Below are 47,048 nucleotides of genomic sequence, written 5' to 3'. Positions count from 1 at the left end.
GCAATTTCTACCTTGGTTTTTAGCCTCATACAATGCGGTATCAGCGACTCTCATCGCCTCTGACAAGCTGGTATTTTGAAAATCTGCCAATCCTATACTCGTGGTAATTGTAAAAGGCTTATCACTAATTGAAAAATCGTAACTTGCCATCTTTTTTCTAAATGCTTCAAAGTACTCACGAGCTCGATCACGTTCTATCTCAGGTAAAATAATTGCAAATTCTTCACCTCCAACTCGTGCAACCGTAAAGTTTGAAAATGTAGAGCGCATTAATGATCCAACTTGTTTTAATGCCTGATCTCCACCTTCATGGCCTAGTGTATCGTTTATATTTTTAAAAAAGTCGATATCGAGTAATGCTAAAGTATTTTTTTGATTCTTATTTTTTAACAGTTTTTCTGCGTATTGATAAAAATAACGGCGATTATAAAGCCCCGTTAAATGATCTCTATATGCGCTTTCTTTAATATCTGCAATTAAAGACAGTTGCTCCATTGTTTGTAACACTCGACAATGGAATTCTTCATTCATAAATGGTTTAGTTAAAAAGTCATTCGCACCATATTTAATAAATCGAGCAGATAAACCATGCTTTGCAGCGCCTGATAAACCAATGATAGCTAAATCATCGCGACCTCTAAAATTTCTTACTGCTTTAACAAGTTCAAAGCCATCCATTGTTGGCATTGCATAATCCGTCATTAATAATTTAATATCTGGGTTAGCTTTTAATATATCAAGGGCTTGTTGGCCATCGTGGGCATCTGTCACATCGAATAATTGCTTTTGGAGCATTTGTTTCATCAACGTTCGGCTTAACATTGAATCATCAGCAATAAGAGCCTTACAACCTTGATTTCTTAATAACTGAGCAACTAATTTAACAGCATAATGGTAAGAATCACGATTATCTTTAATTACATAATCAACCACACCCAGTTCAAGCATCTGCTGGCGTTTGTATTCATCTATTTTGGACGTTAAAACAACCGTAGGTATTGTTTTTGATAAAGTATACTTAGCTACTTCACCGTGAGGAGCGTCTGGCAGAGTTAAATCAACTAATGCAAGCGTATAATCATGTTTATCTACGTATGTTTTGCATTCAGCTAAAGACCATGCAAAGTCAACGGCTACGTCTATGTATTGTGCGGTTAAATGGCGTAGCACCTGCTGCACTACCTTACTGTCTTCAACCACGAGTACTCTTTGCATAAAGCTTCTCTTACCTTTAATTAAATTTATAGTAAAACTACAAATACAACACTTATGTTATTCAGCGCACTGAAATAACATGAATCTATAAACATCCGGTGTGAGTACAATAAATGCTAAAAAGCATAATCCATTTACTTTTTTAGGTAGCGTGTATACAAAAAGAATACAAACGACGCACAATATAACTGATTTTTGCAATTAACTAAATATTGAAACCAGCTATAAAATTTACAAGCAGTATATTTACGCCCTTTTAACGTAGTTATATTTTACTTAACTAGTTTTATCGACTACTAATCTCAATACTTTTGTTATTTAGCTCATTAACGTTTTTAATGATGTATCAACAATAAAAAGGAAGCACCATGAGGCTTAATCGTATTATAAGTTTACCGATAATTGTTATTGCTATATTTATAACTACTGCATCATTTGCAGATAACCAACGCCGTATCGACGTGGACAGCAACATTGTTACTCAGCACAAAGCTAAAATTAATGGCCAACGTTTTAGTTATACCGTTGCCACAGGCACACAACCCGTATGGGATGATAAAGGCGATGCTGTTGCTACACTGCAATACACCTACTATACCCGCGATAAAGTAGACGACAGAGCTACTCGTCCATTACTTATCTCGTTTAATGGCGGACCTGGCTCTGCCTCTGTATGGATGCACCTTGCTTATACCGGTCCTCGCGTATTAAAAATTGATGATGAAGGCTATCCAATTCAACCTTATGGCGTAAAAGATAATCCTTACTCTGTGCTTGATGTTGCAGATATTGTTTACGTAAACCCAGTAAATACAGGCTATTCACGGGTTATTGAAAACGAAAAAGGCGAAATGCTCTCTAAAGCACAACAAAAAGAGATGTTTTTTGGCGTTAACGCCGATATTAAGTACCTTGGCGAATGGTTAAATACCTTTGTAAACAGAGCCCAGCGCTGGCGCTCTCCTAAGTTTTTAATTGGTGAAAGCTATGGCACAACACGTGTATCGGGCCTTGCTCATGAGCTTCAAAACAGTCAGTGGATGTACATAAACGGTGTTGTACTCGTATCACCTACTGACATTGGTATTAAGCGCGACGGCCCAATTAAAGCTGCTAACCGCCTCCCTTATTTTGCCGCGACTGCTTGGTATCACAAAGCACTTAAAGCCGATTTACAAGCAAAAGACTTAGACGAGTTACTACCGGAAGTTGAGGAATTTACTGTAAACCAGTTAATTCCAGCACTCGCTAAAGGCGGCTTTATTAATGCCGATGAAAAACGTCGTATAATTACAAAGATGGCGCACTATGCAGGTTTATCAGAAAAATTTGTTGGGCAAAATAACTTAGACATCCCAACACAATTTTTCTGGAAAGAATTACTACGAGAACGAGGTCAAACAGTGGGTCGCTTAGATTCTCGTTACCTAGGTATAGACAAACGCGATGCGGGTGAATCACCTGACTACTGGGCAGAGCTAACCTCATGGTTACACTCTTTTACACCGGCAATTAATTACTACCTTCGCGAAGAGTTAAACTATAAAACCGATATCAAGTATAACTTATTTGGTAACGTCCACCCTTGGGACAGAAGCGGCAATAACACCGGTGAAAACCTGCGTTTAGCAATGGCACAAAATCCTTACTTAAACGTAATGGTGCAAGCTGGTTACTACGATGGCGCAACCAATTACTTCGACGCTAAATACACGTTATGGCAGTTAGATCCAAGCGGTAAAATGAAAGATCGTTTGAGCTTTAAAGGCTACAGAAGTGGGCACATGATGTACCTTCGTCATGCTGATTTAGAAAGCTCTAATAACGATTTGCGCGACTTTATTCTAAACGCATTACCAAAAAACACCAAAGCTGCCAAATACTAAAAACTAAACAAACACATAAATGATCCTTTTGGAGCATTTATGTGTTTCCAATACATCCCCTGATTCTAAATTTATTTATCTATATTACTAAAACTAAGCAAATTACATTTACCCGCTTTAATAATTGGTGCTGTAGCCATGTAGTGTTTGCTCGTTAATATTTCACGTAAATTAATAAGAGTTTTGAAAGTACTTTTAAGCCCCACTTTATTGTAAAGCCATGTTGGAATGCTTCCTCCTGGTAAAGCATAAACTTGATACTCAATATTTAAACCATCGTCTTTTTGTGTAAGTAGCCAATGAGCGTTCAGTGTTTTTATTCTTACTACACGCGTTGTAAGTGGCATCTCATCAGGGCGAGACTCTATAGAAAGCTTTGTCTGCTGGGAAGATAACCTTGAATAACACGAATAGGTGACCGCATCTCTGTTTGCTAAAGGCCAAGGAGAGTCAATATAGCTGTAAACTAGGTTTTCAGATGGGCTTAACGTTTTAATTACTCGTACGTTTGACGTGTTCTCGAGCCAGCTTGGTGCAACAGCGGTATCGCTTAACAATTGTAAAAAGTCAGTAGCTGTTACAGCTTTAACCAGCAACTGGCCTTTAGTTACAAATGTATCATCATCAAATTGCTGATACTCAACACTCACCCCTTGCTCGTTTTTGTATAATAACCAATCTGGCTCAGAGTAAGCGTTAAAGCTTAAAAGAATAATTAATAAGCTGATGCACTTTTGCATGAGGGGTAAATTACAAAAGTGCTTTATCTTCATTTTTGCCAGTAAGGCTCTATGTCAAACGAAGCAAGTCTACTTTGCTCCATCGCACTCACTAAATATTCTGATTTTTGCTCAAGCCATGATTGAATTTTAGCTAACTGATCATCGTCTTGCCCTGCACATAGCTGCTTTAAGTACTCAAGCGTACTTAGCTCATAAATACCATGAGAAATATCAAGCCAAGGCAACCTAAATTCTAAACGCTCATCATTATCAAATAGCGCTCCTAAGCAGTTACCACTGAGTAAACTATTCTCAAGTTGAGCTCGAAGGTTTAAATACGAAGCTACGTTTAATGTGTGTTCTTTAGGGAGTAGCTCGTGTAAGTTTTTCCAGTCTTTATTGAAAAGCCTATTGGCAATAGACGACACATTTTTCTCAGCCGCTTGAAGCTCTGCTTGCCCCCAGTCTTTGCGCCATTGTTTATCAATTAACCAAGTAGTTAACGACAGCAACAAACGGTTATAACGAGCGCTATGAAATAGTGCCTTTATATCTTCAATACTTGGCTGTAATTCTTTTAAATCACCAATGACTTGAGCAAGTGCTGGAGCTGCATTAATTTTTTTATAAAAAGCATGACGTTTAGATGTGTATGTTTTTAATTGAATTGCGTTTTCTACCCATGCTAATTCACTCAATAGCCATTTAAGCTCTGTACGTAAATACTCAGTACTTTCTTTTGATACTATGTCGTCGTATAACCAAAAAGTATGACGAATTAAGCTAATGCCATCAGTTACGCGTTTGAGCGTTTTTAAACTTGGCTTATCGAAATAGCATTGTTCGTGTTTTTGTACAAAACGAATACCAAAGTTCATAGCTTCGACTAGAGCATGCTCTTGGGTCGTTGACTTTGGTAATTGAACAAAGCCAATAGATTTACTTGGCTTTAAAGGTTTATTATCGGCTAAGCGGTAACCACGAGCGGCCTTAGAGTATAATCCTAAACGAATACAGTTTTGACTAACGAGTACATCTGCAAATGCAAATAACTCATTGCGACTGCCTTCAACAAGCTCAATTTCTAGTTCACTGATAATTTCAACTTTGCCTGAAGCTGCAATTTCACCTTTATCGAGTACGACTTCAATTTTAGCGCCACTTTCAGTTTCAATTAACCAAGTGCGGCGAATGAAATTTGTACTGAATATTGGATACAAGCTTTTTGATATTGCACTTATTTGCATACCATGAGGCCAAATATCAGCATCAAACGCCATTAAATTAGGACGACTTGATTCTATTGGTAAATTATACTCTGGACGCTGATGCAATCCCCCTACAACTTCACCTGCAAGTTTTATAGTTTGCTCACATTCACTATCGGAACAACGAGTTCTAAACCCGATATCAAGTGCTCTAAGCTCTCGACTTGGGGTATCGTAGTATGCGTTTTGTAAACTGCGTGACGGTTTATTATTCACCGTTTTTGCAAATTGAGTAATTAACGAGGGGATCAGTGGAATAACGGCATCTGACACCAAAAATTTCAGTTCTATCTCAGTATCCATTCGGTTTGCGGATTACCTTTAAAATAAATAAGTGCCCAAAATAAACAAAGCACACTAACAATGCAAATTTTTTAGCCTTCTTTTAGGGTCTGCTAACCTTTCAGAATTAAATTTGTTCTATCTAGGGGTTACGTGTGCTTGGCGTTTATGCTGCGTTATCGCCTATTTAGGGAGAATAACCACATCATATCGGCTCTGCCTTGCCTAAAAACCAAATCTACTGCAGCAAATTCAACCTCTAAAGATAAACAAGCCCGAATATAAAAACCCCTACTGGATTACAATATCGACCTTGCTATTAAGCTACTTAATCCATACTATCTAACTACTTATGTGAAATAAAAAATCACGTTCATAACGGACACAGTTAGATCAACAAGGTAGATAAATGCTAAAACATTGTTTATTAGGGCTACTTTTAACAGCCACCACTTTTATGAGTTATGCAGAAGAAGCACAACAGTCTGCAAGCCCAACGAATGCTAACACCGCTTACATTATCGATAATCTATATACTTTTATGCGTTCTGGTGCGAGTAAAAATTATCGACTACTCGGCTCTGTAGATGCTGGAACAAAGTTAACCTTGTTATCAAACGAAGAAAACGGCTTTATAAAAATTAAAGATGATAAAGACCGCGAAGGTTGGATAGAAACTAAGTTTGTTACCAAAACGGCAGGCTTACACCAACAGTACAAAACACTTAGTAGCGAAATGAGTACTATTCAAGAAAACCTGCGCCAAGCTCAAATAGAACTTCCGCAGCTACAAGAGCAAAACCAAACGTTAACTGATCAAAACCTGCAGTTATCGGCTCAAATTACTAAGCTTAAAACGACGCTAGAACAAGAGCGCACTCAAAAAGAAGCTGCTAGCTCAAAAGAAAAGCGTCAGCTACTTACTTACGGTGGAGCTATTGCGTTTTTAGGCCTGTTTTTAGGTATTATATTAACGATAGTGTTGTCGCGTCGTAAGCGCTACGAAGGTTGGGCATAACCCTCCTTTTTTATAGAATACAAAAAAGCCGCTTTATAGCGGCTTTTTATTCTCTGTATTTTCATGCAGTTCGAGTTTTGGTGCACTCATACCTTTGAGTAACCGACCAAATATATCAGCACCGGTAATAATGCGCTTCACATCACTCCACACTAACACCACGTCGTGATCAATGGCCCCGTCAAACGATTTATCTAAAGAATGACTAGCCCGTATTTTTAAAATAACTTCACTCAGGCGCATCGCCTCATCAGCAACAATAATAGGCCTGTGACAATAATGATAAGGGTCGAACGTCTCTGGTTCAAACAAGGCTGAACGTAAAAAGCCGTCAGCATCTACCACTAATAAAGGCCAACCGTCTTCATTGGTAATGATCACCCAGTTATAACCTGACTTATGTAGTTTTCGTAAAAACTCATTATCAGTCGTTAATGTAAGGTCTGGGAAAATAGGCAAATCAAGCTTAGTAGGCAAAGCAATAATAGAGTCTGGATCAATTACTTCACCCTCTTTGGTTACGCTTATTTCATCTAAGCTAAAAAAGTTAAGCGCGCCTATTCCCTCAACGTGCTGAACATCAGCTTCTTCTGCCTCTATGTGTTTGCGAATAATACCTCTGAGCTCACTTTCAGCAAAGTACGTAATCCCCTCTTTACCTAACCATGCATCGAGAATTAAAGCCGTTGGCTTAGCAACTACATAAAACAGAATCTGATAAAACTTAATTAGCGGCGAAAGTAGGCTCGCCATTTTTAGCGCATTACGCGAAAAATAAGCCTGCGGTGTTATTTCACCAATAATAGTAATCGCGATAGTTGAGAATAAAAACGAACTTGCGCCCATTAACACCGAATCAGAGAGTAGCGTTAGTAGTACGTTAATACCTACGTTGCCCCACAAAATAGTCGACAATAAAAAGTTAGAGTCGTTTCGAAGGGCCATGACTTTTATGGCCGCCTCGTTCCCTTTTGCACTTTCCATTTCGAGCTGAAGCCTACTTAGTGAAAAAAACGCTAAGTTTAAGCCCGAAAATATTGCCGATTGTGAAATACACAAAGCAATTGCACACCAAATCATGACTTCAAAGGTCATTATATTTTCCTGTTAGTAATACCAATTCACTTAATTAAGCGAATTGGTATAAGGCTTATAAAAGCAATAAACTGCCTAAACCTAAAAAGGTAACAAACCCAACAATATCAGTAACGGTAGTTAAAATTACCGAACCAGATAACGCAGGATCAATTTTCATTTTGTCTAAAATAGACGGAATAACAACACCCGCAAGTGACGCGGCCACTAAATTCAATAATATGGCTACCGTAATCGTAATACTGAGCATTAAATCGTTAAACCATAAAAAGGTAAGCAGACCTATTACAAACGCCCATACCAAGCCATTTACAGCGCCAACACGTAGCTCTTTTTTAAGTAACGCATTGCGGTTTGAATCTGTAACCTGTCCAAGCGCTAAACCTCGCACAATAACGGTTAATGTTTGACTACCTGCGATCCCGCCCATAGAAGCAACCACTGGCATTAATACCGCTAGTGCTACAACCTGTTCTATCGTTGCGCCAAATAAACCGATAAACCACGACGCTAAAAAGGCAGTTGCTAAATTAATACCTAACCATATACCACGGTTTTTAGCACTTTTTCGCACACTTGCGAACAGGTCTTCGTCTTCACGTAAACCACCGGCTTTAGCGGCTGCTTCATCAGCAATTTCTTGGCGTAATTCATAGGCTGAGGCAATGGTTAATCGCCCAAGTAATTTGTTATCAGCATTAACCACTGGCAATGCCATTTTTTCACTATGGATCACTACTTCTGCCGCTTCATATAAATCATCATCTGCATGCAATGAGGAGAAATCATGATTCGCCAATGTCATTAAGTTATCGTTGTCACTGGCTTTTATTAAATCATTAACCGCCACCTCACCGATTAAGCTGCCTTTGCGGCTTACTAAATAAATAACCTCACTGAATTGTGGCAAACCTTTATGTAGCAATTTTTTAGCACCACCGGCTGTTAACTTCTCCGATACTTTTAAAAAATCAAAACCTAACCAGTGACCTAATTGTTCTGGCGGGTATTGCTGCGCTAAATCATATTGTTTGGTTTGCGCTTCATCGAGTTGCTTTTTTTGCATACTCAACAAATCGCTCTGGTATAACTTCTTCAAGCTCTAAAAGCTCTTCTACGTTAACTTCGTCAAGAAGCTTAAATGCATCAATGTCATCGAGTGTTTGAAGTAACCACAGACAACTATCTTCACTTAAATTAACAAAAATTTCGTGGTGCGTGTCTTCGTCAAGCAACTGCCAAATTTCAAGTCGTTGCTCTTTTGGTATCGCTTCAAAAAGTAATGACAGGTGTTCTGTAGAAAGCGTTAACTGCGCATCAGCTAATAACTTGTTTTTGCGCTCTGTTGTATCGCACTGCAACAAATCATTTATAAGTTGCGGAAGTTGATCAACTGGATACTCAATCATCTTAAAGCCTTAAAAAAATCATTATGTTATGTAATAGATTGTACCTTAGCTATAAATAAATACCGGTAATATTTTTAGTTATAAAACATTAACCACTTATTTTCGCGCATTGTATGTGTAAAAAATAAAGAGCACTAGGGCGTATTGATCCTTGTGGATTGATATTTGCTCAACCTAGAGACTATTTAATCTCGGTGCGAAGTGTGTAACCTAGTAGGCTAGGTAACGGATCCTGCGTTACCCGACTGGCTCACATCCGTGCAAGAATAAGTAAAGACCGAGCAAGGCTTCCGCGTGCTGCTCACGCCTATTACCTATATCCATTTAAGTAACAAAGGGGCAACCGTTCCTAAAAAAAACCTCTGGGCAGAGCATGTTTGGTATTTATGCTGCATTATCGACTATTTAAGGGAAACAACCACACAATATAGGCTCTGCCTTGCCAAAATACCAAACAGCCTGCTGCAAAATCAACAATCAAAGATCAACACTTTCTAATATTTATTTACAATAAATAAAAAGCAGAATAACGTCTTATATTTTATAGCATTTAAAAATACTATAAGTGGCCTACTTGAGAAGAAAATTTGAATAGTAGATACAAAAAAGCCCATGACATAATAGATTCATGGGCTTTAAAATGTAAGTTAACAATTATAAGCTGAACAAAAAGCCCACACCTAATAAGTAAGCTCTACACATTGATGGCCTTTAAGTATTTACGTTTGCGGACGTGATTAAAAATCGAGTAATAAAAGCTAAAGTATTTTAAATTTTAAACTGCCCAACTAAATTACCTAAACTTTCACCTCGTCCAGCCAAATGCTCACTAACTGTTGATGTTGTTTTACTTGATATAGTAAGCTCATTTACGATTTCTTGTATAGCAAATACATTACGGTTTATTTCTTCAGACACACTACTTTGTTCCATTGCTGCAGTTGCAATCTGCGTACTCATATCATTAATTGCAGTCACAGAACTTGTTACAGCACCTAAACTTTCTGAAATAGCACGTGATGATTCTACTGAGCGATTGCAACTATGCTGACTCGCCTGCATTGCATCAACAGCCGCTGTTACTAAATTATGTAATTCACTCAACATTTCGCTTATTTCTAATGTACTCACTTGCGTTCTACTTGCTAAACTTCTAACTTCGTCGGCAACCACAGCAAAACCACGCCCTTGCTCACCAGCGCGTGCAGCTTCAATCGCAGCGTTTAAAGCCAATAAGTTAGTTTGCTCAGCAATCCCACCAATTACACTCAATACACTATTAATTTTTTTAGATTGATCACTTAAAGAGTCAACTTGCTCAGCGGCAACATTTATTTCACCCATAAGCTTTGACACTTCGCTTAATGAAATATCAACACACTCTTGCGCTCTTGCAACATCTTGGGTTGCCGCTTGGGTTGATACCGCTACCTGGGTCGTATTTTGTGCAACTTCGTGTGATGTTGCCGACATTTCGGTGATTGCCGTGGCAACTAAGTCTGTTTCATGGTTATGACTAAGCAGCTTATCTTCAATTAACCGCGTTTGCGTATTAATATCGCTAGACGCTGTTTTAACATCGTGCGTTACATCAACTACATTTGCAATAATGCCATGTAGCTTACTCACAAATACATTAAAGGCTTGGCCTAATTGACCAATTTCATCATTGGTGTCTATTTCAAGACGCTTAGTTAAATCACCTTCGCCTTTTGCTATATCATCAAGACTTTGTACCATTCTATGAATTGGTCTAACCATAGTATTAGCTGCAACTAATGCACACACAATTGTTAACGCAACCCAAAATAAAGCAATTAATAATAAAGTAATTACTTTTTCGTTCATATGCGCTTGCATGGTTGTTCTGTATTTATTTAACTCAGCCTCTATGTCATCCATGTAGGCACCCGTACCAATCATCCAATCAGTACCTGGGATCATATCGGCGTAGCCCATTTTCTCGACTAAGCCAGTTGTATTAGGTTTTTGAAAGTGGTAGTTAAATGCGCCGCCCCCCTTTTGAGCTTGTTCGAGTAACCCTACGATAATTTTTTTACCATTTGGGTCGGTCATGCCAATTTTGTTTTGCCCTTCAATTTTATCACCGAGTAATGCATGAAATACGCTTACCCCGCTAGTATCATAGATGAAAAAGTAACCACCTTGCCCAAATGTTAAATCTCTTAATGCGTCTTTGGCATCTTGCTCTGTACCTTGAGCCAATTGATAACGAACAATTTTAGTGGCAATTTCAACTTCTGTACTCAGTAGTGTTTTTTTATCTGCTATTAGTTTGGTTTCAAATGTATCAAAGTTTTGCTGCTGACTTTTACTCTCTAAATAATAAGAGCTCAGCATTAGACTGATTAAAAGAAGCATTAGTGGCAAGATAGCTAATAACAAGAGTTTGTTTTTCAAGCTGAAATTACTCATTTTTTCTCCGGGTACGATAACGGCGTATGTACAGAAACAACTAAAATCTAACAACTAAAATAGTTTAAAGATTTACTTATTTACCAAAAATAACTTCTCTCATTCATATCGCTTTTAAATTATGTAAAGCAAACATATATAAAATTAAGTTAGACCAAGTTCATACAAGGTCTCGTTTTATTATAGTCGTAACAAAGTATTTTTAACACTAATAAAATAGAGACCTTAGTCTTAGTCGTAATATAATTTATCAAACATTTGTAGATTATTCTAAGCGTTATCCTCTGCGCGATTTTCCTGTGATAATACTCCATAAATGTAGACCTAATTAGCACTTAATAATGAGTTAGCGTATTCAGCATACCGAGTACTACTATTAGGTAAAAGGTTAAATTTACATCTGGATATTAATTTTCTATTAACATATAATTGCTCAATATTACTAGTACTAAACAACTAGATGAAAATCGGAACTTTTACTTTGAATCGCAGTTATAAATTAATTAAAATGAATTACTAATGAAGTATCTTTTATATCTTGCACTTTTAGTATCTGTTCACGTACTAGCAAAGCCTGTAAATAATAGTATTGCATTTTACTATTCATCCCCTATGCCTCTCGCCGAAATGACTTTTTATTCCCGCGTTGTAGTCCAGCCTGAACACGTCACTGAGCACGAACTTAATTGGTTTAAGCAGCGTAATATTGCGGTTTATGCTTATTTGAGCGTGGGTGAATCGTTTAATCAAAGTGAGTCATCACTTAGCATAAACCCCAACTGGAATAGCCACATTGCGGATTTAACATCAGACCATTGGCAACAATATATTAAAAGTAGCGCTGCGGCATTAAAAGCACGCGGCTTCAGTGGCTTGTTTTTAGATACCCTAGATAGCTATCAACTATTAGATGCTACACACAGCAAACCCGATCAACAAGCTGGGTTAGTCACCATAATAGGCTCACTATCTGAGACTTTTGATAAGCACCTTATCCTCAACCGGGGCTTTGAGTTATTGCCTAAACTCGCTAATTTAGCCAACGACTTAGTTGCTGAGGGTTTGTATAGTCACTTTAATCCAACCGACAATAGCTATAAACTGACCAATAAAAACGACCAAGATTGGCTAAGCGCACAATTAAAAACAGCACAAGACTTAGGCCTCAACGTCCAAGTTATTGATTATGCAAAACCCGATAATCGCCTCGCTATGGCACAAAATATTATAGAGGCAGGTTTTAATCCATGGGTAACCGATGGTCACTTGCAAACGTGGGGCACATCATCAATAACACCGGTGCCTAGGCGCATTTTGATCCCTTATAACAGTAACGTAAAGCCACTCATATACACTACCGTACATTTAAAGCTTGCGACCATAATTGAGTATTTGGGATATATACCTGACTACATAGACATTGCAAAACGCGACTTACCTTTGGTTGACCCTAGCTTACATGCCGGTATTATTTCATGGACCTCAAGCGATGCATTTTACACCCCAACACTTAACAATTGGCTTGAAGCTAATTTAGGTGTTGTACCAGAACTTATTTTAGGCGAATTACCGCAATCAACTAAATTATTATCAAGCTTAGGCATCGAGTCGTTAAACACACTGCCTAAAGGCCCATACAAATTAGATAACTTCACACCTTGGCTCAAAGGAGAGTCCACAACACCTCCTCCAATAGTTAAACCTTATATGATTAAATTAGCAACTAACGCAACACCTTTAATAACAATAAAGTCTGCTGATAACACTGAGATTGTACAAGCAGCTAAAACTAAATATGGTGCCGTTGTGGTTGCTCCTTGGCTAATTGATACATTTCCGATGGAAGGTAGCAAATGGGTTGTTGATCCACGTACATTGCTTACTCAGGCAATGGGCTTACGCCCTATACTTGTACCTGATGCGACTACAGTAAGTGGTAGACGAATGCTTACTTTGCATATTGACGGCGATGGATTTACAAGTATCGCTCACTTCGAAGGTAAACCTTATTCAGCAGAAGTTATTCGAGATGAAATAATTAAACGCTATAAACTACCTTTAACGTCATCAGTGATCCAAGCTGACATTGAAGAAGGCGGGATTCATTCAAAACAAAGTGCCAAACTCGAAGGCATTGCGCGTAGTATTTTTAACCTGCCTTATGTAGAAGTTGCTTCACATACATATAGCCACCCCTATTTTTGGACAGCCCTCTCTGGTCGAAAAAAAATAGACGTAAATAATACAGATTACGGCTTTCATTTGGATGTGCCTGGTTACAACACCATCAGCATTAAAAAAGAAATTACAGATTCGATAAAATATATTGATGAAAAGCTCACGCCCAAAAATAAAAAAACAGTGATGATGTTATGGTCAGGCGATGCAACACCAGGTCCTAAGGCACTTGAACTGGCTCGTGATGCAGGTGTACTAAACGTAAATGGTGGTAATACTGATGTAAATGCTGATAACCCAAGTCTTACACATATATCACCCATTGGCCGTCCTGAGCGAGATCTACTGTATCAAATTTACGCTCCCATATTAAATGAAAATGTCTACACTAACTTATGGCATGGCCCATATTATGGATTTAGACGTTTAACTGAGACATTTGAAATAACAGAAAGACCATACAGGCTAAAACCTTACACTATTTATTACCATTTTTACTCAGGAGAGAACCCTGCGGGACTCGACGCGCTAAAACATAATATAGAGTATGTTTTAGCAAGACCCAATACACCGGTGCATTTAAGCCATTACGCAAAAGTAGCAAAAGATTTTTATTTTTCAGCACTGGCAAAAAATAGTAATAATGAATGGTTATTTAGCTCAAAGTATATTCGTACTTTACGAATTCCTACCGATTTTGATGTACCAAATATTACCCAAAGTGAAGGTGTATCTGGGGTAACTCAAAAGGGCGACTACATTCATGTTGTTAATAATATAGCTCGGCTTAATTTTGATCATAGTAAAAGCAATAACAAACCTTACTTAGCTTCTGCGAATGTGGTTATTGATAACTGGCAAGTCAATGGGGCTGTAAGCTTTAAAGCGTGGATACCTGCTTCGCTTGATTTAATGAATGCACGCTCTTGTGAGTTTGTATCTGGCTTGGGTGAGCGCTTTAAAGGTATTAATCGAGGTAAATTAACTCATTTTGAAATACCTGCAGGCAACTTTTATGGTTACCTTAACTGCAATGGAGTCGCTCGATAATGAATACTGAAAAGCGCCCTCAGTTAGTTTCTATAAAAACAATATTAACAATACTAGCTGTAAGTTGTTTTGCACTTTATGCACTATTTCCCCATACCTTATTTTTTGAAGATGATGCACTTTCGCAAGATTATACTTTTGAAAAATCGTACCTTAATGCAGCGCTTAATACAGACCCTAACAATGAAAAGTTACGCGCAAAACTAGTTGAGCTCCACATAGGGCTGAGTGAGTATTCACAAGCCACTAACGAGCTTGAAAAACTACCTAGAGGTGAGCGCAAAGCGAAGCTTGAAATAAAGCTGCTTTACTCATTATGGCTAGCAAGTGGGGCCAATATTGACGATCGCTTTGAAGAGCTATCTTTAAAAATAGGTGTTCATAAAAATTGGAATGAACAAATACTAACTATTGCAAAAGCAGTTGGGTTAAACGCAAAAGTTGCTCAGTACTATCAAAAAAATAAACAGCCAATACTTGCCGCTGATTACTGGTTAAGCGCAGGCGAACCTAGCAAAGCACTCGCGATTTATAAAACAAATATAAATGCTGACATTGCAGCTAAGGCGATTGAAACTGCACTGGGCGCCAATAATCCGATTCAAGCTTATGCATGGTGGAAAACCTTCGGTGACAAAGCCGATAATAAACGCACCCTTTATTTAGCCAACTTGGCTGGCAACACAGAAGATGCAGCTCAAGCCATTGAAAGCTTATTAAAAGCTGAGCCAGATAATGCTGATTACTTAACACAAGCAATGCACCTGCGTTTAGCAAATGGAAATGCAAAAGGGGCAGAACGATTACTTGCCAAATTGTTACAACAAAACCCTAACGATAAAGAGCTTCATCTACTCAATTGGAAAATTAAACGCTGGCAAAATAAACCTAGAGAAGCACTTAAAGAGTTTAAATGGTTGATGTTAAACAGGGCTGTAACCCCGGCTATGCTTACCGACAGCATTAACGATGCCACCGCTTTGTACTTATACCAAGATGCTAATGATATATACGAATATAAAGCTCAAAATAGAAAGCTAAAAGGAAATGGCTTTGCTAATTGGATGCAAGCTAACGAATTTATTGGTAACACAAAGCAAGAGTTAAATAATATTGAACGCTTTGAGCAAATAAATGGTAAAAGTGCATTATCACAATATTGGAAAGCAAAAGTACTTCACGACACTGGTAATTTAGAAGCGCTTAGAGCCCTCTGGCCTACATATAAAGGACCTAAAAATGAAGAAGATTTACTTTGGATTGCCCGCGCATTTTGGCTAGAAGATGACTTTGCTAGTGCAATGCAAGTTCTTAAAAGCAAAAAACAAAGCACAAATGACGAGTTTTGGAGTGCCCATGTAGACATGGCAATGCGAGTCCAAGACAAAGCTCAAGAATTATATGCACTTGAACAGTTACAAAAAATAAGCCCTTTAAGTGTTGGCGATATGCTGCACTACCAACAATTAAAATTTGAAGGTAAGCCTAAAGAACTTCTTGATTACTTGTGGAAAAGAGAGTCGCAAACTGACCGTCAATTGATTCAAATTGCATTACTGAGCACTCAAGTAAATGATACAGAATCAGTTGCACTTATTCATGCAGAGCTTGATAAGCAGCGCTACAATAAAGCTCTCTACCCTGCTTGGGTTATCCTTTCTAATTGGTATCAAAACCAAAGTGATTTAAATTATGCTTACACAACGCTTAATCGCGCAGCCAAATTAAGTGAATACAACCCTGATGTTGTGCTTGCACAAGGCTGGTTAGCACTACAAATGCACGACACCGTGATGATTAGCCGTATTTTAGCTCGCTATTCTGAAAGTGATCCTTCCTATGCGTGGACCCAGCTATTAGCAAGCCTATCTATTCATGAAAAGTCATATAACAGTGCTTACTTTTATTTGCGTAAATTAGCCATTGCAGATCCAAGTGACTTAACAACACTGGTTAACTTAGCCGATGTAATGAAGCAGCTTGGTTATTATGCAAATGCTGCTGAACTTAATCACTATTTACTGCAACATTTACCTAAAGATAAATATGCATACAGAGGCTTAATGTTCCGCTGGGCGGGCGCGATGGCTGTTCCTCATTTAATGCAATTAAACACAATGGAAGAACTTGCCCCCGACACTATTGGTGAACCTCAAACAAATTGGTGGTTAGCGCGCAGGGCTGCACAAAAATTAGAGCCATGGCAAAAACTACAACTTTATATGACCAACGGCGAATTTAATAAAGCAAAACAACTTATAGCCGAAGGTTCACTAAGCAAATTAGATGAGCTAAACGCCCTACTCTATTTAAAACAACCCTATGCCACCATGCAGCGCTGGTACGAAGAACTCACTGGCGAACCAAGTGAATCGCAATTGAGTTTGCTCAGAAATGCACGCGCATCCTACTTTAGGGCGCTTGAAATAAACCTATCACCAGAGGCTGGCTTAAACAGTAGCCAGTACGATGTAAACGTTTATTTTCCTTATGCTAATGGGCAATGGAAATTAAGTTTAAGTAATCAGCAAAACCTTGATAACAAAGGATTGCTGTTTGCAATAGAAGATAAGATGACATTTGGTCGTTGGTATTTTGATGCAAAAATAGATTCTCACCAAGGCAGCGTAGTTAGCCGCCAAGGTTTTAGCTTGGACTCTCGTTATCAATGGGATTCGCGTACACAGGTAGGTTTAAAACTTGAATATAATGTTGAAAACCGCCAATCAGAAGCGCTACTTAGCTATGCTCAGCTAGATAAAGCAACGGCCTATGTTAACTACAATATTGATGGTAGACAAAACGTACAGCTATCAGCAGCAGCGATGTCTTTTTCTCGAAGAAGCGATGGCAGCTCACTAATAAATGGCCAAGAATATAATGCACGTTATCAATACAGCATTTTAAAAGACCGCCCAATTTGGAACGCTTATTTTAGTGCGCAATGGCAAGACTTTGAACGTGTAAATGCATTAATAAATACAGATACGAATAGAAGACCGCTAATAGTTGATCTTCAGCCATTTAGACGCTTTGCACTAGGGACCTCATTTGCTTCAACAGGCTCATTAGAACCTCCTTATTTAGGTGCAAGCCCTTCATGGCTATTTGATATAAGTACTGGCTATCAAACACTTAACGATACAGTAGATGTATCAGTTTCGAGTGGCGCAGGTTGGTCTGTACTGGGCGATGATTTATTTAAATTACAGCTGGGTTACCAAAGTAGTAATAAAGTGGGTAACTCAGATACACAATTACAATTAGGTTATTACGTACATTTTTAATGTTAGGAGAGAGTATGTTTCGTTTAATTATACCGTGTTTGGTATTACTATTATCAGCATGTACCACCAGCAGAGTTGCTGATGATATAGAGCTTAGCCCTTCAAAAATTGTGGCACTAATGCCACTTGTTAATCATGCTCAAACACCGCTTGCAGGTGAGCGTGCTGAAGATATTTTAGCCAGCATTTGGCAACAAAATAAATTACCAACGCTTATACGCGCACCTCGCGTAAACAACAAAGAGCTTCCAGCGCTGGACGATCAATACCGTTTAGACAATGCTATGCAGTGGTTAAGCACTCAACAAGCTGACTATGTACTAACAGGCAGCATTGAAGAGTGGCGTTATAAAGCAGGACTTGATGGCGAACCCGTTGTTGCACTTACATTATCGCTCACTGAAAATGGACAAACAACGCCAGTTTGGACGGGTACTATTGCTAAAAGTGGTTGGGGTCGCGATAGCATTGCAGCAACAGCACAAGATGTGATTGCCGATTTAATTTCTTATATAGAGGTTAGTGAGTGAAAACACATTTCCTTAGACCAAGAGACGTTCCTGAGCTACAAATATGGGCTGAGGTATTTATATTTACCGCGCTTGCTTTAGGGCTGCCTGTATTATTTAACGCAGAGGACCCATTTTGGACTGAGGGAGGGTTTTCGTGGCCTGTACTTGGCCCACTTTTAGTTTCTCTACGTTATGGCTTTTCAAAAGGCTTTATTAGTATTTTATGCTTGCTTGTTGGCCAGCTTTTTTTACTTCAAGCAAATATTTTATCACCACAAAGCGACTTTAATATTAACGCCATGATTGGCTACATTATTGTAATTATGATCACTGGCGAATTTAGGGATGTATGGGAGCGCACTAATCAACAACAAAGTATTCAGCTTGAGTACGTAACTGATCGCCTTGAAACATTTACTCGCCAATATCATTTAATTAGTTCATCTCACGATAGAATTGAGCAAATGTTGGCAGGTCATACATTAAGTTTACGTGAATCTCTACAAGCAGTAAGAACCTCTATTGGCCAACTAAAAGAAAGAAGACTTGATAGCGCAGCGCAAAAAATAATCGATCTATTCGTTGAATACGGTTTATTAGAGAGAGCGGGGTTATATAAAGTTGAAAACAACACTGTTTTAGAGCCACCACTTGCCTCTATTGGTAAAATGGGGCAAGTAGTCAATAAAGACTCACTTATATTGGCGGTGTTAGAAGAGAAAGAATTAGTATCAGTAAAAGACGTAAAAGCTAAGCTTGGTGCAAGTAAATATCATATTGCCATCCCACTTATAGACGTAAACAATACTATTTATGGTCTTATTTTGGTCGAAAAAATACAATTTTTTTGCACTTAAAAATACCACGCTTACGCTTTTGGCTGTAATGGCAGGACATATTGGCGATCTACTTCGTCATGAAATTACTAACCCAGTCATGACAAGTAAAGAGTCCCCTTATTTTATTCGCCAAGTAAAGCGCACGAATAAAGAAGCTAAACGTTACCGTATTCCATCGCAGCTACTAAAAATAAAAGCCAACAGTATCACAGATGAATCACGCGTACTCATGGGATATTTAAGCGATGCTAGGCGTGGATTAGATATTTATTTATATGACGACGATAAACAAACATTACTGTTATTAATGCCTTTAGCAGATGAGCTGGAAAAAAGTGGATTTATTGCACGCGTAAATAGCTGGAGTAAAGAGCGCACAGGTAAAAATTTAGCAGAGCTCGATATTGTTATTGAGCAACAACTCGCACTGCCTATTAGTTCAGATGATATAAAGAGATTGGTCACACTTTCATGATTATTGTTATCGTAGCGGCTATATTAGGGTGTATTTTTCAGTACTTTGCACTAATAGAAATACTCGAAACACCTAATTGGTTTTTCACCATATTACTGCATGCCTTAGCAAGTATATGTTTCTCCTTAACTTGTTATATCCTAATACCTAAAAAATATGTAACCACACATTATAGCGGTATATCACTTCTATTTTTATTACTATTTACCATTCCTGTGTTGGGGATTATTGGTGTTGTATTTGCGCTTACTTTTGCACTTTGTAAGCCTCTTAAAAATAACGATATAGAAATAGAAGAACATAAAATCCCTGCGCTTCCATTTGAAGCAAGAGCTATATCAGCAAACCCCACCTACTCTATTGGTGGGCTCAGAGCAATTTTAAAACACGCAAGTGAGCCAAATAAACGTTTAAGTGCTGTAATGGCTGCACGCCATATGAGCGACTCACAAGCTATTCCAATATTAAAGCTAGCACTTAAAGATTTAGAAGACGATATTCGACTACTCGCCTATTCAACCCTTGATAGTAAAGAAACAAAACTTAACGAAAAAATCAGCTTAGTCCAACAAGAAATAACCACGACAACCCAACAACCAAAGTTAAGCAATTTACAAAAAAAACTTGCCGAACTTTACTGGGAGCTAAGTTACCTAGGTTTGGCTCAAGGAGCGCTGCGAAAATACGTTTTAGAAAAAGCAGAAGCACTTGCGCAGCAAAGTATTGAACACGTAAAAACACCTGCAACATTTATATTTTTAGGACGTATATCTTTAGCCTTAGACAAATACGAAATAGCCCATGAGTACTTACTCAAAGCAACGGAGCTTGGCATAGCAAGGCGTCACGTTCTCCCTTATAAAGCCGAAGTTGCCTTTTGCATGAACAAGTTTGACGACTGTAAACGCTACTTAAAAGAACTCCCAGAACAACCTAAGGGAAGTGAGTTACGTCATTTACAGGAGTACTGGCATGAGTAATCAAAATGCTGACATTTTACTGCTTTTGGAAGGTACCTACCCCTATGTGCGTGGTGGTGTATCTAGTTGGGTTCATCAAATAATTGAAGGGTTACCGCATTATAACTTTGAGCTTATTTTTATAGGTGGTGCACCTGAGCATTATGGTGAAATTCAATATACTTTACCTAAAAACGTCACAAAACTGCATGTTCATTATTTAGTTGAAAATGACACTTCTGAAATAAAAGCCAGACATGGCGTTAAATATAAAAAAGAGCTCTTTGATTTTTGGCAGCAACTACAAAATTTTTTCAGAGATTGTGATAAACCTATACCTACTGAGACGCTAAAGTTTGCATTTGAAACTCTAGCAAAAAAAGATGGAATTAACGAAGCTGACTTTTTATATAGTGAATCATCGTGGCAAGTGCTCGCTAATTACTACCTAACGTACTGTGATGAGTCCTCTTTTATCGATTTTTTTTGGTCGTATCGCAATTTATATAAACCGCTATTTAAAATAGCCAAAATTGCACGTGGACTTCCAAAAGTTAAACTTATTCACTCAATATCTACCGGGTATGCTGGTATTTTAGGAGCTGGCGCCAGTGTGATAAGCGATACCCCCTTTTTATTAACCGAGCATGGTATTTACACCAAAGAGAGAAAAATAGATCTTATTCAAGCCAGTTGGATCAAAGAGTCAGAACAAAGCCTAGGTAAAAATTTAAATACAGAAATGGGCTTTATACGCCGTATGTGGATCAGCTTTTTTGAGCAAATTGGCCGAACAACATATCAAGAAGCCGATAAAATAATTTCGCTATACGACGGTAACAGGCAGCGCCAAATAAAAGATGGCGCAGTGCCTGAAAAAGCATTTGTTGTACCTAATGGCATTAAAACAGTACGCTTCATTGAAGCGCTGGAGCAGCGTCCAAAACGCATCCCACCTGTTGTTGGGTTAATTGGACGTGTCGTGCCAATAAAAGACATTAAAACCTTTATACGTGCGATTAAAGAAGCGCAATCGGTATTGCCAGAAGTCGAGGGCTGGATCATCGGCCCTTATGAAGAAGACCCACAATATTACAAAGAGTGTGAACTACTGGTAGGCAGCCTTGACTTACAAAACAGTGTTAAGTTTTTAGGTATGCAAGATATCACCAAAATTTTACCAAAACTCGGCATTGTAGCGTTAACCTCAATTTCCGAAGCACAGCCTTTAGTACTTTTAGAAGCAATGGCGGCCGGTGTGCCTGTACTTGCTAGTGATGTTGGCTCGTGCCGGGAAATAATCGAAGGCGGAAGCGATGAAGATAAAGCATTGGGCAAAGCCGGTGAAGTTGTCTCAATTGCTTCACCTAGTGAAACAGCACAACAAATATCAAACATGCTAAAAAATGAGCAAGCTTGGCTTGAGTATCAAAAAAGTGGCTTAGACCGCGTACAAAAATTTTATGACGAGAGCCACATGTTTGCCCGTTACGATAAACTTTATAAGGATACAATGGCATGGCCGGAATAGGTTTTGAGATACGAAAAATTCTCAAAAAAAATACCCTGCTCTCAGTTTTTGAAGCATACGGCTACGCGGGATTAATAGGCTCAGGCCCTTGGTTGCTCTCTATTGTAGCGTTAATGCTAATTGGTATTTTAAGTTTAGGCGTTGTATTACCTAAAGTACTTATTATTCAGTTTTTAACGCTTGTTACCTACATGATGGCCGCCTCACTTATTTTAACGGGTGGTTTGCAGTTATTGCTAACTCGATTTATTGCCGATTTGTTTTTTCAAAAAGAAGAGGCAAAAGTACTCCCTAATTTACTTGGTGCGCAACTTATAACAACAATAGCCGCGTTATTGGTGGGCTTGGCTGTATGGCCTATGCTCCCTATACCCGTTGTTACTAAGATTATAATTTTAGGTGCCTTTGTAAGCTTATGTAATCAGTGGCTTGGCGCTATTTTTCTATCGGGTATGAAAGAATACCGGTTAATTTTAATTACCATGCTAAGTGGTTACGCCTTTATGGTGTTGCTTGCATATTTATTAAGAGACTGGCAACTAGACGGCTTATTTTTTGCGTTTTTTGCTGGCGAAGCACTGCTCTTTTTTAGCTTTTTATTTATGATTATTCGCCGTTACCCAGGTGAAAAACTTATAAGCTTTGACTTTTTAAGTAATAAAAAAGTGTATTACAGTCTGTTCTTTTGTGGTCTGTTTTATAACATTGGTGTATGGGCTGATAAAATCATTTTTTGGTATTCACCAAGCACATCAATTCAAATTATTGGCACATTAAGAGCCAGCCCAATTTATGACTTACCTATATTTTTGGCTTATTTGTCTATTATTCCCGGTATGGCAGTATTTTTAGTAAAAATGGAAACTGACTTTGTAGAAGAGTACGACCGTTTTTACACCGCTATTCGTGGTGGCTCATCTCTTGAAGAGATCTACATCTTAAAAGACAGTATGATCCAAACTGCGCGTGCAGGTTTATACGATATATTTAAAATTCAGGGTATTACCGTTGCCTGCTTATTATTGTGGGGTGAGCAAATACTTACCTTTATTGGCATTGATCCAAACTATAAAACACTTCTGTTTGTTGATGTAGTCGGTGTAGGCGTACAAGTTATATTTTTATCTATTTTAAATATTTTATTTTATTTAGATAAACGCTCAACAGTGCTATTTTTAGCGGGGTTATTTTTGGTAATAAACGTTGTTTTAACTTTGTTATCAATCGCTTTTGGGCCACAGTTTTATGGCTATGGCTTTGCACTATCAACTATTATTACCTCAGTAGTAGGATTGTTCTGGCTTTCAAAACAATTTGAAGATTTAGAATACGAAACGTTTATGCTGCAATAGCAGGTTATAAAAAACTTAACATAAAGGCTGCAAGCTACAGCCTTTATGTTACGTTAAAAACTCAAATAAACCGCGCTCAAACCGACTAAGATACTTTGTTTTACGGGGTAATTTAAAATTGTCGCGCCAATGAGTTTGTTCTGATTAATTTTAGCCAAGGTAACGCTAGAGTGCTCATTCCCTTATGTATATTGAAATAAGTGTTGCCCGGGTAAGTCCTAAAGCCACTTAATAACAAGACTCAACGCTTTATCCGTTATATTTACTTCCCTTTCTTTGCCTAGCTTTGCACGGTATTTTAATCTAATATTTTTACCTGTTAATTTTACATACCTTGATCTTAGGATTGTCGCACCGAAACTTTTATTTTATTTTATTTTACGTTCATTCCCTGCGTGTAAAGCACCCAAATCCATTAATCTAACAATGGCTGCTAAAGTGCGTTCATAATCGAGCTCATCAGCGTGTAATGCTTCCTTTAATTGAGCTCTAAGTAACGGCAACTTATACTCAAACACACTACAAACTTGATATTTTTTAGCATCTTGTTGTTGTGTAAATAGTGGATGATACCGGTACTATTTTCGTCATTTACTGTCGTACCTGTTGCTAAAATATGCCTGTTTTCTTCAGAGCAAAACCATACACTTTTATAAGCGGGCGGGAAGGTGAGTGAATTTAAACGCTCAATAATTGCATTCTCTTCGATTATTTTCCCTATTGGATCAAAATACTGCCACTGTTTATTTTTTTGCTTTCGGGTAACTCCGAGCGAACTATCATCAACGTAAATCAATTCCATCATTCCTCCTCAAGCATTTAAAAGAGATATTGTTAACTCGCTTAAGCCTATATTTCAACGCATACAACGTACCACTTTAAAATAACCTTAAACTGATCGACTTTATTGATATATAATCAAAAATTGAGCAAAAACAAAAATACGATATACATAACGGTTATTATAACTACGCTTATATCCCCCCCCTTAATTGGGCATGCTGTATAAAAGGAGCATTCAATGGCTTTTGATTATGGATCGATTGATCTTGGACTAAAAAACCCCTTCAAACTAGAAGGTAAAGTAACAGCTGTAAGAGGGCTTATTGAGTCTATAGCGGGTATTAGTTTACTTGTTATTGCTGCGGGCTCAGTTAAAGAAGATACAACTGCTGGATGGATTTTAATGGTGTTTGGCATGCTTATTTTAGCATTCGGCATTCGCTCACTTTCAAGTGGTATTTATGCAACTCTTAAATATTTTGTAGGCAGAAACCACCCTACTTCACTTGCTTATAACTACAGTAAATCACAAGCATCAACCGCCCAAGAAGAACAAAAAGAAGTAGCCTACACCGCGCAATCACTCGAAGAAATGCTGGTTGGTCGTAAAAACAGTACGTTTAAAGAGCCTAATGGTTTTTTATCACGTTTACTTCACAGCTTAATCCCTAAGTTATTATTCCTACCTTATCCTATTCGTAATGTTGCTCAGCGCTTATTTGGCTCATGGGTAAGTACCCTTGTTGCACTTATTGCTTATGGCCTTGTGGCATTTGTATCTTTATCGGGTTTTACCGGTGAAGCAGGCGAATTAGCATTTCCTGTTTATAGTGCCATATTAATGTTCTACGTGCTTTTTTCGTGGCGCTCTACGGGTAAACCTATTTCTAGAAACGCTGAAAAAAATATTGAAGCACTTGGTACTGGTGCACTCGCTAAAATTATTTCTTTATCTTTTATTCTACCAATCGCGATTGGTCTTTCTATGTCATGGCTGATGAAAGAACAACACATTAGCAAACAAGAAATAGATAGCTGGATTGAGCAACTACCTAGTCTTCATGCTGGCATGTACTTAATTGCGATTATTATATTAGCTACTCTGAGCTGCGCGATTGCTTTTATTATGATTAAAGCGCGTTTAAATTCAGTTACACCTTCGGCTGAAGTATCAGAACTACGTGAAAACTGGCAAGAGTCTGTTCATCCAGACGAAATTTTTATAAACCTAGACAACCTAGTTATGGCTAACCGTCGTTATAAAGAAGTACCTAACAGAGTTTATCGCGAATTAGATCCTAAGCTTCAAGAACAAATTGAAGGTAAAGGCGGTTTCAAAGGTGAAATGATCCAAGAAATTCAGCCTAAACTGCACTCAATAGACTTAGGTAAAAACTTTACGCTAGCTAGATTACTTGCTTTAGTGAGTGGTAACTTACTTTATATTATAGCCTTGACGTTTACTGTGTTTTTGGCGTATTCGTTTATTAACATTTATCATTACGTTGACGCTGCAAATATTAGTAGCTTTAAACAAGCTTTTAATAACCAACATGTTATTCAATTTAGTGAACTGTTAATGACAAGCTTTCACTTATTGATAATAGGTATACTTATTAAAGCATTTGCGCAATTGCTTACAAATACAGCTCATCTATTTTTTGCTGAAATGCAGTTTGAATCACTACTAGTGTATTTTAAATGTGAAGGCACATTTACTGAGTCTAAAATATCAACAGGTACTGGTATTCACGATAGTACTCGCTCAGAAAATACTTTAGTGCGTAGTAGCATAACGCCTTGGATTATTGTTTCTCGTGTTATTTCTACTACGTTTGCAGCAACAGGTATGAAAAACCTTGAACATCCTCGCCATATTATGGAAATGCATAAAGACGAAGGACAATTACAAGCAATCAAAAAAGACGTTATCGCGTTCTTGAAAGACCGTGAATCTATCGCCTCAATCACCAGTGAGCGTGATTTAGGTAATGCGTCACAAATACATCAATTAAACCAGCAAACGCGTGCTATACCTACTCAGCAAGCGATAGCTAAAGATGACGAAGAAGCTGCAGGGTATTTAAGACAAGAAGAAGACTTATCTCCCGAGCCAAAGGGTTAATTAACCTAAACTCTGGATAATTAGTATTAATGCCACCTTATAAATTAGGTGGCATTTTTTTATCCTTTATTAACCTCTATTCAATACATTTTAACTTTACTACCTCTTTTATACTCAACAACATGATTAATATTGGATTAGTCCACAAAGCCCTTGCTTTATGTGCCAAAACACAAATAATGAAAGGATTAATTACAGGGTAAGAATGAGGACAATGAGCTATATACTAACCACCCAATGTGCCGACGACGTAGGCTTAATAGCTAAAATCACAGGGCTTTGTCATAAAAACAATTTAAATATTACGCGTAACAACGAGTTTGTAGATAAAGACGCACAGCGATTTTTTATGCGCACAGAGCTTACAGGCGAGCCACAAAGCGACTTTTTAGATCAACTACGCGCATTGTTGCCACAAGGCGCTAAACTTGCCCTACATTGCGGTGCAAAAACTAAAGTAGTTTTACTTGCAACTAAAGAAGCCCATTGTTTAGGTGGTATGTTACTAAAGCAATTTGAACAAACTCTTAATATTGAAGTATTAGCCGTTATTGCTAACTACGCTGATTTAGAGCCATTGGCCAAAGGGTTTGATGTGCCATTTCATGTTGTATCCCACGAAGGACTCACCCGTAGCGAGCACGATCAAAAAGTAGGTGATTTAATTGCCAGCTACAACCCTGATATTATTGGTCTTGCCAAATACATGCGTATTTTAAGCCCTGAATTTGTAGGTCGCTTTGAAGGTAAAATAATTAATATTCATCACTCATTTTTACCCGCATTTATTGGTGCTAAACCCTATCATCAAGCATTTGAGCGCGGCGTAAAAATCATTGGTGCTACCGCTCACTTTGTGAATAATGAGCTTGATGAAGGCCCTATTATTTTACAGGATGTAACAAGCGTTACACATGCTAATACCGCCGAAATGATGGCTAAAATGGGTAAAGACGTAGAGAAAACAGTGTTTTGTAAAGCACTCCAACTTGCATCAGAGCATAAGCTATTTATTAATGGTAATAAAACTGTAGTGTTTTCTTAGCATAATACCAACTGCTTAATTATTTTATGTATAAAAAATGCCAGCATTGTTGTTGGCATTTTTTTACTCATAAATAAGCTAATAACTTTTTAAATGTAAATCATGCTTGCTCTATAGGTTCTAGTTTTAATTTTGCGGCAATTAAAACGGCTTGAGTACGATTGTACACGCCAAGCTTTCTAAATATAGCGGTAATGTGTGCTTTTATGGTTGCTTCTGAAATGTGTAGTTCATATGCTATTTGTTTATTAAGTAAGCCTTCGTGTAAATATTGTAAAACACGATACTGCTGAGGTGTAAGTGAAGCAACTTGCGCTGCGATTTCTCTATCTTCACTTTCAATTTCGGCTACTTTGTTTTTTAATTCTACTGGCAACCAAGTATCGCCTTCAAGTATTTGATTTATAGCATTGGCTATATCATCAGACGATGACGATTTAGGAATAAAACCCATAGCTCCATAGCCCATCACTTTAGAGACAATATTAGCATCTTCACTTCCCGAAACAACGGCAATAGGTAAACTTGGATATTCTTCTCGGATACGAATAAGACCATACAAATCACCGTTTCCTGGCATATGGAGGTCTAGCAGTAATATATCAAGATCTTCTTGTTCGCTTAACACTTGCAATGTGCTGTCAAAGTCTGACGATTCAAAAACCTCTAAACCTTCAAATTTTGCGCCCAATGCGCCCTTTAGTGCTTCACGAAATAACGGATGGTCATCTGCTATTAAAAACTGGCTCATGGTTCACTCCTAAAAATTCGGCTGGTACTTATTACTAAGTAACAGCCGATATACTACGTTTAGAATTAACTTGTAATCAAGCTTTTAACGCATATTTAACGATTTAATCTATTCTCGATGAGTTCATCGACCACAGATGGATCAGCAAGTGTTGACGTATCACCAAGCTGTTGGTGTTCATTTGCTGCAATCTTACGTAAAATCCGGCGCATAATTTTACCTGAGCGTGTTTTTGGTAAACCGGGTGACCATTGGATCATATCTGGTGACGCTATTGGGCTAAGCTCTTTACGCACCCAATTGCGCACCTCTTTAGTTAACTCATCGCTTACTGTTACACCTTCGTTAGGCGTAATGTAAACATAAATACCTTGGCCTTTAATGTCGTGCGGATAACCGACTACAGCAGCTTCTGCTACTGCTTCGTGCGATACAAGGGCACTTTCAATTTCGGCAGTACCTAAACGATGGCCCGATACATTAAGAACATCATCAACACGCCCTGTGATCCAGTAATAACCGTCTTCATCACGACGACACCCATCACCAGTAAAGTACACTCCAGGATATGCGCTAAAATAAGTTTGCTCAAAGCGTTCGTGGTCGTTGTAAACCGTTCGAGCTTGCGATGGCCAACTATCTAAAATAACTAAGTTGCCGTCTATAGCACCTTCAAGTGTGTTTCCTTCAGCATCAAACAATGCAGGTGCAATCCCAAAAAATGGATGAGTCGCCGATCCAGGTTTTGTATCAGTAGCCCCGGGTAATGGCGTGATCATAATCCCGCCTGTTTCTGTTTGCCACCACGTGTCAACAATCGGACAATTAGATTTACCAATACGCTCGTAGTACCAGGTCCACGCTTCTGGGTTAATAGGCTCACCTACTGAACCTAAAATACGTAAACTATCGCGATTTGACGTTGCAATAGGTTCATCACCTTTTGCCATTAATGCTCGAATCGCAGTAGGCGCAGTATATAAAATAGTAACGCCATGCTTATCAACCACCTCCCCCATACGTCCTGCAGTCGGGTATGTAGGTACACCTTCAAATACAACTTGCGTGCAACCATTAACGAGTGGTCCGTATGCAATATAACTATGACCTGTGATCCAGCCTACATCAGCACTACACCAATACACATCATCATCTTTTAAATCAAATACGTATTCGTGAGTCATTGAAGCGTAAACTAAATAACCACCCGTAGTATGTACCACCCCTTTTGGCTGGCCAGTTGAGCCTGATGTATATAAAATAAAAAGTGGATCTTCTGCGTTCATTGGCTCTGGTTCGCATTGTGCTGGTAAGTCAGCAACTAGATCATGCCACCAAATATCATGATCATGCCAATCAACTTCGCCACCAGTTAATTTATGCACAATAACATGTTCAATTGACGTTACTGTGTCTTGCGCTACAGCTTCATCAACATTTGCTTTTAGTGGAACACAATTACCCGCTCTGCGCCCTTCATCCGAAGTAATAACAATTTTAGCACCCGAATCTCTAATACGATCAGCAATTGCTGAAGGCGAAAAACCGCCAAACACAACAGAGTGAATAGCACCAATACGTGCGCATGCTTGCATGGCATAAATGGCTTGTGGAGTCATTGGCATATAAATCGCTACGCGATCACCTTTTTGAACGCCTAATTTTTTTAAACCATTGGCAAATTTAGCAACTTCATCATGCAGTTGTTTATAAGTGATATTTTCGCTTTGAGAAGGGTCGTCACCTTCCCAAATAAGCGCTATTTTATCTGCTTTGGTTTTTAAATGACGGTCGATACAATTGTACGAAGCATTGAGGTAACCATCCTCGTACCATTTAATATTTATATGGCCTTTATCAAATGAAGTGTTTTTAACGATTGAATAGGGGGTAGACCAATCTAGACGTTTACCATGCTCACCCCAAAAACCTTCAGGGTCATTTATTGATTGTTGGTACATCGTATTATATTTATTTTTATCAACGAGTGTTGCATCTTTAATATGCGCAGGAACTGGATAAATACTTTTTGACATCTTCGTCTCCATTTAAATTACTTGCCTAAGCTCTTATCAAGGATTACCCAGCAGTGCTTTATTAAGTATTAGACCTTAGTTGTACACCTCTCCAAATCACTATTTTGTAGTTTATAATCCTTCTATGTTCAATTGTTTTACATAAATAATACAATGCGTTAAATGTAAGTAAATACAAACTAATCAGCTCTAAAACCTTAGTCTTATAGACCAATAGAGTATTGAGTAAATATCGTACATATTTAACAGTATTCATACAGCATAATTAAATTATTTGTATTAATGAAATTAAATGCTTTATTTAACTAATCAATAAAATGTGTATCAAATAACAGAGAATCAATAAGCTTTTATTTATTTGTAAATAATACTCGTAGCAAGTAATACAAATATTTGAAAAAAGTAATAAATAACAAGTAGCCTACAAAGGACACCAAAATGAAATTTACCCCATTAAAAACATTGGCAGCAAGCGCTGTTCTATGCGCACTATCAAGCACTGCTTATGCAGCAACTGCTGCAAAAATTGGCGATACAGAATTTACTTACGGTGGATACATTAAGCTCGACTCTATGTGGAGCGACTTTTCAGCGGGTGCACCTGCCGGCTCAAACGTAGGTCGTGATTTTTATGTGCCAAGCACACTAACTGTTGGCAGCGACGACAGCTCTGATGCTGTATTTGACATGCATGCACGTGAATCTCGCTTTAACTTTGGTACAGCCACGGTGATGGATAACGGCAAAACCGTTAACACTAAAATTGAAATTGATTTTTTAGCTTCTGCTGCAGGCGGTAACGAACGTGTTTCAAATTCATATGCACCGCGTATTCGCCATGCCTATGTAACATACGATGGCTGGTTATTTGGTCAAACATGGTCAAATTTTCAAAATGTAGGTGCCCTTGCTGAAACACTTGATTTTGTAGGTCCAGCTGAAGGCACTGTATTTATTCGCCAATCTCAAATTAAATATACTACAGGCGCATGGTCTTTTTCCCTAGAAAACCCAGAAAGCACAATAACGACTGCTGGCGGAACACGTGTTGCGACCGATGATGCATCACTACCTGATTTTACAGCACGTTACACACATAAAGCTGATTGGGGTAACATTGTTGTTGCAGCACTTGCTCGCCAACTAACCTACAAAGTAGGTGCAGTAGACGCAGATGAAACTTCTTTTGGTATTAGTGCATCAGGTATGGTGAAACTAGGCGAAGACAATGTTAAATTTATGCTCACTCAAGGTAAGGGCTTAGGTCGATATGTAGGCTTAAACGTTGCCCATGGTGCTGTTCTTAATGGTGATGAGCTCGATGCGATTGATTCGACATCTGGTTTTGTAGCATACCAACATAAGTGGAACAGCCAATGGCGCTCAACGTTCTTATACTCATTTTTCAGTGCTGATAACAACACCGATTTACTTTCTGTCTCTGGCGATCCAACAGAATCAAGCCAAAGTTACAGTGCCAACATTTTATACTCTCCGGTTAAACGTTTAACATTTGGCGCTGAGCTAAAGCATGCCGAACGTGAAACTGAAAGCGGTGTTGATGGCGATTTAGATCGTTTACAGTTCTCAGTTAAATACTCTTTTTAATTAGCTAAAAATATAATTACTTCCTTAAGCGACCTCGGTCGCTTTTTTTTATAGCTCTGTTTTAATTTGACTCTTCGTTAAATAACCTTCACTCAAAATAATACATCTATTTCAAGTAACTATTTTTAATACTAACCTCGTTTGATCTACTTCTAAGAGGCCAGCTATTTACGACCATAGTTGCCTTGTTGCCATTAATATTCCGGCTAAAGAAAATAGATCTAAATATAGTTTAATACGTTAGGCATATTTATTTAAATAAAACTCGTGGCTTTGAAATTACCCACTTTTTAGTTGATGACTTACGTATTGCAAAAAGCTCAACTTCAATTCAGACCCTAGAGACATAAATTTACACCTAATACAAACAGTTCGCGGTGCTAATAGTTTAATAACTGGTGCTGGAAGTCCTTCAGCAATTTTGACCATGGTTTAAATAACCAACTTATATTCTGCAGGCTTATGTACCTGACAATAAAACTGCATAACCGTTATGTACTTACATGTTAAATCTACCTAACAAAAAAGCGCTAACCATTACTGGTTAGCGCTTTTTAAAGCTCGGGTCAAATCAAGCTTAAAGATTTTTTTAATGCAACTTAAAGGTCTGGATCATCGCCTAACTTATCTTCACCATCTTCTGGCTCAATAGTTGCTTTAAGTAAAAGCATTTCGCGTAACTTACCTTCAATTTCATCAGCAATTTCTGGGTTTTCTTTCAAAAACTTAATTGAGTTAGATTTACCTTGGCCAACCTTGTTGCCACAGTAGCTATACCAAGCGCCTGCTTTTTCAACAATTTTATGCTTAACGCCTAAATCAATTAGCTCACCTTGCTTAGAAATACCTTCACCATACATGATGATAAATTCAGCTTGTTTAAACGGTGGCGCAACTTTGTTTTTAACAATTTTAACGCGTGTTTCGTTACCAACAACTTCATCGCCTTCTTTAACAGAACCAATACGACGAATATCAATACGGACAGATGCGTAAAACTTAAGTGCATTACCACCCGTTGTTGTTTCTGGGTTACCAAACATAACACCAATTTTCATACGGATTTGGTTAATGAAAATACACAACGTATTAGAGCGTTTAATGTTACCAGTAAGCTTACGTAATGCTTGTGACATTAAACGTGCTTGTAAGCCCATGTGCGAGTCGCCCATGTCGCCTTCAATTTCAGCTTTTGGTGTAAGTGCAGCAACCGAGTCAATAATAACAACGTCTACCGCGCTTGAACGCACTAGCATGTCACAAATTTCTAATGCTTGCTCACCAGTGTCTGGTTGCGATACAAAAAGCTCATCAATGTTAACACCAAGCTTTTGTGCATAAACTGGATCTAGAGCATGCTCAGCATCAATAAAGGCACATGTTTTGCCTTCTTTTTGCGCTTCAGCGATAACTTGTAAAGTAAGCGTTGTTTTACCAGATGATTCAGGACCGTATACTTCAACAATACGCCCCATAGGTAAACCACCTATGCCTAAGGCAATATCAATACCTAGTGAGCCTGTAGATACAGATTCAATGTTTAACGCTTTGTTATCACCCAATTTCATAATTGAGCCTTTACCAAATTGACGTTCAATTTGTGATAGTGCAGCGTCCAACGCTTTTTGTTTGTTATCGTTCATTTTATTCTCCAAATCCAGCTAATGGAATCAAGTATACTGTATGAAATTACAGTATCAAGCTAATTTTTTTATTTTATCTCATCTATTACACTTTTTAATGCAAATACAATAGCTTGCAGTCTAACTTGAGCCCTATCTCCAACGAATACTTGTTTAAAGGTCAGTGTTTTGTCATTAATTTGTATGCCAAAGTACACAAGTCCCACAGGTTTGCTATCAGTTGCACCTCCAGGGCCCGCAATGCCAGATACAGCTATAGATATATTTGCGTTTGTTGCTTTAATAGCACCTAATGCCATTTCACGCACTGTTTGTTCGCTCACAGCACCGTACTTTGCTAATGTGCTTTTACTTACATTTAGCAAATCTTGCTTTGCTTGGTTGCTGTAAGTTACAAATGCACGGTCTATATAAGCCGAGCTTCCAGGGGTATCTGTAAGGGCATAACTCACTCCGCCACCAGTACATGATTCAGCACTAGTGATCCATAAGCATTTATCCGTTAAAATAGCGCCTAATTGCGCAGCAAGTGTTTTAATCTCTTGATGTAATTCCATATTCAGCCTTTGGGTAAATACATGTCGTTTGATCTTTATGCACCACACACTATAAAACAACAAACCCCTATGATGCAGCAGTATCTAAAAATAAAATCAGAGCATCGCGATATTTTATTGTTTTATCGTATGGGCGATTTTTACGAACTCTTTTTTGATGACGCTAAACGTGCCGCTCAATTACTCGATATTTCGCAAACTCATCGCGGCAAAGCCGGTGGCGATCCTATCCCTATGGCGGGCGTGCCTTATCATGCAGTAGAAAACTACTTAGCACGCTTAGTCCAAATGGGTGAATCGGTTGCCATTTGTGAGCAAGTGGGTGACCCAGCTACCAGTAAAGGACCCGTTGATCGTAAAGTAGTGCGTATAGTTACACCGGGTACAATTTCTGACGAAGCGCTTTTACAAGAACGCCAAGACAATCTACTCACTAGCGTCTGGCAAAGTAAGAAAGGCTTATACGGGATTGCTTATTTAGACATTAACTCTGGTCGTTTTAACGTTGTAGAAGTTAACACCGACGAAGCCTTTAGCTCAACTATTCAGCGCCTATCACCAGCCGAGCTTTTATATAGCGAAAGCTTTGAAAACTTTCATTTAATTGAACATATAAAAGGCGCTCGCCGTCGCCCAGAGTGGGAGTTCGACTTAGATACGGCCGAGCACTTATTATGCGATCAATTTGGTACTAAAGATTTAGTTGGCTTTGGTGTTGATAAAGCCCATAGCGCGCTTGTTGCTGCAGGTTGTTTAATGCAATACGTAAAAGATACACAACGTATTGCACTGCCACATATTCGTGCAATTACGCTTGAGCACAACGAACACGCTGTTATTTTAGATGCCGCTACCCGTAAAAATTTAGAATTAACTGTTAATCTATCGGGCGGGTTTGAAAATACACTTGCTCAAGTACTTGATAAAACAGCAACGCCAATGGGTTCTCGCTTACTTAAGCGCCGCATTCATACACCAATTCGTAATAAAGACGAGCTAAATTCACGCTTAAATGCAATTAGCGCTATTTTAGATGCACAGCTTTGTAGTGAGCTCCACGATTCACTAAAAGAGATTGGTGATGTAGAGCGTGTTATTGCACGCCTTGCTTTATGCACAGCTCGCCCCCGTGATTTAACTCGTCTGCGTAGTGCACTGCAAGCACTCGCACCGCTACACACTTTATTAAATGACGCTAACGATTCTCGTATAGCTAGTATAATTAAGCACTCGCCTGAACTTCCTGAGTTACAAACATTATTAGAGCGTGCGGTTATTGATAACCCACCGGTGCTTATTCGTGATGGTGGCGTGATTGCCCCTGGTTACAACAGCGAACTTGATGAGTGGCGTAACTTAAGCAAAGGTGCTACTGATGTACTTGACCAATTAGAGTTACGTGAGCGCGAACGCACAGGCATTAGTACACTTAAAATTGGTTATAACCGCGTACATGGCTTTTTTATTGAAGTAAGCCGCGCTAATGCTCATTTAGTGCCAGCCGACTATATTCGTCGTCAAACGCTTAAAAATAACGAGCGCTATATAATTCCTGAGCTCAAAGAGCATGAAGATAAAGTACTCGGCAGCCAATCAAAAGCTCTCGCACTTGAAAAGCAACTATACGAAGAACTGTTTGAGTTTATTGCACCAAACATCGAGCAGCTACAGATAATGGCAGCAGCATTGGCTGATTTAGACGTATTAAATAACTTGGCCGAACGTGCATTTGCACTTAATTATGCAAAACCAGAACTGTGCGATAACGACAACATTAGCATTAAGCAAGGTCGTCATCCTGTTGTTGAACAAGTAATGAAAGACCCCTTTATTGCCAATCCTGTTGAGTTAAATAGCCAACGTAAAATGTTGATCATTACCGGTCCGAATATGGGTGGTAAATCAACTTATATGCGCCAAACAGCACTTATAGTTCTGATGGCTCACATTGGCAGTTATGTACCCGCAGACAGCGCTAAAATTGGCAATATCGATCGTATATTTACACGTATTGGTGCAAGCGACGATTTAGCATCAGGTCGCTCAACCTTTATGGTAGAAATGACCGAGACAGCCACTATTTTAAATAATGCGACTGCGCAGTCTTTAGTATTAATGGATGAGATTGGTCGCGGTACAAGTACCTACGACGGGCTTTCCCTTGCGTATGCAACAGCCGATCATTTAGCGTCAAAAATATCAGCTAAAACATTATTTGCAACACACTACTTTGAGTTAACAGAACTTGCTGAACAAACAACAGGCCTAGTAAATGTGCACCTCGATGCAATAGAGCATAACGATACAATCGCCTTTATGCATACAGTACTTGATGGCGCAGCAAGCAAGAGCTTTGGCTTACAAGTAGCTGCTCTTGCAGGTGTGCCAAAAGCTGTTATCGCACAAGCAAAGCAAAAGCTTAAGTTACTTGAAAATCACCAAAGCGTCACTGCCCCAAATACAGAGCAACAAGCCTTTACTTTTAATAACGAAATTGCACAAAGTACACCTTCAGAAGTGGAAGAGCAGTTAAGCGCTATCGACCCTGATAATTTATCGCCACGCCAAGCGCACGATTTGTTATATAAACTAAAAGCATTGTTGTAATTTATATCATCTAATTTACAAGCATAAAAAAAGCCGAAGAATAAATTCTTCGGTCTTTTTTAACACACATAGTTTTTTTAAGTAATTCTCACAGTTATGAAAACTGATTAAACAAGCTATCTGTACTTAAACCTTCTTGTTGCAAAATGTCTTTTAAACGACGTAATGCTTCTACCTGAATTTGTCTTACACGCTCTCGAGTTAAACCAATTTCGCGACCTACATCTTCAAGAGTAGACGGCTCATAACCAAGTAGCCCAAATCGACGTGCTAATACTTCACGTTGCTTAGGATTTAACTCACCTAGCCAATCTACAATGTGCTTATTAATATCATTATTTTGTACTTCGCCCTCAGGGCCAAAGCTTTTTTCGTCAGGGATTATATCAAGTAAAACACTGTCGTTCTCACCGCCAATAGGCATATCAACAGATGCTATTTTTTCATTAAGGCGCAACATTTTAGTTACGTCTTCAACAGGTCTGTCTAGGCAAGCAGCTATTTCTTCAGCTGTTGGCTCATGGTCAAGTTTTTGAGTTAATTCACGGGCTGTACGTAGATAAACATTAAGCTCTTTTACAACATGTATTGGTAAGCGAATGGTGCGAGTTTGATTCATAATGGCACGTTCAATTGTTTGACGTATCCACCATGTAGCGTAAGTAGAAAATCTGAAGCCACGCTCAGGGTCAAATTTCTCAACTGCGCGTATTAAACCTAGGTTACCTTCTTCAATTAAATCGAGAAGGGCCAGACCACGATTATTGTAACGGCGGGCAATTTTAACAACTAAACGTAGGTTACTTTCGATCATACGTTTACGTGAGGCTTCACAACCTCTGAGGGATTTTCTGGCAAAAAACACTTCTTCTTCTGCGCTAAGCAGAGGAGAAAAACCAATTTCACCTAAATAAAGTTGGGTAGCATCAAGATTTTTAGTAACTTCTTCTTTTGCAAATATTTCGTCGTCATCTACTTTTTCTAATAATGGTGTGCTTTCTTCAACGGCGATGTCATCAAATTGTTCGTCATTTGATATATTTTTGTCAAGTTTTGCTGCGCTAGCCATAAGACTTCTCCCGAGCAATTATCAATACCTAAAAGTTAAGGGAGGTATCTAGCAGGATTGACAGCTTGCCCACGGTAACGAATTTCAAAGCGAAGCGCGGTGACCGGAGATTCTGAATTACCAATTTCTGCTATTTTTTGCCCTGCCTTAACTTTCTGCTTTTCTTTAACAAGTAATTTCGAGTTATGTGCATAAGCACTTAGATAATCATCATTATGTTTCAATATGATTAAACTACCATAACCTCTAAGCGCATTACCCGCATACACCACCGTTCCTTGTGCAGCGGCTAAGACTGTAGCCCCTTTTTTATTAGTAATTTGCAAGCCCTTGTACCCGTTTTCCTTATTAGAAAAGCGTTTGGTAATTTTACCCTTTGCTGGCCAAAACCACTGCACTTTGCTGCTCGACAATTGCTCATTTTTACTAACTTTGTTACTGGCTTGTTTCTGAACATACTCTCGTTGTTTTGGGGGATCAAGCTCTTTTTTTAATATTATGTTATTTTTTTGTGTATTTTTTCTAGACTTTTTACTCGAATTCGTATATTTTTCATCACTTTTTATTTTTTTAGGCGGAGGTAGCAAAGAGATACTTTGCCCGGGGAAAATAATATAAGGCGATGGAATTAAATTGTTTTTTGCAAGTGATCTAAAATCCTGCCCGGCACTAAAGGCTATAGAGTAGAGCGTGTCACCCTTTTGAACCTTGTAGTCATCACCATTTATGTTAATAGTATTACTCAAATCATTAACATTATTATTTAAACTGCTAACAGGGGCTGGAATGTGTCGAGAGGTGCAACCAAAAAGCAAAACACTAATAAATATAGTTACATACAGTAAAAACTGCTTATTCATTGTATTTTGCTCCTAAATTAAAAAATTAATAGTTTTAATGCTTAGCGTAATAAAATATATGCAACCGCAATTAACACCACTAATCCCCAACCAAGTATTTCAATATATTGACGTAATTTTTTCTCCATATTTACTCCACCCCACTTCATTAAAGCTGAAACTAAAAAGAATCGCGCACCACGCCCAATCGCCGATGCGAGTAAAAATGGCAAAAATGCCATTTGTAAAACACCTGCGCCAATGGTAAATACTTTATATGGTATAGGCGAAAAACCAGCTAAAAACACAACCCAAACACCGTAATTTTTAAACCAATTTAATGCGATATCAAACTTTTCTTGCCAGTGCATTTGTGCAATAAGTGGTTCAACAACGGGTTCAAATAACCAAAAGCCGAGTAAGTAACCAACTACTCCACCAACAACAGAAGCAACTGTGGCAAAGCTTGCAAAACGCCATGCTTTTTTGGGTTGGGCAAGCGACATTGGCGCAAGCATTACATCAGGTGGTATTGGAAAAAAAACGGATTCGGCAAAACTCATTGCCGCTAAATAACGCTCTGCATGACGGTGCTTTGCCCACACTAGGGCCATATCGTATAACTTAGTAAACAACTTCAAAATGAATTCCTATTCAATATCGCCAGGTATTAACGGCACAAATCTAACGGGAGCAATAATATGCTCTTTATAATTATCGCCTTCGCGGATAACCATTACTAATTTTTGATTACTCTCACCAATGGGCGCTAATAACACGCCTCCATCGGCTAACTGAGCAAGTAAATCTTGCGGAACTTTAGAGGCCGCAGCAGTCACTATAATACCATCAAACGGCGCTTGTGATTGCCAGCCTTGCCAACCATCACCATGCTTCATGGTTACATTATATAAATCGAGTTGCTGCAAACGTCTTTTTGCCTGCCACTGAAGTGTTTTAATACGCTCTACCGAATAAACCTTTGTAAACGTTTTGGCTAATATTGCAGTTTGATATCCAGAGCCAGTACCAATTTCCAGTACTTTATTGCACACACCAGCTAAGCGAAGTAGCTCTGTCATGCGCGCTACTATATAAGGCTGAGAAATTGTTTGCCCTTGCCCAATAGGTAGCGCTGTATTTTCATAAGCTTTATGTTTTAGCACATCATCTATAAAAATATGGCGCGGAATATCAGCTATAGCACTAAGTACTTGCGTATCTTCAACACCTTCACGCTTTAGTAAGTCAGATAGCGCTTTAGCACTGCGGGTATAATTAGCGAGCACGATTAATCTCCAAATCGGCTAACCACTCTCCTACTGCTTTTAGGCTATCTTTAGCTGTCATATCAACACTTAATGGCGTAACTGAGGCATAGCCATTATTGATTGCGTAAAAGTCAGTGCCTTCACCAGCATCGCTTTCGGTGCCAAGCGATCCGTACCAATAAATATCACGGCCCCAGGGATCGGTTTGTTTAGTCATAGTTTCGGCTTTATGACGAGCACCTAAACGTGTTACTTGCACCCCTTTTAATTCACTTAATGGAATATCAGGCACATTTATATTTATTATTTGATCTTTTGGAAGCGGATGCGACGCCAAACCTTTAATAATATTTACGGTAACAGCAGCGGCTGTTTCAAAATGCTCGCCGTTATGTGAGCAAAGCGATACTGCAATTGCAGGTAAGCCTAAATGGCGTCCTTCAGTCGCAGCGGCAACGGTGCCAGAATAAAGCGTATCGTCGCCTAAATTGGCACCATGGTTAATACCAGCAACAACAAGGTCTGGTTTTTCATCAGTTAACTGATTTACACCTAAATGCACGCAATCAGTAGGTGTGCCATTAACCGACATAAAACCATTTTCGAGTGTAGTCGCTCGTAGCGGGTTCATTAGTGTTAAAGAATTACTCGCGCCACTACAGTTGCGATCAGGTGCTACAAGGGTTACCTCTGCGATTTGTATAAGCGCCTGATATAAAACCGCAATACCTTTAGCATTTACGCCATCATCGTTACTTAACAGTATCTTCATTTATGTCATTATCCTTTTCTTTGCGCTCTCGAGGGCTAGCATCAGTGTAATCCACCAGCTCACGTAATAATGCGGTTGCAAAACACCCTTTTGGCAAACCAAAACTCAGTTTTAAACTGGTTTCATCTAAGGTCTCAACCGTTAAGTTTTGCGGAATTAAACGCAGCATTCTGCGCTCATTTTTAAGGCCTAGCTCACCTAAACCATCACACCATGTTTGGAAAGGTTCTAGCCATATTTTTTCTTGTTCGGTTAAACCTTTTTCGCTTTTACCCACCATAGGTGCCGACATCATAATATCGCCAGTGGCTAATCGCTCAATGTTTTCATCGTTAATTGCATCTTCAAAAAATGCATTACTGCCGCTGAGCATAAATACTTCACGGTGCATTGTTTTAGCTAAACCATGCTCTTTAACACGTAAATTTACTATTTGATTAAACACATGAGAGCGCGCTGCTGAAATAATAATGCCGCGTAGTTTTTTATCGCGAATGCGCTCCCCAGCAAACATTTTTTCAGCCATTACTAAGTTATGACCGCCATGTCCAAAGCGTTGTTCACCAAAATAATTAGGCACACCTGCGCGTACAGCATTAATACGGCATAAAATATCAAGGGGCTTGGTTACATTACGAAGCGTAATAGTAAATCTATTACCTTTGTGGCAGCCCGTGCGTAATTTACGGTCGTGGCGCTGTTGCGACACAATAAAAATACTCTCGCTATTTAAATCGCTAAAATCGATAGGCTTTTTAATCGGTACTTTTACACTAAACCACTGTGAGCACACTCCGTGGCGATCTTTCATGCCGGCGTAACTTACGTCTCGCGGTGAAACACCCGCACGCTGTGCAATTAGCTTTGCAACGTATTGCGTATTTTCGCCTTTTTTAACCACCTGCAAACACACGTGTTCGCCACTACCGGTAAATTCTATACCTAAGTCTTCATCAACCATAAAGTCTTCAGCAGTGGTTTTAAAGTCAGCTTTAGAAAGCGGCGCACCGTATAAATAATTTAAATCGCTCATGCGTTTTTTGTACTCGCAAACTCTTTACTCATAATAACTACCGCATGGCTCGAAATACCTTCCCTGCGCCCTTCAAAGCCTAGCTTTTCGGTAGTAGTGGCTTTAACGTTAATTTGGCTAAGATCGCAATTTAAATCGCTGGCTAAATTAGCGCGCATAGCTTGAATATGTGGCAGCATTTTTGGTGCCTGAGCAACAATAGTCACATCGCCATTACCAAGTACATAACCTTGCTCTTTAGCTAAGCCCACCACATGGCGAAGTAAAATACGGCTGTCGATATTTTCATACTCGCTTGCCGTATCTGGAAAGTGCTTACCAATATCACCCATTGCAAGTGAGCCTAAAATAGCATCGCATAATGCATGAATAGCAACATCACCATCTGAGTGCGCTAAAAAGCCCTGTGGGTAATCAACTTTTTCACCACAAATAGTCAACGGGCCTTCGCCGCCAAATTTATGTACGTCAAAACCATGGCCAATTCGTATCATAATGCACTCTCGTTTTGTTGTTTGTGTAGTAAAAACCCAGCCAGGTCTAAATCCTCTGGCGTGGTTATTTTAATATTATCGCTGCGACCTGCTACAAGCTTTACCGGTTTGCCCGCCCACTCAATTGCACTGGCTTCATCGGTAATAGTAGCCCCGCTTGCTGTTGCGTTTTGAAGTGCATTTTTAAGCTCGTCATATTTAAAAAACTGCGGGGTAAGTGCTTGCCATAAATCGTCTCGTGGCACCGTTTGTAGGGCATGAGTGTGGCCGCGTTTTATGGTGTCTTTTACTTTACTCGCTAAAATACCACCTTCATCAGCGCTTATGCATTCATTAATTAAACGTTCTATATCTGTAATATTAACTAACGGACGGGCAGCATCGTGCACCAACACCCATGTTGGTGGGCTGGGCGCTAAAAAAAGTAAGCTATTGAGCACCGAGTCGGCTCGCTCTTTTCCGCCACTTGCGCGAACAATGCGCTTATCAAGTATTGGGAGTTCGTCAAAATAGGGGTCGCTGTCGCTAAGGGCAACAACAATAGTGCGTAATTGAGGTAATTGAGAAAGTTTAGCTAAGGTGTGTTCTAAAATGGTTTTACCGGCTAATTGTATATATTGCTTAGGCGCATTGTGCTGCATTCTACTGCCAACACCCGCAGCAGGTACAATTGCTGCAATAGTCTGTTTATTTGTCATATTGTTTGCCCGGTAAAACACGAATAAATGTTTCGTCCGGTTTAATCATTCCCAATTCGTTGCGTGCACGCTCTTCAATGCCTTCTTGGCCAAGCTTTAAGTCTTCAATATCTGCTTTAAGTACTTTATTACGTTTAATGAGCTTTTCGTTGGTTTGATGATGCGATGTTACAGCACCTTTTAGCCGTGTGTAATCTTGTAAACCATTATGACCAAACCATAACCTGTATTGTACAAACAGTGCTAAGCACAGTAAGCCAACTTGAAAAATACGCATTTAACACTCCTTATTTTAAATTCCAAATACCCTAGCTTTAATACGCTAAGGGACGCTTTAAATTGCGCCAATTAATACTACCCGCTAAAAGCATTTCGCGTAGTGATAAAATCCGTGGCATGCAACGCTTCGAAAATTGCCATTGATGCCCACAACATGCAGCGGTTAAACTCACTTTACTTGGCTTTATTAACTGAGCGTTTTGCTGCTCTAGCCCATTACCTAAAAAATCAAACCAACCAAGCTCGTTACAATGCAGCTTATTTTCGCCTAACTGATCGATACTGTCTATTCTAAGGCGCACCTGATCGTAGCCATGCAATATAACGGGTACTATAAGCCCCACTTTGGCATACGTTTGATAAAAAAGTTCATTAGCGTGAACATTCACATCGGGTGGGGTCGGTTTTTGCTTTTCAAGCCACGTACCATTTTGCGAGTCTAACGTAAAAGGCGTGTCACCATTAGCAACTAACGTTGCTGCTCGCTCAATATAATAAGGTAGGCTTTTTAACTGGCGGCGCAGTTTATCTGCATTAGGCTCTGCAACTAATCGCTGAACCTCACGCTGATAAAACGCATTGCACAATTGTGCATACAACACTTTTTGTGCATCAGTTTGCCAAATTTCAACTTGCTGCTGAGCACCAAGTGACTGATTTTTAGCGACCAATAGCTGTACTCAAAAATATTCAGATAAATGTTTTATAACACAGTATTGAATATTTTTTAAGCGCAACGTACTAATTTAAGCGTTTGGCTTTTCACCTAATTTTGCTTTACCTGATTCTAAAAATTGCACAACCGTATTACGCTTTTTACCAATCAATAAACTGCCATCAGCTAAAAACATAAAGTTTTGCCAATTGCGTTTAAATACATCAAACGTCGTTTCGATAATATTATCGCGTGCCATACAAAAATAAACCGTCGTGTTAGCTTCCCAATCTAAAAAAGTTAAGATTGCTTCTGGTGGTTGTTCATCGCCATTTTCCCAGGCATCTTGCCAATCTACTTCTTGGCTAAAACTTTTTTCTTGACCACACCAGTCGGTGTCTTCAAAAAAGTCGGGATGATCAAACTCACGGCTTACCATGGTTGTCCAAAGTACCGCTGCGCGCTCGTCGCTCATAGGCTTTATTTTTGCTGCGTCTTCATCAGATACAGGTAAATCTTTGTGGCGAAAAACCCACGCCTTTTTGTAATCATCTAAAGAAATATAGTTCATAGTATTGGCAAATTAGTTAACATTAAAAGTGCAAAGCCAAATTATACAAGAGATCAAAACATGACTACAGCAATAAAACCACTTTCCCTCAAACCAGGCATATACCAACACTACAAAGGGCCGCAATACAAAGTTATTCATGTTGCTACCCATAGCGAAACCGAGGAACAGCTCGTGATTTATCAAGCACTTTATGGCGAATTTGGAATTTGGGCGCGCCCATTAAGTCTGTTTAACGAAACAATAGAAAAAGACGGCAACACCATACCGCGCTTTGCCTATATTGGTGAAATAGAGTAACTATGGCATCATGAATACATTGAACACTGCTCTGACCAGATAGAGGCTAACCCATGCAATTTAATTCAACTGACAATTACATAGCGAGTAGCGCGCTTAAACAAGCTGTAAATGCTGCCATTATGCTCGAAAAACCGCTCTTAATTAAAGGCGAACCCGGCACAGGTAAAACTATGCTGGCTGAGGAGTTGGCTAAAAGCTTAGATACCACGCTTATTCAGTGGCATATAAAATCGACCACTAAAGCGCAGCAAGGTTTATACGAATACGATGCAGTGTCGCGCCTGCGCGACAGCCAACTAGGTGACGAGCGCGTACACAATATTGGCAACTACATCGTTAAAGGTAAGCTGTGGCAAGCATTTACGCATGCAGAGCTTAACGGTAAGCGCCCAGTGCTTTTAATTGATGAAATAGATAAAGCCGACATCGAGTTCCCAAACGACTTACTACTTGAGCTTGATAAAATGGAGTTTCATGTTTATGAGACTAACGAACGCATTGTCGCAAAAGAGCGTCCTATAGTGATCATCACATCAAATAACGAAAAAGAATTGCCGGACGCCTTTTTACGCCGCTGCTTTTTTCATTATATTGATTTTCCTAGCAGCGACGAAATGCAGCAAATTATTGACGTGCACTACCCTCACGTTAAACAGGATTTAGTACGCCAAGCACTTGAGGTGTTTTTTAACTTGCGCGAAGCCAACGGCCTTAAAAAGAAGCCATCCACGAGCGAATTACTCGACTGGCTAAAGCTTTTAATGGCTGAAGACATAGACGCTAAAACACTGCACGATAAAGCTAAAAAAGGCGGTTTAATGCCCATGTTTGGCGCATTACTTAAAAATGAGCAAGACATCAGCCTAATCGAAAAGCTTGCCTTTATGAGCCGTCGCTAGGGCCTGTTGACCTTTCAGGATTAAATTTGTTCTAACTAGGGACGATTTAATCGTGGCGCGAGGTTTGTAACCTAGTGGGCTAAGTAAAAGCCGAGCAACAAAGAGTTAATCGTCCCTAGGACGAACCTTCAGGCAGCGCGTGTTTGGTATTTATGCTGTGTTATCGCCTATTTATGGGGAATAACCACACTACATAGGCTCTGCCTTGCCTAAATACCAAACACACTGCTGCAAATTTAACCTCGAAAGATAAACAGGCCCTTATATGTTGATTGCATTTTTCTTCAAACTCCGTGAATACCGCCTACCTGTAAGCCTGCGCGAGTTACTCGACTTAATTAACGCCTTAAAAAAAGGCGTTATATTTGCCGACATAGACGCTTTTTACCATTTAGCACGCACCATAATGGTAAAAGACGAAACGCACTTTGATCGCTTCGACAAAGCCTTTAGCGACTACTTTAGCGGTATTGCTGACCTTGATTTGCTCGAGAGTTTAAAGCAACAGCACAACTTACCTGAAGATTGGCTACGTAAAGAATTCGAAAAAAACCTAAGTGATGAAGAAAAAGCCCAACTAAAAGCCATGGGCGGACTCGACGAGCTTATGAAAACCCTAAAAGAGCGTTTAGAAGAACAACAAAAACGACACGCAGGCGGCAATAAATGGGTGGGCACTGGCGGTACATCACCTTTTGGTGCGTACGGCTATAACCCAGAAGGCGTGCGTATAGGGCAAGACGGCAACCGTAACCGCCAAGCGGTAAAAGTGTGGGATAAACGAGAATACAAAAACCTCGACACCGACAGAGAAATTGGCTCGCGCACAATTAAACTCGCCCTTAAAAAGTTACGTAAGTTTGCCCGCACTGGCGCAAGCGACACACTAGATTTAAACGAGACTATTCGCGCTACCGCAAAGCAAGGCGGCATGCTTGATGTAAAAATGGCACCCGAGCGCCACAACGCCGTAAAGGTACTCATGTTGTTTGATATTGGCGGCTCAATGGATGACTACATTCATACTTGCGAAGAGCTATTTAGCGCCGCCCACAGCGAATTTAAACACCTAGAGTTTTACTACTTTCATAACTGTTTATACGAGCACGTTTGGCAAGACAACGCGCGCCGCCATTCAAACGTGATTGACACCATGACGCTGATTAATAAATTTACCAGCGATTATAAAGTAATATTTGTGGGTGACGCCACTATGGGACCTTACGAAATAGCTTATGCGGGCGGCTCGGTAGAACACTACAATGAAGAGCCTGGCAGTGCCTGGTTATCACGTGTCACCAACCACTTTGATAAAGTCGCTTGGCTCAACCCACAACCCGTTGAACACTGGCCGTACTATCAATCAATTGGCTTTATAAAAGAGCTAATGAACAATCGCATGTATGCGCTGAGCTTAGATGGGATAAGTAGAGCGATAAAAGAGCTGAGTTGATAGTTAATATCAATGACAGCTCAGTGCCATAAGCGGACGGTGG

The 47,048-nt window shown here is 39.1% G+C and carries 39 protein-coding genes and 1 pseudogene; 17 read left to right on the top strand and 23 right to left on the bottom strand.

What is annotated here, in order from left to right:
- Window positions 1–1,215: response regulator (locus P20652_RS18590; protein WP_033017653.1), on the bottom strand; the 1,215-nt coding region annotated here is incomplete at its 3' end.
- 368 nt (window positions 1,216–1,583) lie between these two features.
- Between P20652_RS18590 and P20652_RS06050 the strand changes: the two genes are divergently transcribed.
- On the top strand, window positions 1,584–3,101 hold the full coding sequence (locus P20652_RS06050) for a S10 family peptidase (RefSeq protein ID WP_008170281.1): 1,518 nt from the start codon (window positions 1,584–1,586) through the stop codon (window positions 3,099–3,101).
- Window positions 3,102–3,172: 71 nt separating this feature from the next.
- Here the strand turns inward: P20652_RS06050 and P20652_RS06055 are convergent, their stop codons facing one another.
- Together P20652_RS06055 and P20652_RS06060 are read right to left on the bottom strand one after the other, a co-directional pair.
- Window positions 3,173–3,874, bottom strand: a complete 702-nt coding sequence (locus tag P20652_RS06055) for an START domain-containing protein (RefSeq protein WP_008170279.1) — start codon at window positions 3,872–3,874, stop codon at window positions 3,173–3,175.
- Complete coding sequence (locus P20652_RS06060; protein WP_008170277.1) at window positions 3,871–5,394, bottom strand: CYTH and CHAD domain-containing protein; 1,524 nt, start codon at window positions 5,392–5,394, stop codon at window positions 3,871–3,873. The genes P20652_RS06055 and P20652_RS06060 overlap by 4 nt, the downstream gene beginning before the upstream one ends.
- Window positions 5,395–5,782: 388 nt before the next feature.
- Here P20652_RS06060 and P20652_RS06065 point away from each other — a divergent pair, with 388 nt between their 5' ends.
- Window positions 5,783–6,391 (top strand): TIGR04211 family SH3 domain-containing protein, encoded by a 609-nt coding sequence (locus P20652_RS06065; RefSeq protein ID WP_008170275.1) that lies wholly within the window; start codon window positions 5,783–5,785, stop codon window positions 6,389–6,391.
- A 33-nt stretch (window positions 6,392–6,424) separates the two neighbouring features.
- On the opposite strand, the gene P20652_RS06070 is transcribed toward P20652_RS06065, so the two are convergent.
- The 3 genes and pseudogenes from P20652_RS06070 to P20652_RS06075 all read right to left on the bottom strand — a co-directional run bounded on the left by P20652_RS06070 (window position 6,425) and on the right by P20652_RS06075 (window position 11,331).
- The gene (locus tag P20652_RS06070; protein WP_007584829.1) at window positions 6,425–7,486 is read right to left on the bottom strand and encodes a DUF21 domain-containing protein; all 1,062 of its coding nucleotides are present in this window, start codon (window positions 7,484–7,486) and stop codon (window positions 6,425–6,427) included.
- A gap of 55 nt (window positions 7,487–7,541) precedes the next feature.
- Window positions 7,542–8,895, bottom strand: a pseudogene (locus P20652_RS18585) (magnesium transporter).
- A 768-nt stretch (window positions 8,896–9,663) separates the two neighbouring features.
- A complete protein-coding gene (locus tag P20652_RS06075; RefSeq protein ID WP_033017651.1) occupies window positions 9,664–11,331 on the bottom strand; it encodes a methyl-accepting chemotaxis protein in 1,668 nt (555 codons plus the stop codon).
- 519 nt (window positions 11,332–11,850) lie between these two features.
- Here P20652_RS06075 and P20652_RS06080 point away from each other — a divergent pair.
- Genes P20652_RS06080 through pelG form a run of 8 tightly spaced genes read left to right on the top strand, consistent with a single transcriptional unit; the run spans window position 11,851 to window position 23,514 of the window.
- The gene (locus P20652_RS06080) at window positions 11,851–14,559 is read left to right on the top strand and encodes an endo alpha-1,4 polygalactosaminidase (protein ID WP_008170265.1); all 2,709 of its coding nucleotides are present in this window, start codon (window positions 11,851–11,853) and stop codon (window positions 14,557–14,559) included.
- On the top strand, window positions 14,559–17,846 hold the full coding sequence (locus P20652_RS06085; RefSeq protein ID WP_008170263.1) for a tetratricopeptide repeat protein: 3,288 nt from the start codon (window positions 14,559–14,561) through the stop codon (window positions 17,844–17,846). The genes P20652_RS06080 and P20652_RS06085 overlap by 1 nt, the downstream gene beginning before the upstream one ends.
- 14 nt (window positions 17,847–17,860) lie before the next feature.
- On the top strand, window positions 17,861–18,376 hold the full coding sequence (locus tag P20652_RS06090; RefSeq protein WP_008170260.1) for a hypothetical protein: 516 nt from the start codon (window positions 17,861–17,863) through the stop codon (window positions 18,374–18,376).
- On the top strand, window positions 18,373–19,215 hold the full coding sequence (locus P20652_RS21070; RefSeq protein ID WP_008170257.1) for a hypothetical protein: 843 nt from the start codon (window positions 18,373–18,375) through the stop codon (window positions 19,213–19,215). Before P20652_RS06090 ends, P20652_RS21070 begins: the two co-directional genes overlap by 4 nt.
- Window positions 19,216–19,243: 28 nt before the next feature.
- Window positions 19,244–19,672, top strand: a complete 429-nt coding sequence (locus P20652_RS21065) for a PelD GGDEF domain-containing protein (RefSeq protein WP_237707134.1) — start codon at window positions 19,244–19,246, stop codon at window positions 19,670–19,672.
- On the top strand, window positions 19,669–20,652 hold the full coding sequence (locus P20652_RS06095; RefSeq protein WP_008170253.1) for a HEAT repeat domain-containing protein: 984 nt from the start codon (window positions 19,669–19,671) through the stop codon (window positions 20,650–20,652). Before P20652_RS21065 ends, P20652_RS06095 begins: the two co-directional genes overlap by 4 nt.
- A complete protein-coding gene (gene pelF / locus P20652_RS06100) occupies window positions 20,645–22,162 on the top strand; it encodes a GT4 family glycosyltransferase PelF (RefSeq protein ID WP_008170252.1) in 1,518 nt (505 codons plus the stop codon). The genes P20652_RS06095 and pelF overlap by 8 nt, the downstream gene beginning before the upstream one ends.
- Window positions 22,150–23,514, top strand: a complete 1,365-nt coding sequence (pelG, locus tag P20652_RS06105; protein ID WP_008170250.1) for an exopolysaccharide Pel transporter PelG — start codon at window positions 22,150–22,152, stop codon at window positions 23,512–23,514. Before pelF ends, pelG begins: the two co-directional genes overlap by 13 nt.
- Window positions 23,515–23,882: 368 nt before the next feature.
- Here the strand turns inward: pelG and P20652_RS21060 are convergent, their stop codons facing one another.
- Together P20652_RS21060 and P20652_RS21055 are read right to left on the bottom strand one after the other, a co-directional pair.
- On the bottom strand, window positions 23,883–24,032 hold the full coding sequence (locus P20652_RS21060) for a hypothetical protein (protein ID WP_008170248.1): 150 nt from the start codon (window positions 24,030–24,032) through the stop codon (window positions 23,883–23,885).
- Window positions 23,993–24,319 carry a hypothetical protein gene (locus P20652_RS21055; RefSeq protein WP_237707133.1) on the bottom strand — a complete coding sequence of 109 codons (327 nt, stop codon included), beginning with the start codon at window positions 24,317–24,319 and terminating at the stop codon, window positions 23,993–23,995. Before P20652_RS21055 ends, P20652_RS21060 begins: the two co-directional genes overlap by 40 nt.
- 216 nt (window positions 24,320–24,535) lie before the next feature.
- Here P20652_RS21055 and P20652_RS06110 point away from each other — a divergent pair, with 216 nt between their 5' ends.
- Both P20652_RS06110 and purU read left to right on the top strand, forming a co-directional pair.
- Window positions 24,536–26,422, top strand: a complete 1,887-nt coding sequence (locus P20652_RS06110; RefSeq protein WP_008170245.1) for a hypothetical protein — start codon at window positions 24,536–24,538, stop codon at window positions 26,420–26,422.
- A 214-nt stretch (window positions 26,423–26,636) separates the two neighbouring features.
- Window positions 26,637–27,467 (top strand): formyltetrahydrofolate deformylase, encoded by an 831-nt coding sequence (gene purU, locus P20652_RS06115; RefSeq protein WP_007584800.1) that lies wholly within the window; start codon window positions 26,637–26,639, stop codon window positions 27,465–27,467.
- Window positions 27,468–27,567: 100 nt separating this feature from the next.
- On the opposite strand, the gene P20652_RS06120 is transcribed toward purU, so the two are convergent.
- Both P20652_RS06120 and acs read right to left on the bottom strand, forming a co-directional pair.
- Window positions 27,568–28,218: a response regulator transcription factor gene (locus tag P20652_RS06120; protein ID WP_008170240.1), complete on the bottom strand. Its 651-nt coding sequence runs from the start codon at window positions 28,216–28,218 to the stop codon at window positions 27,568–27,570.
- Between the two features lie 95 nt (window positions 28,219–28,313).
- The gene (gene acs / locus P20652_RS06125; protein ID WP_008170238.1) at window positions 28,314–30,254 is read right to left on the bottom strand and encodes an acetate--CoA ligase; all 1,941 of its coding nucleotides are present in this window, start codon (window positions 30,252–30,254) and stop codon (window positions 28,314–28,316) included.
- A 438-nt stretch (window positions 30,255–30,692) separates the two neighbouring features.
- Here acs and P20652_RS06130 point away from each other — a divergent pair, with 438 nt between their 5' ends.
- Window positions 30,693–31,862 carry a DcaP family trimeric outer membrane transporter gene (locus P20652_RS06130; RefSeq protein ID WP_008170236.1) on the top strand — a complete coding sequence of 390 codons (1,170 nt, stop codon included), beginning with the start codon at window positions 30,693–30,695 and terminating at the stop codon, window positions 31,860–31,862.
- A gap of 599 nt (window positions 31,863–32,461) precedes the next feature.
- On the opposite strand, the gene recA is transcribed toward P20652_RS06130, so the two are convergent.
- Window positions 32,462–33,505: a recombinase RecA gene (gene recA / locus P20652_RS06135; RefSeq protein ID WP_008170234.1), complete on the bottom strand. Its 1,044-nt coding sequence runs from the start codon at window positions 33,503–33,505 to the stop codon at window positions 32,462–32,464.
- Between the two features lie 68 nt (window positions 33,506–33,573).
- Window positions 33,574–34,062 carry a CinA family protein gene (locus tag P20652_RS06140; protein ID WP_008170232.1) on the bottom strand — a complete coding sequence of 163 codons (489 nt, stop codon included), beginning with the start codon at window positions 34,060–34,062 and terminating at the stop codon, window positions 33,574–33,576.
- A 21-nt stretch (window positions 34,063–34,083) separates the two neighbouring features.
- Here P20652_RS06140 and mutS point away from each other — a divergent pair, with 21 nt between their 5' ends.
- Window positions 34,084–36,669 carry a DNA mismatch repair protein MutS gene (mutS, locus tag P20652_RS06145; RefSeq protein ID WP_008170230.1) on the top strand — a complete coding sequence of 862 codons (2,586 nt, stop codon included), beginning with the start codon at window positions 34,084–34,086 and terminating at the stop codon, window positions 36,667–36,669.
- A 94-nt stretch (window positions 36,670–36,763) separates the two neighbouring features.
- Here the strand turns inward: mutS and rpoS are convergent, their stop codons facing one another.
- From rpoS to P20652_RS06200, 11 genes are all read right to left on the bottom strand, one after another.
- On the bottom strand, window positions 36,764–37,738 hold the full coding sequence (rpoS, locus tag P20652_RS06150) for an RNA polymerase sigma factor RpoS (protein ID WP_008170227.1): 975 nt from the start codon (window positions 37,736–37,738) through the stop codon (window positions 36,764–36,766).
- Window positions 37,739–37,773: 35 nt separating this feature from the next.
- A complete protein-coding gene (locus P20652_RS06155; RefSeq protein ID WP_008170226.1) occupies window positions 37,774–38,598 on the bottom strand; it encodes a peptidoglycan DD-metalloendopeptidase family protein in 825 nt (274 codons plus the stop codon).
- A gap of 41 nt (window positions 38,599–38,639) precedes the next feature.
- Window positions 38,640–39,218, bottom strand: a complete 579-nt coding sequence (locus tag P20652_RS06160) for a YqaA family protein (protein ID WP_008170224.1) — start codon at window positions 39,216–39,218, stop codon at window positions 38,640–38,642.
- 9 nt (window positions 39,219–39,227) lie between these two features.
- Entirely contained in the window at window positions 39,228–39,866 is a 639-nt protein-coding gene (locus tag P20652_RS06165) for a protein-L-isoaspartate(D-aspartate) O-methyltransferase (protein WP_008170221.1), read from the bottom strand.
- Window positions 39,856–40,620 (bottom strand): 5'/3'-nucleotidase SurE, encoded by a 765-nt coding sequence (gene surE / locus P20652_RS06170; RefSeq protein ID WP_008170219.1) that lies wholly within the window; start codon window positions 40,618–40,620, stop codon window positions 39,856–39,858. The genes P20652_RS06165 and surE overlap by 11 nt, the downstream gene beginning before the upstream one ends.
- On the bottom strand, window positions 40,601–41,653 hold the full coding sequence (gene truD / locus P20652_RS06175) for a tRNA pseudouridine(13) synthase TruD (protein WP_008170217.1): 1,053 nt from the start codon (window positions 41,651–41,653) through the stop codon (window positions 40,601–40,603). Before truD ends, surE begins: the two co-directional genes overlap by 20 nt.
- On the bottom strand, window positions 41,650–42,147 hold the full coding sequence (gene ispF, locus P20652_RS06180) for a 2-C-methyl-D-erythritol 2,4-cyclodiphosphate synthase (protein ID WP_008170215.1): 498 nt from the start codon (window positions 42,145–42,147) through the stop codon (window positions 41,650–41,652). Before ispF ends, truD begins: the two co-directional genes overlap by 4 nt.
- Window positions 42,144–42,845, bottom strand: coding sequence for a 2-C-methyl-D-erythritol 4-phosphate cytidylyltransferase (gene ispD, locus P20652_RS06185; RefSeq protein WP_008170213.1), 702 nt, complete (start codon window positions 42,843–42,845; stop codon window positions 42,144–42,146). The genes ispF and ispD overlap by 4 nt, the downstream gene beginning before the upstream one ends.
- The gene (ftsB, locus tag P20652_RS06190; protein WP_002958963.1) at window positions 42,835–43,122 is read right to left on the bottom strand and encodes a cell division protein FtsB; all 288 of its coding nucleotides are present in this window, start codon (window positions 43,120–43,122) and stop codon (window positions 42,835–42,837) included. Before ftsB ends, ispD begins: the two co-directional genes overlap by 11 nt.
- Before the next feature lie 37 nt (window positions 43,123–43,159).
- Complete coding sequence (locus P20652_RS06195) at window positions 43,160–43,795, bottom strand: hypothetical protein (RefSeq protein WP_008170211.1); 636 nt, start codon at window positions 43,793–43,795, stop codon at window positions 43,160–43,162.
- Window positions 43,796–43,870: 75 nt separating this feature from the next.
- On the bottom strand, window positions 43,871–44,350 hold the full coding sequence (locus P20652_RS06200) for a DUF2947 domain-containing protein (protein ID WP_008170209.1): 480 nt from the start codon (window positions 44,348–44,350) through the stop codon (window positions 43,871–43,873).
- A gap of 60 nt (window positions 44,351–44,410) precedes the next feature.
- Here P20652_RS06200 and P20652_RS18570 point away from each other — a divergent pair, with 60 nt between their 5' ends.
- The 3 genes from P20652_RS18570 (at window position 44,411) to P20652_RS06210 (ending at window position 47,005) form a co-directional block, all read left to right on the top strand.
- The gene (locus tag P20652_RS18570; RefSeq protein ID WP_033017648.1) at window positions 44,411–44,650 is read left to right on the top strand and encodes a DUF1653 domain-containing protein; all 240 of its coding nucleotides are present in this window, start codon (window positions 44,411–44,413) and stop codon (window positions 44,648–44,650) included.
- Window positions 44,651–44,703: 53 nt separating this feature from the next.
- Complete coding sequence (locus P20652_RS06205) at window positions 44,704–45,552, top strand: MoxR family ATPase (RefSeq protein ID WP_008170206.1); 849 nt, start codon at window positions 44,704–44,706, stop codon at window positions 45,550–45,552.
- 265 nt (window positions 45,553–45,817) lie between these two features.
- On the top strand, window positions 45,818–47,005 hold the full coding sequence (locus tag P20652_RS06210; RefSeq protein ID WP_008170204.1) for a VWA domain-containing protein: 1,188 nt from the start codon (window positions 45,818–45,820) through the stop codon (window positions 47,003–47,005).
- The last annotated feature ends 43 nt before the right edge of the window (window positions 47,006–47,048 follow it).

Origin of the sequence: Pseudoalteromonas sp. BSi20652, from assembly GCF_000239855.1 — a bacterium.
GTDB lineage: Bacteria > Pseudomonadota > Gammaproteobacteria > Enterobacterales > Alteromonadaceae > Pseudoalteromonas.
The sequence above is the reverse complement of the archived record's forward strand: the minus strand, read 5'-3'. Positions and strand labels throughout refer to the sequence as shown.

Excerpts from the sequence above, each read along its gene's own strand:
- P20652_RS06050 (WP_008170281.1), top strand. The coding sequence starts at position 1,584 with ATGAGGCTTAATCGTATTATAAGTTTACCGATAATTGTTATTGCTATA.
- P20652_RS06055 (WP_008170279.1), bottom strand. The coding sequence starts at position 3,874 with ATGAAGATAAAGCACTTTTGTAATTTACCCCTCATGCAAAAGTGCATC.
- P20652_RS06060 (WP_008170277.1), bottom strand. The coding sequence starts at position 5,394 with ATGGATACTGAGATAGAACTGAAATTTTTGGTGTCAGATGCCGTTATT.
- P20652_RS06065 (WP_008170275.1), top strand. The coding sequence starts at position 5,783 with ATGCTAAAACATTGTTTATTAGGGCTACTTTTAACAGCCACCACTTTT.
- P20652_RS06070 (WP_007584829.1), bottom strand. The coding sequence starts at position 7,486 with ATGACCTTTGAAGTCATGATTTGGTGTGCAATTGCTTTGTGTATTTCA.
- P20652_RS06075 (WP_033017651.1), bottom strand. The coding sequence starts at position 11,331 with ATGAGTAATTTCAGCTTGAAAAACAAACTCTTGTTATTAGCTATCTTG.
- P20652_RS06080 (WP_008170265.1), top strand. The coding sequence starts at position 11,851 with ATGAAGTATCTTTTATATCTTGCACTTTTAGTATCTGTTCACGTACTA.
- P20652_RS06085 (WP_008170263.1), top strand. The coding sequence starts at position 14,559 with ATGAATACTGAAAAGCGCCCTCAGTTAGTTTCTATAAAAACAATATTA.
- P20652_RS06090 (WP_008170260.1), top strand. The coding sequence starts at position 17,861 with ATGTTTCGTTTAATTATACCGTGTTTGGTATTACTATTATCAGCATGT.
- P20652_RS21065 (WP_237707134.1), top strand. The coding sequence starts at position 19,244 with ATGGCAGGACATATTGGCGATCTACTTCGTCATGAAATTACTAACCCA.
- P20652_RS06095 (WP_008170253.1), top strand. The coding sequence starts at position 19,669 with ATGATTATTGTTATCGTAGCGGCTATATTAGGGTGTATTTTTCAGTAC.
- pelF (WP_008170252.1), top strand. The coding sequence starts at position 20,645 with ATGAGTAATCAAAATGCTGACATTTTACTGCTTTTGGAAGGTACCTAC.
- pelG (WP_008170250.1), top strand. The coding sequence starts at position 22,150 with ATGGCCGGAATAGGTTTTGAGATACGAAAAATTCTCAAAAAAAATACC.
- P20652_RS21055 (WP_237707133.1), bottom strand. The coding sequence starts at position 24,319 with ATGATGGAATTGATTTACGTTGATGATAGTTCGCTCGGAGTTACCCGA.
- P20652_RS06110 (WP_008170245.1), top strand. The coding sequence starts at position 24,536 with ATGGCTTTTGATTATGGATCGATTGATCTTGGACTAAAAAACCCCTTC.
- purU (WP_007584800.1), top strand. The coding sequence starts at position 26,637 with ATGAGCTATATACTAACCACCCAATGTGCCGACGACGTAGGCTTAATA.
- P20652_RS06120 (WP_008170240.1), bottom strand. The coding sequence starts at position 28,218 with ATGAGCCAGTTTTTAATAGCAGATGACCATCCGTTATTTCGTGAAGCA.
- acs (WP_008170238.1), bottom strand. The coding sequence starts at position 30,254 with ATGTCAAAAAGTATTTATCCAGTTCCTGCGCATATTAAAGATGCAACA.
- P20652_RS06130 (WP_008170236.1), top strand. The coding sequence starts at position 30,693 with ATGAAATTTACCCCATTAAAAACATTGGCAGCAAGCGCTGTTCTATGC.
- recA (WP_008170234.1), bottom strand. The coding sequence starts at position 33,505 with ATGAACGATAACAAACAAAAAGCGTTGGACGCTGCACTATCACAAATT.
- P20652_RS06140 (WP_008170232.1), bottom strand. The coding sequence starts at position 34,062 with ATGGAATTACATCAAGAGATTAAAACACTTGCTGCGCAATTAGGCGCT.
- mutS (WP_008170230.1), top strand. The coding sequence starts at position 34,084 with ATGTCGTTTGATCTTTATGCACCACACACTATAAAACAACAAACCCCT.
- rpoS (WP_008170227.1), bottom strand. The coding sequence starts at position 37,738 with ATGGCTAGCGCAGCAAAACTTGACAAAAATATATCAAATGACGAACAA.
- P20652_RS06155 (WP_008170226.1), bottom strand. The coding sequence starts at position 38,598 with ATGAATAAGCAGTTTTTACTGTATGTAACTATATTTATTAGTGTTTTG.
- surE (WP_008170219.1), bottom strand. The coding sequence starts at position 40,620 with ATGAAGATACTGTTAAGTAACGATGATGGCGTAAATGCTAAAGGTATT.
- truD (WP_008170217.1), bottom strand. The coding sequence starts at position 41,653 with ATGAGCGATTTAAATTATTTATACGGTGCGCCGCTTTCTAAAGCTGAC.
- ispF (WP_008170215.1), bottom strand. The coding sequence starts at position 42,147 with ATGATACGAATTGGCCATGGTTTTGACGTACATAAATTTGGCGGCGAA.
- ispD (WP_008170213.1), bottom strand. The coding sequence starts at position 42,845 with ATGACAAATAAACAGACTATTGCAGCAATTGTACCTGCTGCGGGTGTT.
- ftsB (WP_002958963.1), bottom strand. The coding sequence starts at position 43,122 with ATGCGTATTTTTCAAGTTGGCTTACTGTGCTTAGCACTGTTTGTACAA.
- P20652_RS06200 (WP_008170209.1), bottom strand. The coding sequence starts at position 44,350 with ATGAACTATATTTCTTTAGATGATTACAAAAAGGCGTGGGTTTTTCGC.
- P20652_RS18570 (WP_033017648.1), top strand. The coding sequence starts at position 44,411 with ATGACTACAGCAATAAAACCACTTTCCCTCAAACCAGGCATATACCAA.
- P20652_RS06205 (WP_008170206.1), top strand. The coding sequence starts at position 44,704 with ATGCAATTTAATTCAACTGACAATTACATAGCGAGTAGCGCGCTTAAA.
- P20652_RS06210 (WP_008170204.1), top strand. The coding sequence starts at position 45,818 with ATGTTGATTGCATTTTTCTTCAAACTCCGTGAATACCGCCTACCTGTA.